A 55901-nucleotide genomic window follows, 5' to 3' on the forward strand; every position below is an offset into this window, starting at 1 on the left:
GTGGAGATCCGGCAACCTTGATCTGGGATGGACTGTCCGCCCACCGTTCGAAAGACATGAAAGCCTGGCTGGCCACCCAACGACACTGGCTGCGCGTCGAGCGGCTGCCCGCCTACGCACCCGAGCTCAACCCAGTCGAACAAGTCTGGGGCAACATCAAAACAACCGAGCTGGCCAACCTCTGCCCCGAGCACATCGACGAAGCACATACCGCCGCGGGCACCGGCCTGGACCGCATAGGCAACAGCTACCAACTGTGCTTCTCCTTTCTCGACCACACCGGACTCCGCCTATGAACCAAGATCACCCAAATACCAAAAGATCATTAAGGGAGCATTAACCGCGTCGTATGTGGCCGGGAATCACGCGCCGCGCATAGATCGTCACTCGAAAATCTATTGTGGAGAGTGGTTGTGATCGGCGCGTGATCTGAGTATGGTCATTCGACGTGACCGGCCAGTCGGGGCAATGAGGGTCGCTCTTGACAGGTGCCGCCTACACGCTTTAGGGAATAATGGGTCAGATAGGCTCGATGACGGAGTTCGGTTTCGGCTGGCTGACACCGGTCCTGTCGTACGTGATGGCGTGCGTCGGCGCGGCGCTTGGCTTGCGCTGCATGGTGCGCGCGCTCGCGACGACCGGCCGCTCGCGGCGCAATTGGTTGATCAACGGCGCCGTCGCGATCGGCACCGGCATCTGGACGATGCACTTCATCGCCATGCTCGGCTTCCACGTCACGGGCACCGACGTGCGCTACGACGTCCCGCTCACGGTGCTGAGCCTGGTGGTCGCCATCGTGGTGGTCGGCATCGGCGTCTTCGCGGTCGGCTACAGCCGTTCCAAGGTGCTGGCGGTGCTCGTCGGCGGCCTGATCTCCGGCGTCGGGGTGGCCGCCATGCACTACGTCGGGATGGCGGCGATGCGGCTTTCCGGCATGGTCAGCTACGCCCCCGGAGTCGTCACGTTGTCCGTGGTCATCGCCGTGGCCGCGGCGACCGCCGCGCTGTGGGCGACGCTGAACATCCGCGGCTCGCTGGCCGCGTTCGGCGCTTCGCTGGTGATGGGCGTGGCGGTCAGCGCGATGCACTACACGGGCATGGCGGCCGTGAGCGTCCACCTGCACGACGTGGACGTGCCCGTGGTCGGCGCCTCGCCGATGCAGTTCATCTTCCCGCTCACCGTCCTGCTGGGCTCGTACCTGTTCCTCACCTCGGCGTTCGTCGCGATTTCGCCGAACGCGTCGCGGAAGCCGGATTCGGCCGACGCCGGGGAAGCGTCGGAGAATCCCGCGGAGCCGACCGCCGGAAGAATTTGATCAACGAAGTTCCCGCCGCGCGCATCGCGTGAATTGATCGGCCGCCCGCCGTGTCCGCAACAGTCGTTTCTCAAAAAATCCGGGATGGATGGTTCATGCCCGAAAAGCGCCGGTATTCCGGCATTGGATTCCCGCGCCTGCAACCGAAATCGGTGCGCGCGAAGACCGTTGCGCTGCTCGCGGTCCCGGTCGTTTCGCTCATGGCGTTGTGGTCGATGGCCACGGTCTCGGCGGTGCAGAGCGCCTGGACGCTGCACCAGGTCGAGCAGCTCAACGAGAAGCTGGCCGGCCCGGTCCGGAACCTGGTCGGCAGCCTGCAGGACGAGCGCGCTGCGGCCGTGCGGTATCTGGCTGCGCCGCAGCCGACGGCGGAGCAGGCCTTCGTCGCCGAGCGCGCGCGCACCGCGCAGGCCACCACGGCGCTGCTCGACGGCGTGACCATGGCCAGGTCCGACATCGCGAGCCTCGCCACCGACGTGAACGACCGCATCGACGTGCTCGTCCAGGACCTCGACCGGTTCCAGAACTCTCGGCCGGCGGACTGGACCAGCGCTTACGTCGAGTACTCCGCCGCGATCGAGCGCGCGTTCGCGGTGGAGGAAGTCCTGACGACCGTGCAGGACGGGCAGGCGGCCGCGGCCGCACGGGTCGTCCTCCAGCACAGCCGCCTGGCGGAGACGATCGACCGGCAGGACGCGATCGTGACCTCGGTGCCGGTGGGCGCGAGGATGACGCCCGAGCAGCACCGGGCCTTCGCCGTCGCACTCGGCGGTCAGGACGTGCTGACCGATGGCCTGCTGCCCGAACTCCCGGCTGCGGACCAGGAGGCGTACCGGCGGCTGGTCGACGGCGACGCCTATCGCTCCCTCTGGGCGATGCAGAAGGACATGCTCGAAGCGGGCACCGTCACGTTCGCCCCGGACCAGTGGCGCGGCGCGGTGCAGGCCCTGACGCAGGCGGTGGACACCAGCCAGGCCAACGCACGTGCCGCGGGCGCCGCGGCGGCGGAAGCGGCGAGCCGGTCGGTGACGACGCAGGCGGCGTGGACCGTGCTCCTCGGCCTGGTTGCGGTGCTTCTCGCGCTGGTGGTCTCCGTCCGGATCGGCCGCGGCATGGTGATCGAGCTGGTCGGCCTGCGAGATTCGGCGCTGGAACTGGCGAATCGGCGGCTCCCGCAGGCGATGCGCAGGCTGCGGGCCGGGGAGAAGATCGACATCGATGCCGACGTCCCGGTGGTCGCGCCCGGCGAGGGCGAGATCGGCCAGGTCGGCGACGCGCTCAACGCGGTGCAGCGCTCGGCGCTGCAGGCCGCGGCCGAACGAGCCGAACTGCTCACGGGTGTGTCCGGGGTGTTCGTCAACCTCGCCCGGCGCAGCCAGGCCCTGGTGCACCGCCAGCTCGGCATCTTGGACGGCATGGAACGCCGGACGGAAGACCCGGCCGCGCTGGAAGATCTGTTCCGGGTCGACCACCTGGCGACGCGGATGCGCCGACACGCCGAGGGGCTGATCATCATGTCCGGTGCCGCACCCGGTCGGGCCTGGCGCCAGCCGGTGCCCCTGATGGACCTGGTCCGCTCGGCGGTCTCCGAGGTCGAGGACTACGCGCGCGTCGAGGTCCGCCGGATGTCCGGGCTGTCCGTGCTCGGCTCGTCGGTCTCCGACGTCACGCACCTGTTCGCCGAACTCGTGGAGAACGCCACGTCGTTCTCGCCGCCCGACAGCACAGTGCTGGTGCACGGCGAGCCCGTGGGCACCGGGTTCGTGGTGGAGATCGAGGACCGCGGCCTGGGCATGAGCCCGGAGCGGCTGGCGGAGGCCAACCGGCTGATCGCCGAGGCCCACCGGCTGGAGCTGTTCGAAAGCGACCGGCTGGGCCTCTTCCTGGTGAGCCGCCTTGCGAACCGGCAGGACATCTCGGTGTCGCTGCGCCGCTCTCCCTACGGTGGTACCACGGCCGTGGTGCTGTTGCCGATGTCCATCCTCACGCCGGAACCGGCCGCGGACTCCCGCGACCAGCCGTCCGAACCGGACGAACCCGTGCGGCCGCCGAAGAAGGCGATCGCGACGAGGTTGCCGGTCCGGACCGCGGTTCCGGCGCGGCAGCAGGTCTGGGTGGAGCCGGTGGTGGCCGACGAGCCCGCGCCGGAACCCGACACCGGGGGTCTGCCGCGCCGGACCCGCCAGGCGAGCCTCGCCGCCGGGCTGCAAGCGGACAACCGCAAGCGATCCGACCCGGCCGCGGCGGCCCCGCTGTCGCCCGACCAGGCGCGAAACATGATGTCCGCGCTCCAGCAGGGATTCGCCCGCGGGCGCGGCGCGGCGACCGACGACCCCGCTGATGCCTGAGACGAGGAGCATCCATGTTTGGCACGACCGAACGATCCGGGGAGCTGAGCTGGCTCCTCGACGAGCTGGTCCACAACGTGCCGCGAGTCAGACTCGCGCTGCTGCTGTCCAACGACGGCCTGGCCATGGCCGTGTCGTCGGGCGTCCGCAACGAGGACGGCGAACACCTCGCCGCGGTCGCCTCGGCGCTGCACAGCCTCGCGAAGGGCGCCAGCAGGCACTTCGACGCCGGCTCCGTCCGGCAGACGATGATCGAGCTGGACGGCGGCTACCTGTTCGTCCTGGCCGCCGGCGGCGGCACCTGCCTCACGGTGTTCGCCGACGCGGGCGCCGACATCGGTTTCGTCGCCTACGAGATGGCGCGGCTGATCAACCAGGTCGGGGAGCACATGCACGCCGCGGACCGCTCGACCGGCCAAGCCGGGGGTGACCGATGACGGACCGGGTCGCACCGGGGTGCGGGTCGTGAACGGGCCCGACCAGAGCTGGTACGACGACGACGCGGGCCCGATGGTGCGGCTGTACGCGATGACCCGCGGCCGCGCCCGGCCGCACCGCGGAACGCTGGACATCATCACGCTCGTGGTGGCCGCCACCGCGCCCGAGCACGACCTGACGCTCACCCCGGAACAGGCCGGGATCCTCGGCCTCTGCCGGGGCAGGCGGGTGTCGGTGGCGGAGATCGCGGCCCGGTCGAACCTGCCGCTGAGCGTCGTCCGGGTGCTGCTGGCGGATCTGCTCGACTCCGGGCACGTCCGCATCGAACGCCCCACGCCGGCGCGCGAACTGCCGAGCGAAGACGTACTGAGGGAAGTGATCAATGGCCTCCGCGCGCTCTGACCACCAGATCGGTGGACCCGTCACCGCGCTGAAGATCCTGGTCGCCGGCGGGTTCGGTGTCGGCAAGACGACGATGGTGGGCGCGGTCAGCGAGATCCGGCCGCTGCACACCGAGGAGCGCCTCACCGAGGCCGGCGTCGGCGTGGACTCCACGGCCGGGGTGGAGCAGAAGACCACCACGACCGTGGCGATGGACTTCGGCCGCATCACGCTGCGCGACGAGTTCGTGCTCTACCTGTTCGGCACGCCGGGGCAGGACCGCTTCTGGTTCTTCTGGGACGACATCGCGCAAGGCGCGCTCGGCGCCGTCGTGCTTGCGGACACCCGCCGCCTGCCGGACTGCTTCGCATCGGTGGACTACTTCGAGCGCCGCGAGATCCCGTTCATCGTGGCGGTCAACCAGTTCGCGGGCACGCGGCGCTTCGGGACGGAGGAGGTCGCTGCGGCGCTCGACCTCGACGCGGGCACGCCGGTCGTCCTCTGCGACGCCCGGGATCGCGAGTCGGCCAAGGAAGTCCTGATCGCCCTGGTGGAACACGCCAGCCGCGTCTACGCCGAACGCCGCTGAGCGGCAGACCAGAAAGGGGTGTGCTCGCCGGAGCCTCCGGCGAGCACACCCCTTTCCCGCGTCAGTTCTTCAGGACGTCGGCGACGGTCAGGTTGTCGCTGGTGAACCGGGCGAGCAGGCCCGGGTCGACGCCCGCGATCTCCAGCGCCGCGATGGTCGCCGGGAGGCGAGCGCGGTCGGAGCCGTCAGCGATCTTGAGGGCGATCGCGGTTCCGTCGGGCAGCGCGGCGATCTGCACCGCCTCGAAGCCGTCCTTGGCGATCAGGCCGGGCACCGCCGCCATCAGCGCCGTGGTGTCCCGGCGGGAACCGGCCACCATCTCCGGGTGCGCCCGGAACGCCTGCGCGACGGCGCCTTCCGGGCTGTCGACCGGCGCGCTGGCGATGCGCCCGGCCGCGGTGGCCAGGCCGCGCAGCGAGACGGCGAACAACGGCGCGCCGCAGCCGTCGACGGCCACGTTGGCGATCCGCTGTCCGGTCAGCTCCTCCACAGTGGACGCGATCTCGCGCTGCAACGGGTGCGCGGGATCCAGGTAGTCCGATGTGGACCAGCCCTGCCGGCGGCTGACGTGCAGCATCGACGCGTGCTTGCCCGAGCAGTTGTGCGCCAGCTTGCGCGCCGGGAGGCCCGCGGCGATCCAGGCCTCCCGCTCGGCCGGGTCGTAGGGGAGGTCGGCCGGGTTGCCCAGGTCGGCCTCGGTCGCCCCGCCCGCCTCCAGCGCCCGCTGCGCGCCGGCGAGGTGGATCTGCTCGCCGGAGTGGCTGGCGGCGGTGAGCGCCAGCAGGTCCGGCGGCAGCGACAGGCCGAGCCGGACCATGGCGACCGCCTGCATCGGCTTGGCGGCCGAGCGCGGGTAGCAGGCCGTTTCGGCGTCACCGGCCTGGAACAGGATCGAACCGTCGGGAGCGACCACCACGACCGAGCCGTGGTGGACGCTCTCGACGAGGCCGTCCCGCAGCACGTGCACCAGCGGCACGTGCGCGGGAACGTCTACCGGTGGGGTGCGGGTCACCCGTCGGCCTTTTCGAGCACCGAGGTGTCGATCTTGCCGCGGACCCGGAACCAGCCGATGACCAGCGCGATGATGATCACCGGCAGGGCCATCAGCGTGATCCGGCCGATCTCGTCGAAGGCCATCAGGACCACCACCGACGCGAGGAACGCGAGCGTGACGATCTCGGTGTACGGCGAGAACGGCAGCCGGAAGCCCGGCCGGGTCACTTCGCCGCGCTGCGCCTTGCGGACGAACAGCAGGTGGCAGAGCACGATGATGGCCCAGGTGGCGAGGATGCCGATGGAGGCGAAGTTCAGCACGATCTCGAACGCCTCGGCGGGCACCACGTAGTTCAGCCCGACGCCGACCACGCAGACGGCGGCGGTCAGCAGGATGCCGCCGTAGGGCACCTGGTTCTTGTTCATCACGGCGGTGAACTTCGGCGCGGAACCGGCCATCGACATCGACCGCAGGATGCGGCCGGTGGAGTACAGGCCCGAGTTCAGGCTGGACATCGCGGCGGTGAGCACCACCAGGTTCATCACGTCGCCGGCGTAGGGGACGCCGATGTGCGAGAGCACGGTGACGAACGGGCTTTCGCTCTTGCTGTAGGCACCCCACGGCATGAGCATCGCCAGCAGCACGACCGAGCCGACGTAGAACAGGCCGATCCGCCACATGATCGAGTTGATCGCCTTCGGCATGATCTTCTCGGGGTTCTCGGTCTCACCGGCGGCGACGCCGACGAGCTCGACGGAGGCGTAGGCGAAGACCACGCCCTGCATGAGCAGGACCAGCGGGATCACGCCGGCCGGGAAGATCCCGCCGTTGTCGGTGATCAGCTGCGGGCCGGGCAGGTTGCCGTCGATCGGGTGCTGGGTGACCAGCAGGAAGATCCCGACGAACATGAACAGCACCAGCGCGGCGACTTTGATGATGGCGAACCAGAACTCCAGCTCGCCGAACAGCTTGACCGAAACCAGGTTCAGGGTCAGCACGATCGCCAGCGCGATGAGCGCCAGCACCCACTGGGGGATCGGGGTGAACGCGGACCAGTAGTGCACGTACAGCGCGATCGCCGTGATGTCGGCGATGCCCGTGGTGGACCAGTTCAGGAAGTGCATCCAGCCCGCCGTGTAGGCGCCCTTCTCGCCCATGAACTCGCGGGCGTAGGAGACGAAGGAGCCGGAGGAGGGCCGGTGCAGGATCAGCTCGCCGAGCGAGCGCACGACGAAGAACGCGAACAACCCGCACACCGCGTAGGCGATCGCCAGCGACGGGCCGGCCTGCGCGAGCCGGCCACCGGCGCCGAGGAACAGCCCGGTGCCGATCGCGCCACCGATGGCGATCATGTTGATGTGCCGCGCTTTCAGCGACTTGCTGTAACCAGCGTCGCCGGCGTCGGCCGGGCCGTCGCCACGCTGCGACGGCTGCAGGGTCTGGTCGGTCATTGGATTCAGCTATCCCCGTTCTCATCGGCTGCGGGCACCGCGGTGGCGGTGGGCCCGACGATGTTGCTGAGCGTGCTTTCGACGTGGGTCAGGTGATGGGTCATCGCCTCGGCCGCGGCGGTCTCGTCACGGCCGCTGATCGCCTCCAGCAGCAGCCGGTGCTCGACGTTCGACGCCGCGCGCCGGTCACCGAGCTGGTTCAGCAGCGTCGACTGCTTCGCCAGCGCGTCCCGGATCTCCTCGATGACCTTCCCGAAGACCGGGTTGCCCGATGCCTGGGCGATGGTGATGTGGAACAGCGAGTCCAGCGCCACCCAGGCGGTGTTGTCGGTCTCGTGCTCCATCCGCTCCACCAGTTCGGTGAGCGCGTCCAGGTGGTCCGAGGTGTGCCGGCGCGCGGCGTAGCCCGCGGCCGGGACCTCGACGTGCCGGCGCGCTTCGAGGAGGTCGCGCGCCGAGTAGTGGCCGAACACGGGGTTCTCGACCGGCCGGTTCGACACCACGAAGGTGCCCTTGCCGGTCTTGGACGCCGTGAGCCCGAGGGCCTGCAGGGCGCGCAGGGCCTCCCGCACGACCGACCGGCTGACCTCGAACTCCTTGCTGAGGCCGGCCTCGGCGGGCAGCTTGTCGCCCACCGAGTACTCGCCTCGTTCGATGGCGTCTCGGAGGGTCGCGAGCACCGCCTCCATCGCACCGACTCGCCGGATGCCATGTCCGGCTGCCCGGCTGTCGGACAGGTTCATGGCACGAAAGAGTGAACGCGAACACGTTCCGTTGTCAAGCCTTCGGGCAATTATGCCCGAAAAGGTGAAATATGACCGTTTGATGCCGATGTGACGCTTGTGCCCGACGTGGCCATCGCTGGGCCGAAACCCGAGGGATGCCCTGTGAACCGAGCTCATCTCGACCGATACCATCCCGCCGCTGAGGTGCAGGTCTCCTGCGCGAATCGCAACGTACGGTAACCGGTCGTCGGCGCCCCGCAGCGATGGCCCTGGCCGTCGCCTGCGACATCAACCGCGCCGGGCGAACACTCCGATCGCGTCGTAGCCGATCCAGGTAGGACGGCTTCAGCGGCGATCCGGCGGCGGTGCTGTCGCCCAGCGTCGAACCCTTCGTCGCGGCGCCCGCGAAGACCAGCCGGTCGACGGTGGTCCCGTTGATGCCGAGCACCGCGGAACCGGGGATCGTCGCGTGGCTGTCGATCAGCCACAGCGCCAGGTCCACGCCGGTGGTGGGCGCGGCGGCGAGGTCGCAGCGGAGCCGGAACCGGTGGTCGCGCCGGCCGGCCCAGGAGTCGGCGGGACCGGGCTGCAGGTAGCTCCAGGCCTTGCGCGCGTCGTCGGTTCCGCGAGGCGGAAGTCGACGCCGTTCGGGAACGTGGCGGGATACCGCGAGTATCCGTCCGGGGACAGCGCGAACTCGAGCCCCTTGCCGTCGAAGTCAGCGACGGCGGCCAGCGGGATGCCCGAGGCGCTCAACGGCTCGCGGCTGGTGACCGCGATCGGCGCGGACGGCCGGGAACGCGCGCCTGATCGACGAAAGGTGAAGGCCGGATGGCGGCTCGGTGGCCGAGGCCCGTCCTGCGGGAGCGGTTGCGGGGCCGGGTGCCGTCCGCGACGGGACACTGTGGACGGTGGGGTGGGCTCGCGTCTAGGATGCGTCGGTGCAGATGTCGTTAGAGGTGCCCCACGACGTGCAGCGCATGCGGCGCACGATCCGGTTCCTGTCCCGTCCGTACCTGCGGCTCACTCGCGTTCTGGGCGGGGTTCTCGCCGTCCTCGGCGTCGTCCTGATCGTGCTGGACCCATCCTTGGCGTTCGCGTACGCGGCCGTCGTCGGTGGCGTGGCGGTGGTGTTCGCGATCGAGCCGATCATGGTCGCGATGGGGATGCGCAGCCAGGCCGCCGCCATCCAGCACGGGTACCACCTGACGCTGAACGACGAGTGGATGCACATCGCCTACCCGCTGGTCGAGTCGCGGTGCCGGTGGGCGGGGCTCGATCACGTGGTGGAGACCCCCGAGGTCTGGTACGTGATGTTCGGCAAGGTGCAGGCCATGGTCGTCCCCAAGGACGTGATGACCCCGCAGCAGCGGGCCGAGTTCGAGGCTTTCGTCGCCGCACGCCGCTGATTCGCCCGCGTGGTGCGGGATTCCGCTCTCGGGCCGTCGCCGCGGCGCTAAGATCGTCGGCGGAACGTCGCATTGGGCCTGGTGGGATGGGGTGGGTGGCTCGTGGGCGATGAGGGCGAGACCAACAACGAGCAGAGCGGCACCGTGAACGGGCCGGTCGCTCAGGTCGGCAACGTCTATGGCGGCGTTCACTTCGGTGGGCGGCAACGGGATCCGGTGGTGCCCCGGCAGCTGCCGCCGGCCGTCGCGTCGTTCTCCGGGCAGGTGGACGAGACCGCGGCGTTGAACGCGGTGCTGGCGGAGTCCGCCCGCGTGGTGGTGGTCTCGGCGGTCGAGGCGACGGCGGGCATCGGCAAAACAGCGTTGGCCGTGCACTGGGCGAACCAGGTGGCCGAGCGGTTCCCCGACGGCCAGTTGTACGCGAACATGCGGGGTTCCGATGCTTCCGGTTGGCCGGTGCGGCCGGGTGACGTGCTGCGGAGGTTCCTGGAAGCGCTGGGGGACGACAAGATCCCGTCGGACCCGGCGGCGCAGGCCGCCCGGTACCGCACGCTGCTGGCGGACCGGCGGGTGCTGGTGGTGCTCGACGACGTCCGCGACGCCGAGCAGATGCGCCCGCTGCTGCCCGGCGGTTCCACCGCGTTCGTCGTGGTGACCAGCCGGAACCAGCTGACCGGCCTGATCGCCGAAGGCGCCCGCTCGATCACCCTGGACCCGCTCGGCGCGGACGAGGCGCGCGAGCTGCTGGCCCGCCGGCTGGGCGACGACCGGTTGGCGGCCGAGCGGCAGGCTGCCGACGAGCTGATCGAGCTGTGCGGGCGGCTGCCGCACGCGCTGAGCGTCGTCGCCGCCAGCGCGGCGAGCGCGCCGTTGTCCGCGCTGGCGGCGGAACTGCGGAATTCGGTCAGCCCGCCGGGCGCCGGCGACCTGCCGACCAGGATGGCGGCGGTGCTCGAATGGTCCCGGGCGCGCAGCGCGCCACCGCCGGTCGAGGGCGACTGGCGGAGCCGGGTCCATGCTCCCGGCTGGGTGCGCAGCTCGAAGGTCCTGTTCGCGGCCGCCGCGGCGGTCACGGCGACCACGTTGTTCGTGTCCACCGGCATGATCGCCGCGTCCAGCTTCCTCGGACTCGCGTACTTCCTGATCCGGTTCGCCCTGCTCTTCGCCGGGCTCGTGCTCATGGAGCGGCCCGGCGGGCGGAGCGTGATCGGCGTGGGGCTGGTCGTCGCGAACGCGGTCTACTGCCTCGTGGACGCGCTCGCCTCGATCCACGCCGAGGCCGATGTGTGGGTGTGGCTGGAGTTCTTCGCGGTGATCGCCTTCACCGTCCTGCTGGTCATGCGGTGGGCCCCGTTCGACGCGGTGCCGCGGCGGGCGCGGTTCGTGCCGCCCAGTCGGCGCCCGCTCGCCTACGTCGTGGTCGGAGCGGCCGTCGCGCAGTTCGTCATGCTCTTCGCCGGGATCCCGCATGAATACGGCAGCATGACCGTGATGGCCGGTGTCGGCGCGTTGGCAGCGCTGCTGCCGGTGGTGGCCATCGGCGGTCTGTGCGCGGTCACCGCGCTGACGGAGCCCGGGGACGAATCGCAGCGGACGTTCGTCGCCGCGACGGTCACCGCGTACCTCGGCCCGGAATTGCTGCTCCTGCTCGGATCGCTGCTCCTCGGGCCGCAGTTCACCTACCTCGGCGGCGCTTTCTGGTCCGACGGCCGGTACGTCGGCTCCTGGGGCGTTTTCGCGTTCGCGCAGGCGGTCGTGGCGGCGGCGCTGCTGGCGTCGACGCTGGCGCTGCTGCGGCGCACCGCCGCGCGGGACTGACCTCAGCGGTCCAGGCGTGGGACGTGTCTTGCTGCCTCGCGGCGACCGTCGTAGTTCTGCGCGGCTGGTGAGCTCCTCGACCACGTCGCAGGTGGCGTCCTCGTCTGCGACAACGGCATGGGCACGTTGTAGGACAACGACATCACCGCCAACAGCTTGGCGGGTGTGTTGACCCGGGGCTTTCGTGCGCCAACAGGGACTTGAACTCCGCCCGGTTTTTCTCGAGCACAACCGGAACTCCCTGGAATGCCGATGCCTGCTCAGCCGGTTCGGGCCGGAATCAGGCGTCCGGTGTGCAGGGCTTCGAGCGCCTCGGAGGTTGCCGCGTCGGCTGCGAGGTGGACGACCAGGCGGTGGTCGTCGGGGCCTGGGATGGCGAGACTTTCGTAGGCCAGGCGGATCTCGCCGGCGATGGGGTGCGTCCACCGCTGGATGCCGGTCGAGGGCGGGAGGGTCGCTGCGCTCGCGAACCGGCGGCTGAATTCCGCGCCCGCCGTCACCGACAGCTCGTCGGCCAGCGCTGCCGACATCTGATCGCCGAGATCGGCCGCCGCGCGCAATGCCGCAGCCTGCTCGTCGGCGACACGATCCCACTCGGGGAACGTCGTGTGCGCCCTGGCGTCGGTGAACACGAACCGCGCGAGGTTCGGCGAGTCGGTGTCGAGGACGCCGATCGGCATCGCGAGCTGCCGGAATCCCTCGGTGTGGCCGAGGATGCCGGATTGCGAGTCGGCGATGAACGCGGAACCGGGCTCCAACCGGTCGAGCAGGGCGCGCAGGGTGGGGCGCAACGAGCGCACCGGCGCGGTCGCCTGCGGACACATCGCTCCGTCGCTGAGCTTGACGAGGCGGTGCAGGTGCACGCGTTCCTCGGGCGAGAGGTGCAGGGCGTCGGCGAGTGAGCCGAGCACCTGCCCGGACGGCCTGCGATCGCTGCCGCGTTCCAGGCGCGTCAGGTACTCGACGCTGATGCCCGCGAGCACGGCCAGTTCGGACCGGCGCAAGCCCGGGGTGCGGCGCGGCCCGAGCGAGGGCCCGGCCTCGGACGGTGCGGTCGCTTCCCGTCGGGCTCGCAGGAATTTGCCCAGCGCTTTGTCGGTCACGCGCCCGAGTCTAGGTGGCCGTGCGCGCGGTAGAAGCGGATCGGCCGGGAGACGGGCCCCGACAGGGCCTCCCTCCGGCAACCGGCACGCAACAGCCTGGTGGGCATGAGTGCTTCCACCCGCATCGAGTACCTCCGAACTCGAACCCGCGCCCGTCGTGCGGCGGCCGGCACGGAGGTGATGTGACGATGCGATACCGCTTGTTCGGCCGAACCGGCCTGCGCGTTTCCGAACTCGTCCTCGGCACCATGGTCATCGACGACGCGCGCGAATGCCGCCGCATCATCGACGCCTACGCCGACGCGGGCGGCAACGTCCTCGACACCGCTTCGGCCTACGGCGAGAGCGAGAGCATGCTCGGCACCGTCGTCGACCGGCGCGACCGCTTCATCATCGGCACGAAGTACACGTTGTCACGGGATGCCGCCGATCCCAACGCCTCCGGCAACCACCGCAAGAACCTCGTGCTGTCGCTGGAGCAGAGCCTCCGCCGCCTGCGCACCGACTACGTCGACATCTACTGGGTGCACATCTGGGACCGCCACACCCCGGTGGAGGAGACGATGCGCGCCCTGGACGACGCCGTGCGGGCGGGGAAGATCCTCCACATCGGCGTGTCCGACGCTCCGGCGTGGGTCGTCAGCCGCGCGAACACGCTGGCGCAGTGGCGGGACTGGACGCCGTTCGCGGGCCTGCAGGTGCCCTACAACCTGCTGAACAGGGACGTCGAGCGGGAGCTCCTGCCGATGGCGGAGGCGTTCGGGATGAGCGTGACGACGTGGGCGCCGCTCGCGGCCGGGGTGCTCTCCGGCGCGGTAGGCCGGCGAGTCGATCCCGCCGCGCTCACCGAACGGGATCGTGCGGCGGCCGCCGCCGTCCGCAAGGTCGCCGACGAGCTGGGCGTCCGGCCGGCCCAGGTGGCGATCGCGTGGACCCGCAGCAAATCCCCGGCGGTGCTGCCCATCGTCGGAGCCAGCAGGGTCGCGCAGATCGTCGAGAACGTCGGCGCGGCCGACCTCGTCCTGCCCGCTGAGGCGGTCGAAGAGCTCGATTCCGCAGTGGAGTTCCGGCTCGGTTTCCCCGGCGACTTCATCGCCGAGTGCGAGACGAACCCGTTCGTCTTCGGCGACAACGCGACGAAGGTGGACGCGTGGCCGTCCTGAGGCGTGAGACACGCGGCGCCGCGGCGTGTTTTCGGGTGCACGGCAAGGGCATCCGTGCCATCCTCGGCGTCGCGTGATCATCTCGGCTGAGGAGTGGTTCGGTGCCATCGGTTCGTGCGGGTTCGGTTGTCGTGCTGGCGGCTGCGCTGGGAGCCGGGGTGCTGGCACCGACCGGCTCCGCGCAGCCGGGTCCGGCCCAGGACCTGGACGTCCTCTTCGTCGGCGCGCACCCGGACGACGAGGCATCGCTGCTGTCGACGTTCGGCCGGTGGCGCCACGACCACCAGGTGCGTACCGGCGTCGTGACCATCACCCGAGGTGAGGGCGGCGGTAACGCGGTCGGGCCGGAGGAGGGACCGGCGTTGGGCCTGCTGCGCGAAGGCGAGGAGCGGCGAGCGGTCGGTGCCCTCGGCATCACGGACGTGTACAACCTCGACGAGCCCGATCTCTACTACACGGTGAGTGCCCCGCTCACCGAACAGGCCTGGCGCCACGACGACGTGCTCGCGAAGCTCGTCCGCGTCGTGCGCCAGACCAGGCCCGAGGTCGTCGTCACCATGGATCCCGCGCCCACACCGGGAAACCACGGCAACCACCAGTACGCCGCGCGGCTCGCGCTCGAGGCGTACCGGCAGGCCGCCGATCCCGCGGCGTTCCCCGAGCAGGTCGCCGACGAGGGCTTGGCGCCCTGGTCGGTGCGCCGGGTGCTGTCGAACGCGGCCGGGGCGGAGGAGGAGATCCAGGGGCCGGACTGCGAGCAGCGCACCACTCCGGCGGATTCGCCCGGGCCCGAGTACTACTCGCACGGGATCGCCGGCGAAATCAACTGGGAGCAGCGGGAACGCGCCGCCGAACGCGAGTACGAGAGCCAGGGCTGGGCGGGCCGGCCGGACATCCCGGCCGATCCCGCGCAGGTCGGCTGCGATCACCTCACCGAGATCGCCAATCGCACACCGCACGCGCCAGGCGCGCAAGGCGCGGACGCGCCGCTGCTCGGCGCGTTGCTGCCGATTCCCGGTGGCCTCCCGATCGGCACCGGGCTGACCGCGACCGCGGAGCGCCAGCGGATCACTCCCGGCGAGCGCGCGCAGGTCCGCGTCGAGGTGACGGCACCGGCGGAAACGGCGCTGCAAGCGGGCCGGGTCGCGCTGGATCTGCCGCCGGGATGGGAAGCCCGGGGTGACGGCGCGCATGGGACGATCGAACCGGGAGCGACCGCACGAGTCGACTTCGACGTGACCGCGCCGCCACGGCATGCCGCCGCGCGCGTGCCGGTTCCGGTGCGGATCGAAACCCCGCAGGGACGCGGGGAGAGCGAGCTGCGGTTCGACGTCGTGCCGCCGGTCGTGGCCGAGCAGGCGCCGCTGCCGGGCGTCGCGGAGTTCCAGCGGTGGACGACCGAAGCGCACTTTCCGTTGCTGGAGAACAAGGTTCCGCCGGTCCAGATCGTTCCGGCGCTCGGCGAGCGCGACGTCCAGGTGATCGTCCGCAACTACAGCGCGCGGCCCCGTTCCGGTGCGGTTCGGTTCGCGCCGCCGACGGGATTCGACGTGCCGAACGCGGAGCAGCGGTTCGAGGAAGTCGGACCCGGTGAAACCGCGTCGCTCACGTACGAGGTGCGCAGCACCGACTCCGGGATGCCCACCGGGATGCAGGGCGGCGACCACGCCTACACCTTGATCACCCGCACCGACGACGCGACGACGAGCGAGACCACCGCGGCCCTCGAAATGGTGCCCGCCACGACGATCCCGCAGTCGGGTTCGGATCCGGTGGTGGACGGCGAAGCCGGACCGCAGGAATACCCAGGCGCTCCGCTCGACGTGTCCGCGCAGTGGGAGGGCGAGCAGTGCTCGGCGCCGGATTGCGCCGCCACGGCAAGGCTGTCCTGGCGCGGCGACAAGCTGTACGCGCTGGTCGACGTCGTGGACGACGAGCGGGGCGCGCTGCCGGCACCGGAGGACTGCAAGCGGCACTGGCGCACTGACGCGGTCGAGATCACCTTCGACCCGAAGGCGGATTCGGAGAACACGTCGAGCACGTTCAAGGTAGCGGTCCTCCCGGTCACCAGCGATGCCGGTAATCCTTGCTACGCAAGGGATGCGGACAATCACCAGGGGCCGGGCGAGGAGACCGCGCCGGGCGTGGAGCTCGCGTCGAAGCCCCGCGAGGGCGGTTACGCGGTCGAGGTGGCGATTCCGCTGCAGGACCTGCCGGGATCGGTCGATCCCCGGCGCCTGGGCCTGAACGTCCTGGTGTACGACTCGGACACGCAGGACCTCACCGGCCAGTCCCGGATCGGCTGGTCCACCTGGGGCGGCGTGCAGGGCGACCCGTACCGCTGGGGCCACGCGCTCCTAGAAGACCGGCCCGCGGGAGAACCGACGCCGCCACCGGACCCGGTGCTCCCGCTGGACGCGCTGTCCTCAGTGGACTCACCAGGATCCGTCGAGCAAGCCGTCCGCCTGAACACCTCGCTGGGCGGTGCCCCGCCGGCGGGCGATTCGGCAACCAGGCTCACGAGCGCACGAGCCGGCGGAGGCGAGATCCAGGCGCGCCTGGAGGTGAACGGCCCGGGAAAGGTCCACCTGTTCGCGGTGGACGCCAACGGTGCGGTCCTGGCAGACCAGGTGATCGACGTGGAAGGCCAGGGCGAGCGAAGCACGACGATCGCGGTCCCCAACGGCATGCCGGCACGACTGCTAGCGGGATTCACGACCCAGAACGGAGCCACGGCGGCATCAGCGGTCGTGGTGCGGTAGCGGGCCGGATCGCCATCCCCGGGCCTTGTTCGGGGAAGACCCTGATGCCCACGAGGCCGACCTGGACCAGGGTCGGTTCATGAAGTTCTCACGTGCATGTCTGATCGCGGCGCCGCTGTGCTTCGCCGGGTACGGTGTCGTCCGCCTCGTCGGCAGGATGGACGGCCAGTACGGGCCCGGTCTCGACTGGCAGATCGCCCATCTCGTGAACCTCGTCGGCCTCGCGTTGTTCGTCCCCGCAGTTCTGGGGCTGCGGCGGCAGTTGCCGGGGCGCGGCCGCACGTTCTGGACCGTCGTCACGTTCGTCGGCGTGGGCACCTCGGTCGTTCAGTTCGTGATCGACGTCGTGGCCGGGCTGCTGGCGTCCGACAAGGCCGGGATGAGCGCGATCAGCGCTCAGGTCAGCGCCATCCCGGGTGCGCGCATCGTGTTCTACGTGGTCGGGCCGCCGTTGCTGTACGTCGGACTGCTCGCCTTGACGATCATGCTGGCCAGGGCGAAGGCGGTCGCGTGGTGGTGCCCTGCGCTCATCCTGGTCGGATCGGTCCTGCTCGTCGTGTCACTCGACCTGATTCCGATCGGAGCCCTGTGCGTCCTCGCCGCGCTCATCCCGCTCGCGCGCGGACAACTCGACACCCGGCGCCGGGAGACGGCCCCGGCCAGAACGTAACGGGGTCGGAGTATTCGGCGGCGGCGCGGGTCGTGTCAGCGGGAACCCGCAGGTTGCCCCGAACGTGCGACGCGGAGGTCTGATGTGGACACTTGTGCCGCATGCGTAGGCTTCGGCGGGTGGATGGGCACGAGGCGGGAGCAGTGGTGGGACCGGAAGCGCCGTTGATCACGATCGGAGTGCCGGGTTCGTTCGCCTGGAAGGTGTTCCACGAACGCCACCCGGCGATGATCGAGCAGCTGTGCGCCGCGTTCCCCTACGGGGCAGACGTGCGCGGTAGGCTGGCGGATCTGCTGCGCGAGACGACCGGGGGAGTGGTCGAGCCGCTCGGCGATGACGCGCCCGACCACGGCGTTTGGGCGGCCTGGGCGGCGGACCGGCTGGGTGGGCCGTGGTCGGACTGCTCGTTCCTGTGGGCGGAGAGCTACTTCTTCCGCAGGCTGCTCGCGGCCGTCGGCTACTTCGAGCCCGGACCGTGGCGCGGGATCGATCCGTTCGCTCCGATGAAGGAGGCGGAGCTGCGCAGCACCGGCACCGCCGAGGTGCTGGCGGCGCTGGACGCGTTGCCACGGCTGAGCGAGGCGGATCGCGACGACACCGTGGTGCGGGCAGCGGTGTGGGGAAACCAGGCCGACCTCGCGTTCCGGATGTCGGCGGGCGCCGAGGGCGCTGCGGCCGGGTTGGTGACCGGCGACAGCCAGGTGTTCTGGTCGCTGTTCGGCGAGCCCGGCCCGGTCCACCTCGTCGCCGACAACTCCGCCGGCGAGCTGGCCGCCGACCTGGTGCTGATCGATCACCTGCTGGCGACCGGTCGCGCGGACCGCGTCGTCCTGCACGTCAAGCCGACGCCGTACTACGTCTCCGACGCCACGCTCGCCGACGTCGTCGGCGTCCTGCGCCACCTGGTGGGCCTCGGCGGGGAGGCGGGCGCGGTCGGGCAGCGGACCTGGGACGGCCTGCGGGACGGGCGGATCGAGGTGCGCGCCCATCCGTTCTTCTGCGCGCCGCTGGAATACCGCGCCATGCCCACCGATCTGCGCGCCGAGCTCGCGTCCGCGTCGGTCACCATCATGAAGGGCGACCTGAACTACCGGCGCCTCGTCGGCGACCGGTACTGGCCCGCCACCACGCCGTTCGCCGACGTCGTCGACCACTTCCCATCCCCGGTGGTCGCGTTGCGGGTCCTCAAGTCGGAGGTCGTGGTGGGCCTCGACGAGGCGACCGCCGCCGCCCTGGACGCCACCGGCGATTCCTGGCGGACCAGCGGCTCGCACGCGCTCGTCCAGGCGGCGGTGCCCGGCGGTGCAGCGGTCACACGTTGACCCGGAAAAGCGGCGACGATGGAGTCCGCCGGGCTCTGAAGAGACGATCTGGCGACCGAATTCGCCGTCGTGGGCCCGAGAAAGACAACGCCCTCGGCGCGATACCGAGGGCGTTGTTCCGACGTCGACAGGAGAACGCGGATCAGCGTTCGGCGTGCCGTTTCGTCCGGTCCAGGAGGGCCGCCAGGACGACCAGGGCGGCGCTGGCGATCAGGATCAACGACACGCCCCAGGTGGCGTGGCTTTCGCTGGCGCCGACGATCGCCAACGCCAGCATCGGTGCCAGCCCTCCGGAGATGGCTCCGCCGAACTCCCGCCCGACGCCAACCCCGCTGACGCGCACGGAAGCCGGGAACTGCTTGGACAGGAACGCTCCCTGCGGCGCGAACATGGCCGGTGCCAGCACGCCGGTGGCGATCACCAGGCACAACCAGATCGCGGTGGTGTCCCGGGTGTCGAGCAGCACGAAGAACGGGAAGGCGAACAGGGCCGACGCGACGCCGCCGGTCAGGACTACGCGGCGGCTGCCGAAGCGGTCGCTCGCCCAGCCGAACACCGGCGCCATGACGATCGCGGCAGCGCTGGCCAGCGCGATGCCGAATGCGCCCACATTCGCCGCGACGCCTTGGAATTCCGACAGGTAGGCGAGGGAGAAGGTCTTGAAGATGTAGCTGAGGGCGTTGTACCCGAGCGCAAGCCCGATCACGACGAGCAGGCCGCGCCAATCCCGCTTCAGCAGCGTGACGAGCGGGATCTGCGCCTTCGCCGGCTTTTCGGCGCCCTGCTCGAATGCAGGGGACTCCGGAATCCGGCGTCGTACCCAGATTCCCACGCCCACCAACGCGAAGCTCGCGATGAACGGGATGCGCCAGCCGCCGGACCGCACGAACTCCTCGCTGACGCTGGTCAGCGCTCCGACCGTCAGCGACGACAGGAGCAGACCGACGTTGAGTCCGAGCGCGGGCCAAGCTCCCTGCCTGCCGCGCCGGTCCGAGCTGGCGTGTTCGTAGGCGACCACCGCCGCGCTGCTGTACTCGGCGCCGGAACCCAGGCCCTGGAGGACTCGCAGGACGACGAGGGCGATCGGCGCGAGCACGCCGATGGTCTCGTAGGTGGGGAGCAGGCCGATCAGCCCAGTCGCGGCCCCCATCAGCACGAACGTCATCATCAGGACGTTCCGGCGGCCGATGCGGTCGCCGAGGTGGCCGAACAGCAGCCCGCCGATCGGCCTGGCCAGGAAGCCCACCGCGAACGTGGCGAAGGCGGCCAGCGTGCCGGCCGAGCCGTCGGTCTTCGGGAAGAAGAGGCCGCCGAAGACCAGCGCCGCCATCGAGGCGTAGAGGTAGAAGTCGTACCACTCCAAGGCGGAACCCACGATCGTCGCGGTCGCCACCCGTCGGCGGGTCGAGCTTTCGTGCAAGCCAGAACCGGGCTCGGGCTTGGAGAGCAGGTCGGTCATGAAGCGATCCTCGATCGTCGTTGAAGGAGAGAACTGGCGGCCGGGCGCAGCACGGGGCTGCGCAGCAAGGGGCGCGCGGGTCAGATGCCGGTCGGGGATTCGCGCACGGTCCGGGCGATGTCCGTCATTCCGAGCCGGTCGAAAGCCTCGGCGGCGATGTGGCTGCCGATGAGCAGGCTCGACGTCGCCGCCGGGGACGGGGCGTTGAGCACGTGGATCGCGTGCGGGGTGTGGCTGATGACGAAGTCGTCGACCAGCTCGCCGGTGGGCTTGACGGCCTGCGCCCGCACGCCGCTGCCGTGCCTGCGCAGGTCCTCGCCGTTGATCTCCGGGATCATCCGGCGGACTTCGCGGACGAACAGCGGCCAGATCAGCGACCGGCTGATCTCGGCGAGGCCGTAACGCCAATAGCGCCGCGCGAGTCCGCGCAGGGCGGGATCGCGCAACAGCTCGCCGAGCATGCGCGGGTCGACGTCGCGCCACCGGTAGCCCTGGCGCGCCAGGGCGGGCACGGCGTTGGGGCCCACGTGCACGGTGCCGTCGAGCATCGGCGTCACGTGCACGCCGAGGAATGGGAGATCCGGGTCGGGAACCGGGTAGACCGGATTGTTGATCAAACCTCGGCGAGCCGGGCGGATCTCGGCGTACTCGCCGCGGAAGGGCATGATTCGCACCGGCGGCCGGTGCCCGGTGGCCTCGGCGATCTTGTCGCTGTGCAGGCCGGCGCAGTTGACGATGATCCGCGCCCAGACTTCGCCGGTGGGGGTGTGGATGACGGTCCGGTCGCCGGCGGCGGCGAACGAAAGCGCCGGCGAGTTCGTGCGCAGGTCGGCGCCGAGCCCGGTGAGCTCGGCCGCGAAGGCGCGGCACACCTGACCGAAGTCGGTCATCGCGGTGTCGGCGACTGCCAGCGCGCCGACGCCGGCGACGTGGGGTTCCCGCTCGGCGATCTCGCCGCGGCTCAGCCGCTGCACCGTGACGCCGTTCTCCCGGCCCCGGGCTTCGAGCGCGTCCATCCGCGGCAGCTGTTCGTCGGCCGTGGCGACCACGATCTTGCCAGTGCGCTTGACCGGTACCCCGTGCTCGTCGCAGTAGCGGATCATCGCTTCTCCGCCGGCGCGGGCCAACCGCGCTTTGAGGCTGCCCGGCGCGTAGTACAGGCCGCTGTGGATCACGTTGCTGTTGTGCCCGGACTGGTGCGCGCCCCACCGAGATTCCTTCTCCAGGACGGTCACGGAGGCATCCGGATGCGCGCGCAACACCGCCCTCGCCGTGGCCAGCCCGAGCAATCCACCGCCGATGATTGCGACGTCGACGTCACCGGACATCCGGAAACCTTCCCTTCGAGTTGATTCGCTGCGAATGTATACAGTCGCTGCGGATTGGACAAGGGGTATCCTGGCGCAGTGACTCGTGCAGCCCGGACCAGCAACAGTGCCGAGGTGATCGCCGCGCGGCTGCGGAAATCCATCCGGGGTGGCGAGCTCCTCCCCGGCACCCGCCTCGTCCAGGAGCAGCTGGCCGGAGAGCTGGAGGTCAGCCGCATCCCGCTGCGCGAGGCGCTGCACGCTCTTGCCGCCGAAGGCCTCATCGAGGTGCAACCGCAGCGCGGCATGATCGTCGCCGAGCTCAGCCACGGCGACATCGCCGAGCTCTTCGAGCTGCGCCTCCAGCTCGAACCGCACCTCGCCGACGAGATCGTGCGCGGCTGCCGCGAACGCGACATCGACGAACTGCAGGCCATGGCCGATCAGATGCGCGAGAAGGGTGCGGACGCGGCGGGCCGCGCGTCCCTCAACTACCAGTTCCACCGCAGGATCTACGAGATGTCCGAGCGACGGCTGGCGCTGCGCTTCATCGACCAGCTGCTGCACCTCGTCGAACCCTACAGCCGCCGCTGGGTCCGCTCCGGGCGCGACCTGAAACGCATCGACGACGAACATCAGGCGATGGTCGACGCGCTCAGGGCCCGCGACGCAGGAGCGCTGCGGCGCACGATCACGACCCACGTAGAGGGAGGCCGGGACCACGTTCTCGCCGTCCACGACGAGCCCTGAGCAGCACCCGGCATCGCGCGGCGTACCCGGCCCGTCACCGGCTGTTCATCACCGTCCACAACGGACACTCGGCGGCCCGCCGGAGCCGACCCGGCCTTGGCGCGGACCACGGTCTCCATGATGTGCTACCTCGGCGACCCGACCGGAGTTGAGGAGAGACGATGAGGCTGCGCGAGCTGGTGCACGAGTTCGACCTCGGGTTGTCCGTCGTGGAAGCGGGCGCGTCCGGGCTCACCGGCGAGGTGCGCCGCGCCTACGTGACGGACCTGCCGGATCCGAGCCGGTTCCTGGTTCCCGGTGACCTCGTGCTCACCAGCTGCCTCTGGTACCACGAGCCCGCCGACAGCCGGCCGTTCGCCGCCGCGCTGGCGCGCAGCCGCGCGGCCGGGCTGGTCGTCGGGCTGCTCGTCACCAGGGCGATGCCCGCGGGCCTGGTGGCCGCGTGCGCCGAGCTCGGCCTGCCGCTGCTGGTGATCGCCGAAGACCGGTCGTTCACCCCGGTCTGCGAGATCGTGCTGGCGGAGAAGCAGCGGCTTTCCCTGCAGCAGCGGCAGATCGCCGACCTCGTCGGCGTGCTCGGCTCGGACACCGCGGCACCCGGCGAGGTGTCGGCGCACCTGCGGATGCTCGGCGCCGACCCGCACCTCCCGACGGTCGTGGTCGCGGCCTCGGCCGGGCCCGGCGACGGGCTGGCGGAGACCCTCGCCGACCTGCTGGCGGCCCCCGGTCGCCGCCTCCTCGTGCACGCCGACGACGACAAGGCGGTGCTGCTGGTCAACGGCGCGGCCGAGCACCTCGACGGCGTGGCGGCGGAGCTGTCGACGGCCGAACTGCCCGGCCGAGGCCGGCTGATGGCGGGCGTGAGCGAGCCGACCGCCAGCGTGAGCGACCTGGGTTCGGCGCTGGAGATCGCCCGCCGGCGGCTGCGTTCCGCGCGGGGCCACGGGCCCGGCAGGGCGCCGGTGGTGGTGTCCGGGTCGAAGGTCGATTCGCACGCCGTCCTGCTGTCGGCGCTGCCGACGCGGCTGCGCCGCTCGTTCCGGCACCACATGCTCACGCCGCTGGCCGACTACGACGCCGTGCACGGCTCGGACCTGATCGGCACCCTCACGTCGTTCCTCGAATCCTGCGGTTCGTGGCAGCGCTCCGCAGAGGAGCTCCACGTGCACGTCAACACGCTCCGGTACCGGGTCCAGCGCATCGAGCAGCTGACGGGCCGAAGCCTGTCGTCGATGCGCGACCGCGTCGACCTCTACCTCGCGCTCACCTGCCTGGACGTCGCCGAGAACAACCAGCCCGCAACGGGCACGGCCTAGTAGCACGAGGTTCGTGAGTGCTCGTTCCGGTAAGAACCGGCTTCAGCACTCACGAGCCCTTGCGGTCAGGACGGGAGTTCGCCGGCGACGAGGACGCCGCGGCAGACGACCGCGACGATGTTCTCCGGCGTCAGGTCGGCCGCCCGCTCCCAGGGCCTGCCGCGCAGGACGATGAAGTCCGCGCCCAAGCCCGGCGCGATCCGGCCGGTGACGTTCCCGAGACCCATCGAGGCGGCGGCGTCGGACGTGGCCGCGCGCAGCGCGGTCTCCGCGTCGAAGCCGAGGACCTCGGTCATCCGGACCACCTCGGCCAGCTGGTCGCCGAACTCCACGAAGTAGCCGCTGGCGTCGGTGCCGAGCACGAACCGCACCCCGGCTCGCGCCGCGGCCCGGAACAGCTCGTCGCGGCGGGCGACCAGCTCGGCGGCCTTGTCCCGGGCCTCCGCGCTCGCGGCGGCCTTGCCCTGCGCGATGATCTCGTTGATCAGCAGCGTCGGCCCGACCGGCGTCCCGCGCGCGGCCAGCACCTCCGCCTGCGCCGCGGTGAGCTCGGTGCCGTGCTCGATGGAGTCCGCGCCTTCCTCCAGCGCGATCTGGATGCCGACCTCCGAGTGCGCGTGCGCCGACACGAGCATGCCCAGCGCGTGCGCCTCGTCGATGGTCGCCCGGAGCTCCTCGCGGGTGTGGTTGCGCCAGCCGACCTTGTCGCCGATCGACAGCACCCCGCCGCTGGTGAAGATCTTGATCCCGGTGAGCCCGGCCCGCGCCCAGGTGCGCACCAGCTTGCGGCACTCGTCGGGGCTGTCGGCCAGCGGCGCCCGCTCCTTCACCGCGGGCGGGACGAACAGGTCGCCGTGGCCCGCCGTCATCCCGACCGGGCCGCTGACCAGCAACCGCGGCCCCGGCATGATGCCGAGGTCGAACGCCCGCCGCGCCGCGGCCTGCGCCTGGTCGCCCGCGAGGTCCCGCAGCGTCGTGACGCCCCGGCGCATCGCCTTCTGCGCGTTCGCGGCCGCGTGCAGCGTCTGCTCCTCGCGCGTGGTGACCAGCGGGAAGGTGAACGTGTCGGTGCCGCCGTCGCCCTCGCCGGCGAAGCCCAGCAGGTGGACGTGCGTGTCCACCAGGCCCGGCAGCACGCACAACTCCGGCCAGCGCTCCTCGGCGGCGGGGGTGACCTCCTCGATGCGGTCCGGCGCCCACGCCAGGGCGCTCACCCCGACGTCCCGGGTGCCGTCCCAGACCCTGATGCCGTCCAGCCGATGCGTCATGCGGTCACCTCCGCCTTCCAGCGGGCCTTCTGCTCCGCCGGGGCGAAGCAGGCGTCGAACGAGTTGCGGGCCAGCGTCGCGAGCTGCTGGTCGTCCAGGCCGAGTTCGCTGCGCAGCGCCGCGAAGTTGTCGTCGACGTACCCGCCGAAGTAGGCGGGGTCGTCGCTGTTGACGCAGACGAGCAGGCCCTCGTCGAGCATCGCGGGCAGGACGTGATCGGCCAGCTCGCCCACCACCCGAAGGGCCACGTTGGACAGCGGGCAGACGGTGAGCGGCACCTGCTCCTCGCGCAGCCGCCGCACCAGCTTCGCGTCCTCCATCGCGCGGATGCCGTGGTCGATCCGCTCGACGCCGAGCACGTCGAGCGCCTCCCACACGTAGTCGGGCCCGCCCTCCTCGCCGGCGTGCGCGACCCGGTGCAGCCCCTCGGCCGCCGCCATCCGGTACACCTCGCGGAACAGCGACGGCGGGTGGCCGACCTCGGCGGAGTCCAGGCCCACGCCGATGAACCGGTCGCGGAACGGCAACGCGGCCCGGAACGTCTCCTCCGCGGCGTCCGCGCCGAGGTCCCGCAGGAAGCACAGGATCAGGTCGGTCGAGATGTCGCGGGCGTCGTCCAGCGCGCCGGAGAGACCCGCGAACACCGCCTCCAGCGGCACGCCGTTGCGCAGGTGGGTCTGCGGGTCGAAGAAGATCTCGGCGCGGCGCACGCCGGCCTGCGCCGCGCGCGCCAGGTATGCGCTGGTGAGGTCGTAGAAGTCCTGTTCGGTCCGCAACACCGGCAGGTTCGCGTAGTACAGGTCGAGGAACGACTGCAGGTCGGTGAACCGGTACCGGGCGCGCAGCTCGTCGATGTCCGTGGTCGGCAGCTTGACCCCGTTGCGCGCCGCCAGGCGGACCAGCATCTCGGGCTCCAAGGTGCCCTCGATGTGAATGTGCAACTCCGCCGTCGGCAGCATGATCGCCTCTCCTCCCACCGTCATCGCCCCTCAGCCAACCGGAACCGTCCGCGCGTCGCTTCGGCGGATCGCCCAAGGTTTTCCCCGCGCGCCCCGGCCGGTCCGGCAACTTCGACACAGCACCGTAACGTCCTTGTAGGACTCTCCAACGATCGCGTCCGGACCGGGCCGGATCTTTCGTCTGCGCGCACATGGATCGCGCCTGCGCCGTTTGTTTGACTGCCACGCATGATTAACCTCCGGTCTGCCGGCCGGCCCCTCGACCGGCGTCGATTCCTCCGTCTGTCCGGGCTGGCGCTGGGCGGCTCGGCACTGCTGTCGGCCTGCGGCGGCAACGCGTCGAGCGGTTCCGCTGGCGGCCCGGTGTCCATGCAGCTGTCCTGGGTGAAGAACGTCGAGTTCGCCGGCCAGTACTTCGCCGACAGCCGCGGCTACTTCACGCAGGCGGGCTTCGAGCGGGTGGAGCTGCTCGCCGGGGGCGCCGCGGGCACCTCGGCGGAAGCGGCGATCGCCACCGGCCGGGCCTGGATCGGCGTGTCCGCGCCGCTGATCACCGCCCCGGCGATCAAGCAGGGCGCGCCGCTGAAGATCGTCGCCGCGACCTACCAGAAGAACCCGTTCGCGGTCGTGTCGCTGGAGAAGAACCCGATCCCCGACGCCAAGTCGATGATCGGCAAGCGGATCGGCGTGCAGGACGGCAACGACCTCGCCTTCACCGCGCTGCTGAAGGCCAACGGCATCGACCCGGGTCAGCTCACCCGGGTGCCGTTCCAGTTCGACCCGACGCCGATCACCACCGGCCAGATCGACGGCTACCTCGGGTTCTCCACCAGCGGCGCCGCTACGCTCGCCCGCCGCGGCGTCCCGGCGACGCAGTTCCTGTTCGCCGACAACGGGTTGCCGCTGGTCGGCGAGACGCTGATCGTGTCGCAGCAGACCATCGACGAGGAACGCGACAAGCTGAAGGCGTTCCTGAAGGCCATGGTGCGCGGCTGGAAGGACGCCATCGCCGACCCGGCCGCCGCCGCGCGCCTCGCGGTCGACCAGTACGGCAAGGACCAGAACCTCAAGGCCGATGAGCAGGAGGGGATGATGCAGCGCCAGGCCGAGCTGATCGTCTCCGACGACACCAGGGCGAACGGGCTGCTGACCGTCTCCGACGAGCTCATCAAGGCCAACGTCGACTCGCTGAAGTTCGCCGGGATCGACATCGCCGCCGACGACCTGTTCGACCTCGCCCCGCTGCGCGAGGTCTATCAGGAGAACCCGGACCTGCTGCGGTGACCGAGGGAATTTCGCTGTCCGGACTGGGAAAGCGCTTCGCGCTGCGCAAGAACCCGGTCACCGCGCTGGAGAACGTCGACCTGCACACCGAGCAGGGGTCGTTCCTGTCGCTGCTCGGGCCGTCCGGCTGCGGCAAGTCCACGGTGCTGCGCATCCTCGCCGGTCTCGAAGAGCCCACGACCGGCACCGCGCTCGTGCACGGCGAGACGCCGCTGGAACTGCGCAAGCACCACCACCTCGGGATCGCGTTCCAGGACTCGGCGCTGCTGCCGTGGCGCAGCGTCGCGACCAACGTCCGGCTGCCGCTGGAGGTCGCGGGCCTCAAGCCGGAACCGGGGCTGATCGACGAGTTGATCGAGCTGGTCGGGCTCGGTGGCTTCGAGAAGGCGAAGCCCGCGCAGCTCTCCGGCGGGATGCGCCAACGCGTTTCGATCGCCCGCGCCCTCGTGGTCCAGCCCCGCGTGCTGCTGCTCGACGAGCCGTTCGGCGCGCTGGACGACATGACCCGGCAGCGGCTCAACCTGGAACTGCTGCGGATCTGGACCGAACGCCCGGCCACCACGCTCATGGTGACCCACGGCATCTCCGAGGCGATCTTCCTGTCCGACGTCGTCGCGGTGCTCAGCCCGCGGCCCGGCCGCGTCCTCGAGGTCGTCGAGATCGACCTGCCCCGCCCGCGCACCCCGGAGATGATGCGCACGCCCGAGTTCCACGCGCTGCACGACCACATCTCCGAGCTGCTGTTCACCGCGCGGACCGCCTCATGACCCGCTGGCTGGGCGGTGCCGCCGGGATCGCGGTGCTGGTGGCGCTGTGGTGGGTGCTCGCGGCGACGGTGTTCGCCGGCGGCGGCGCGGTGCCGACGCCGCTGGCCGTCGCGCAGCAGTTCGCCGAGGACGGCTGGCAGTTCTACTGGGACAACGCGAGCGTCACCCTCAGCGGGGCCGGAATGGGTTACCTGTGGGGGAATCTCATCGCGCTGGCGATCGCGATGATCGTGCTGCTGTTCCCGGTCACCGAGGGCGTGGCCACCCAGCTCGCGGTGGTCAGCTATTGCATGCCGCTGACCGCGATCGGCCCGATCATCCTGGTGGTGTTCGGCGGCCGGACGCCCACGATCTTCCTCGCGGCGCTGTCGGTCTTCTTCACCACGCTGGTCGGTTCGCTGCTCGGCCTGCGCGCGGCCGACAAGGCGAGCCTGGACGTCGTGACCGCCTACGGCGGCAACCGCTGGCACCGCCTGGTCAAGGTGCAGATCGTCGCGGCGCTGCCGGCGGTGCTCAACGCGCTGAAGATCGCGGTGCCCGCGGCGCTGCTCGGCGCGATCATCGGGGAATACCTCGGCGGTGTCGACAGTGGACTCGGCGTGGTGCTGACGGTGGCCCAGCAGCAGTACGTGGTGCCGCGCACCTGGGCGCTGGCCGTGGTGTGCGGGCTGCTCGCCGGCGTCGGCTACGCGCTGCTCGCGGTGCTCGGACGGCTGATCACGCCGTGGGCCAAGGGGGAGCAGGGATGAGCACGTTCGCCCGATCCGCGATCCGCCTGCTGATCCCGATGGTGGCCTCGGCCGTCGTCGTGGTGCTGCTGTGGATCGCGTTCCTGGAGCTGTTCGACATCAACTCGATGGTCGGGAAACCGCCGTCGGCGGTGTGGGAGTACCTGGTCACCGACGACGACGCGGCCGCCAACCGCGCCACAGTCTTCGGCAACCTGGCGGTCACGTTGCGCGACGCGAGCCTCGGCTTCGCCGCCGGCCTGGTCGCGGCGATCGTGCTCGCGGTGGCGTTCTTCCTGGCGCGCGGCGTCGAGCAGGCGGTCATGCCGGTGGCGATGCTGCTGCGCTCGGTGCCGCTGGTGGCGATGACGCCGCTGATCATGCTGGTCTTCGGCCGCGACGCCGTCGGCATCGCCGTGATCGGCGGGATCGTGGTGTTCTTCCCGGCGCTGGTGAACCTGGTGTTCGGCCTGCGCTCGGCGCCGCGCCCGACGATCGACCTGGTCACGGCCTACGGCGGTGGCAAGGTGACGGTGCTGCGGAAGGTGGCGGTCCCGGCGGCGCTGCCCGCGCTGTTCGCCTCGGCGCGCATCGCGGTGCCGGGTGCGCTGATCGGCGCGCTGATCGCGGAGTGGCTGGCCACGGGCCAGGGCACCGGGGGAGCGATCCTGCGCGCGGTCGGTGGCTTCCGCTACGACGAGCTGTGGGCGTCGGTCGTGGTCCTCACGGCGACGTCGATCGTCCTGTACACGCTGGTGGGCCTGGTCGAAACGGCGGTGGTGACCCGCTTCTTCCCGGACCGGGCGGCGAAGGACTAGGCGCGAGCCTGCTGCTCAGGCGCCCCGCTCGCGGAACTTGTCGATCATCCGGCGGTCGCGCTTGGTCGGCCGCCCGGCACCGCGCTCGCGGCGGGCTACCGGCGTCGAGGTCTCCGGCGGCGGCGCCGGTGTCCGGTCGATGTAGCAGGTGGCGGCATCGGCCGCGCCGACGCGCCGCTGGATCACCCGCACCACCTCGACGACGCGGGTCCGGTCGCCGACGCGGGCGCGGACCTCGTCACCGGGACACACGGTGGTCGCGGGCTTGGCGGGGCGGTCGTTGACGCGCACGTGCCCGCCGCGACAAGCGGCGGCGGCGTCCGGGCGGGTCTTGGTCAGCCGAACGGCCCAGAGCCAGCGGTCGATACGGGTGGACTCCACAGCACCACATGATGTCACGACGACCCGGCGCGATCGGTCGACCGGCCCGCCGATCAAGGTTGACAGGTGTACTCGGCGCTCACGTCGACCTTCTCGGCGTGCGGGTCGTACCGGGCAATGATCAGGTATTCGTCGCTGTTGTCCACGGAGACGTAGACCATCTCCGCGATCTCGGGAGTGCTCCGGTTGTGGTCGAGCCAGTTCGAGCGTCCGCGCCAGAAGGTCTCGACGGCGTCGAGGTACTGGCGTGCCTGCTCGGGGCTGACGCGCGTGGCCTCGGTCGTGGCTTTCGCCCTGGTAGTCCCGTAGAAGGCCTTGTCGTCATCGTCCGTCCCCTCGCAAGGGAGGTCGGCACCGGCCGATGCGCTTGCGAATCGCAAGGTGGTGGAGCCGGCGGACTGGGTCGCCTGGAGGTCGGCTTTCACCCGGTCCAACGGCGCAGGACCTTCGGGCGCGCAGCCTGCGATGAAGCAACCAACGGCGGCGGCCACCGCCGCGAACCCTCGTCGACCCAGCACGTTATCTCCTCGGTGAGAGCGGCGTTCCCGGTACTAGGACGTCCGGCAGGCCGGGAGGTTGATCGGAACGCGCGGATTGCTGGACGTCCCGTCGGGATCGCGCGGAGATCAGGGTCCTGGTCGAGCAGGTGCACCGTCCGGCAACGGGGCAGTGAGCCTTCTGGGCAGCCACGCACCCCAGAAGGCTCATAGCCCGAGAGAATCAGGCCGCTGGCCGGGCAGAGTGCGGCAGGTCGAACTCCCCGGCACGGACCCCGGCCACGAAGGCGTCCCACTCCGCAGCTGTGTAGCTCAGGGCTAACGAGCGCGCGGGCAGCGGCTGGAATTCGGCTCCGCCGTCGGCGTGCAGCACGATGCGGATGGCGCGGTTGGTCCCGCCGGGAACCAGCCCGGCGACCTCGGCGAGCACGGTCTGCCACTCACGGCCGGGCACGTCGATGACGGGACCTTCACCGCGGTCCTTCGAATCCCGGACCTGCACCAGGCCATCTTCGAAACGGATCTCGACGCAGGCTTGCGATGGGTTGCTGAACGAACTCTTGAACCAGCCGGTTGTCGGCTTCGGGGACGAGGCAGCGGTTTTCATGACTTCTCCATCTCCTTGCGGACCTGATGGATCATCTCAAGCGAAGCATCGAGATCCAGGGCGCGTTCGGCCGCTTCGTCGAAGCTGGCGCTGAGCTCGCGAACCACGTGCGGCTTGTCGATCAGCGATCCGGTGGTCACCGACTCCTGCCAGACCATGTCGGGTAGCCACCGCGAATCGAACGACAGCAAGACGAGTCCGCCTCCGATGATCGGATGCGCGCCAGCCGTGTAGGGCATGACGTGGATCTTGAGGTGGTCGCGGCGCTCTTCGCTGAGCTTTGCCAAGCATGCGAGCTGGTTGGCCATGACGTCGCGACTGCCGACTTCTTGCCGGAGGGCGGTTTGGCCGATGACGACCGTGCATGCGAGCGGATCGGGACCTTCGAGGCGCATTTGCCTGGCGAGTCGGGATTCGACGCGGGGACCAACATCAACCGGCTTGATGTAGGGCGAACCGCCGCGAACCATGGCACGGGCGTAGTCGGCGGTCTGCAATGGACCGGGAATCGTCTCGGGTGCGTACTCGCGCGTCGCAGTCGCGCCAGCCTCAAGACCCAGAAAGCGCAGGAAGTCTTCCGAGTACATGCGCGCGTAGTCGTCCCACCAGCCGCGCTGCTCGGCTTGTGCACGCAACTCTTCGAGTTCCGCGCGCTCGTCATCGGAGAGCTCGTAGACGCGGGCGAGTTCGTCGAGCTTGGTCGCGGTGAGCTTGCGCTTGGCGATCTCGATCGACGACATGTTGTTGCCGCCGATGCCGGTCTGCTTGCCCACCGCCGCGGCCGTGAGCCCGAGCTGTTCGCGACGTTCGCGCAGCCGCATTCCCAGCTCAAGAGCCCGAACGGTGCTCGAAGCAGGTGCTCGTCCCATCAGTGCAGCTCTCCTGTGGTTGGTCGGCAGATCGTCGATCTCAGTATCACAAGGGGCGACGTGCACCCGATCGATCGATGTCACTCTGAGTGTTCTCACGATAACTTGAGTGTACTCACGATGTTATTGAGATCTAGTGAGGTTCTCTCATTTTTAGTCGGATTCAGATCCGCTTCACCTGAGGAGGGGCAATGCAGGAGTCGCGCACGATGCCGTGGGCCCGGATATCGGACGGCGGCGAGGCCCGGTACGTCCAGTACCGCCGGGGCGTCGTCCCGGAATGGTGTCGGTTCTCCCACATCGTCTGTCGCACAAGGGAATCGCTCATCATCTCGTGGTGCTCGCAGGCCTTCGAGTTCGACGAAGTCGAGGAGTGCTCGCAGCCGGACGGGCCGAATCCCGGCCTGCCCCGAGCCGTCCGGCAGTGCACGGACTGCATCGTGTCCGCTGCATTCGGAAGTGCTGATGGGCAAGGCGAATTCGACGCCTCGTTGACCGGCGGAATCCCGGTGCGAATCGATACTCCGGGGCAGATGGTGTCGGCGATGCGCCTGCTCCAGGGTGACCTCGCCTGCGAAGCGGAGCAGATCGCCCTCGGTGCTGTCGATACCGGAAGCCTCGGGTGCCTGGCTGCCGAAACGGAGCGGTTCGCCCGCGCGCTCCGCCGGTTCGGGTGGCTCGCCGCGCAGCGCTAGCCGTGCGATCGCGCCCTGCCGGGCAGTGGCGCCGTCACGTTGGTCGGGCGCGATTTCGCGGGGAACGCTTGCTTTCTGGTCGTCGAATGGTCCGCAGCGCGGTGGGGTGGTGGGGGAGGCACACTGGGGCCGTCGGGACGGCTTGCTGAGGGGCGGTTATGACGGGTTTCCGGGATTCTGCTGGTGATTGGCCTTCGCTGCGCGTCGCCGATTGGGCCGATACTCGCGACACGTTGCACATGTGGATGCAGGTCGTCGGGAAGGTCCGGTTGGCCTTGGCGCCCATGGTCAACCACTGGTGGCAGGTTCCGCTCTACCTCTCCGCTCGCGGGCTCACCACCTCGCTGATGCCGCACGGCCGGCGTTCGCTCGACATCGAGTTCGACTTCTGCGAGCACGTGCTGCACATCCGCTCCAGCAGCGGGGACGCGCGGCGGATCCGCTTGGCGCCGAAGCCGGTCGCCGAGTTCTACCGGGAGACCATGGCCGCGCTCCGCGAGCTCGAACTGCCGGTTTCCATCTGGACCAGGCCGCGGGAGGTCGAGTACGCCATCCCGTTCGAGGAAGACACCGAACACAGCTCCTACGACCCGGAGCACGCGCACCTGTTCTGGCAGCAGCTGCTCGGCGCCCACCGGGTGCTGGCCGAGTTCCGGTCGCGGTTCGTGGGCAAGGTCAGCCCGGTGCACTTCTTCTGGGGCGCGATGGACCTGGCGGTCACCCGGTTCTCCGGCCGGACCGCGCCGAAACATCCGGGCGGCGCCCCCAACTGCGCGGACTGGGTGATGGTCGAGGGCTACTCCCACGAGCTCAGCAGCTGCGGCTTCTGGCCGGGCGGCTCCGGTGAGGGCACCTTCTACTCGTACGCGTACCCCGAGCCCGCCGGGTACGTCCAGCACCCGGTCCGCCCGGCCGACGCCTCCTACAGCCCCGAGGTCGGCGAGTTCCTGCTGCCCTACGAAGCCGTGCGCACCGCCGCCGATCCGGACGCGACGCTGCTGGAGTTCCTGCAGACCACCTACGAGGCCGCCGCCGACAACGGCGCCTGGGACCGGCGCCAGCTGGAAGTCGCCCCGGTCTGATCAGCCGAGCGCTCGATCGAGGTTGAACGCCGCGCTGATCAGCGCGAGGTGGGTGAAGGCCTGCGGGAAGTTGCCCAGCTGTTCGCCGGTGTGGCCGATCTCCTCGGCGTAGAGGCCCAGGTGGTTGGCGTAGGTGAGCATCTTCTCGAACGCCAGCCGGGCCTCTTCGAGGCGGCCCGCGCGGGTCAGCGCCTCGACGTACCAGAACGAGCAGATCGAGAACGTGCCCTCGGTGCCCGGCAGGCCGTCCGGGCTGGCCAGCGGGTCGTAGCGGTAGACCAGCGAGTCCGACACCAGGTGCTCGCCCAGCGCGTCGAGCGTGGACAGCCACTTCGGGTCCGTCGGCGAGACGAACTTGGCCAGCGGCATCATCAGCACCGCCGCGTCGAGCACGTCGTCATCCTCGTGCTGGACGAACGCGCGCCGCCGGTCCGACCAGCCGCGCTTCATGATCTGCCGGTAGATCTCGTCGCGGGAGCGCCGCCACCGCGGGATGTCGGCGGGCAGGCCCCGGTGGTTGGCCAGCCGCATGGCGCGTTCGATCGCCACCCAGCACATCAGCCGCGAGTACAGGTAGTTCTTGCGGCCGCCGCGGGTCTCCCAGATGCCCTCGTCGGGGCGGTCCCAGTTGTCGCAGAGCCAGTCCACCACGTCGACCACCTCGTCCCAGCGGTCGCTGGAGATCGGCTCGCCCCACTTGTCGTAGAGGTAGATCGAGTCGATCAGCGCCCCGTAGATGTCCAGCTGGAACTGGTCGACGGCGGCGTTGCCGACGCGCACCGGGGCGGAGCCCAGGTAGCCGCTGAGGTGGCCGAATTCGCGTTCGGGCAGCTCTTTGCGCCCGTCGATGCCGTACATGATCTGCAGCGGGCCCTGCGAGTCGCAGCGGCGGAGATCGACGTGCTCGGACAGGAAACCCATGAACGCCTCGGCCTCCGCGGTGAACCCCAGCCGCAGCAGCGCGTACACGCAGAACGCCGCGTCCCGGATCCACACGTAGCGGTAGTCCCAGTTCCGCGCGCCCCCGATGCTCTCCGGCAGGCTCGTCGTCGGCGCGGCCACGATCGCGCCGGTCGGCGCGTAGGTGAGCAGCTTCAGCGTCAGCGCGGAGCGGTGCACCATCTCCCGCCACCGGCCGCGGTAGCGGGACGCCGACAGCCAGTTCCGCCAGAACCGCACCGTGGTCGCGAACTCGTGCTCGGCTTCGGCCAGCGGGCACTCCCGCGGGGCCACGTCGTCGCCGACCCGGTCGAGGGCGAACACCGCGACCTCGCCCTCGTGCAGCTTGAACGACGACCACACGTCCGATCCGTCGGGCTCGACCGGCACGCTGGCCGTCAACGCCAGCGACAACAAATCCGACTCGAAGATCGCCTGGCAGCCCTCGATGCGCAGGGTGTGCGGTCGCGTCGCGTAGTCGAACCGCGGCGCCACCCGGGCGCGGAACGGCAGCGAGCCCCGCACGCACACCACCCGGCGGATCAGCCGGTGCCGGCCCGTCTCGCGCGAGTCGTCCACGATCGGCATGAAGTCCTGGATCTCGCCGACGCCGTCCTCGGCGAAGAACCGGGTGATCAGCACGTTGGTGTCCGGGAAGTAGAACTGCTTGGTCCGCGCGGGCACGTCGGTGGCGAGCTCGAAGGAGCCGCCCTGCTCGGCGTCGAGGATCGAGGCGAACACGCTCGGCCCGTCGAAGCGCCCGCAGCAGTACCAGTCGATGGTGCCGTTGGTGCCAACCAGCGCGACGCTGCGCAGGTCGCCGATCAACCCGTGATCGGCGATCGGCAGATATCCCGGGGCCTGTTGGTTCGATGTCACGGGTGCCTCCCGTGCAGCATTCCCGCGCGAGCGCGCGAGGACCGACACCCTCGTTCTACTCCTGCCCCCGGGCGGAGCACCAGTGGGACGAGCGTGGCCCGGCGGAAACCGCCGGGCCATCGCTGCTCGTCGCCGGAGTCAGGTCAGCTTGATCTGCCGGTTGACGTCCTTGTAGAGCAGGTAGCGGAACTTGCCCGGGCCGCCCGCGTAGCAGGCCTGCGGGCAGAAGGCGCGCAGCCACATGAAGTCGCCGGCCTCGACCTCGACCCAGTCGTCGTTGAGGCGGTACACCGCCTTGCCTTCGAGGACGTAGAGGCCGTGCTCCATCACGTGCGTCTCGGCGAACGGGATCACGGCGCCGGGCTGGAACGTCACGATGTTGACGTGCATGTCGTGCGACATGTCGTTCGGGTCGACGAACCGGGTGGTGGCCCAGGCGCCGTTGGTGTCGGGCATCGGCGTCGGCTCGATGTCCTGCTCCTGCACGGCGAACGCCGCGGGCGTCGGGTGGCCCGCCACCGGCTCGTACGCCTTGCGCACCCACTGGAAGGTCGCCACCGCGTCGGACTCGTTGGCCACCGACCAGCTGCCGCCCGCCGGCAGGTACGCGTACCCGCCCTCGGTGAGGACGTGCTTCTCGCCCTCGATGGCGACGTTCAGCGTGCCGGTGAGCAGGAACAACACCGACTCGACGCCGCTCTCGGGCTCCGGCTCGGTGCTGCCGCCGCCGGGCGCGACCTCGACGATGTACTGCGCGAACGTGGTGGCGAACCCGGCGATCGGCTTGGCGAGGATCCACGCGCGGGTGTTGATCCACCCGGGCAGGTTGCTGGTGACGATGTCCCGCAGCACGCCACGAGGGATGACGGTGTACGCCTCCTTCACCACGGCCCGGTCGGTCAGCAGAGTGCTCTGCGACGGCAGGCCGCCCTCAGGGGCGTAGTACGTCGGCTCGCTCAAGTTGAAACTCCTGTCTTGATCGACGTTCACACGCTGCCGTGCAGTGCTTGCCGGGTGCGCCGCGGGGGCCAGCGATGTGTGACGTGGACAGCGTAAGGCCCCGAAACCCCTCGGGGCAGCTGTCCGAGGTCTACGTATACATCACATCCGGACGTGGCTGAACCGGGCTGAATCGGTTAGGCGGCGCGTCACTCCGGTCGAGGGCCGAAGCGCGCCCGGACGTCCTCGCGGTCGGCGAGGCGGGCGGGGAACCCGGGGCCGAGCTCCTTGGTGACGGAACCGGCCGTGAGCGGTTGCGCGCAGTGCTCGCAGACGACGACGCCGTGCGTGGCCTGCCCGCAGGTGTGGCGGGTGATCACGGGCGGCCCGGATTCGCCGGCCAGCCAGCGGTCGCCCCAGGCCATGATGGCCGCGAGCACCGGGTAGAAGTCCTCGCCCTTCTCGGTCAGAACGTATTCGTACCGGTCGGGCCGCTGCTGGTAGCGCACGCGGTCGAGCAGGCCCTCCTCGACCAGCCGCTGCAGCCGGGCGTTGAGGGTGTTGCGGGCCAGGCCCAGGGACTCCTGGAAGTCGTCGAACCGCCGGATCCCGGCGAACGCCTCGCGCAGCACGAGCGGGGTCCACCAGTCGCCGATCAGGTCCATGGTCCGGGCGATGGAGCAGGGCCAGTTCGCCAGCGAAGTCCGCTTCATGCCGCCGATCGTAGTGGGTTGTCCTACGAGACGGACGTTGCTACGTTCCGAGTCGGTTGTTCTAGAGGACTGACTCCGAGCGGAGGACCGGATGAGCGCGGAAGCCGAGCCCGGCGAGGTCACGATGCGGGTCGATGGTCGGGTCGCGATCATCACCGTGGCCAACGAGGCGAAGAAGAACTCCTACACGCCGGCGATGATGGAGCAGCTGAGCGCGCACCTCACGGCGTTCGACGACGATGACGAGCTCTGGGCGGCGGTGTTCTGCTCGGCGGGCGAGCACACCACGGCCGGGCTGGACATGCCGAAGTTCTTCGGGCCGAACGCCACGGCGAAGCCGCGCCGGGAGGACCAGGTCGACCCGTTCGGGCTCGGCCGCCGGTGCCGGAAGCCGGTCGTCGCGGCGGTGCAGGGCATCACCTACACCGTCGGGATCGAGCTGATGCTGGCCGCGGACATCGTGGTCGCCGCGGACACCGCCCGGTTCGGGCAGATCGAGGCCAAGCGGGGCATCGCGCCGCTGGGCGGCGCGCACTTCCGGTACCTGACCAGGACCGGCTGGGGCAACGCGATGTACCACCTGTTCCTGTGCGAAGAGTTCGACGCGCAGCGCGCCCTGCAGATCGGGTTCGTGCAGGAGGTCGTGCCGTTCGGCGAGCACGTCGACCGCGCGATCGAGCTGGCGAAGCTGATCTGCCGGAACGCACCGCTGGGCATCCGGGCGACCAAGGAAGCGGCGCTGACCTTCGTCGATGCGGCCGAGCGCGCAGCGATCGCCGAAATCCCGCGAATTCGTGAGAAGGTGTTCGCAACCGAGGATTTCCGGGAAGGCATCCAGTCCTTCGTGGAGCGGCGCGCGGCCGAATTCCAGGGCCGTTGAGCCGAAAAGAGAACGACGCACTACCAGAAAGCGGGTCTGCTGCATGTCCACCGAGTACGCCCTCGACGGTCCCGTCGCGATCATCCGAATCGACAACCCACCGGTCAACGGACTAGGGCATGCCGTGCGCGAGGGGGTCGTGCGGGACCTGCGCCGGGCCCTGGCATCGGCCGACGTCGAAGCCGTCGTGCTGACCGGCCGTCCGGGCTTCTTCTCGGCGGGCGCCGACATCACCGAGTTCGGGACGCCCAAGTCGGCGGCGGAGCCGACGCTGGTGGACGTCATCGCCGCGCTGGACGCCGCCGACAAGCCGGTCGTGGCGGCCATCGACGGCACGTGCTTCGGCGGCGGGCTGGAACTCGCGCTGGGCGCGCACTACCGGGTCGCCACCGCCGCCAGCAAGCTCGGGCTCCCGGAGGTGACGCTCGGGCTCGTCCCCGGTGCCGGCGGCACCCAGCGGCTGCCGCGCGCGGTGGGCCCGGCGGTGGCGGCGGAGATGATCACCGGCGGCAAGCCGCGCACGGCCAAGGCGCTCGCGGGCGTCGAAGGCCAGCGGTTGCTCGGCCGGGTCGTGGACGGCGACGTCGTGGCGGCCGCGACGGCGTTCGCTCGCGAGATCGCCGCGGTGCGGCCGCTGCCGAGGGTTCGCGACCTCGCCGTCGGCGGCGTGGACGAGGTGAGCGCGATGCGCGAGCGGCTGCGCCGCCGCAGCCGCGGGTTCGAGGCGCCGCTGGCCGCCCTCAAGCTGGTGGAGCTGTCCGGGACCGCGCCGTTCGACGAGGCGCTGGCCGAAGAGCGCCGGACATTCCTGGAGCTGATGGGTGGCACGCAGTCCACCGCGCTGCGGCACGCGTTCTTCGCCGAGCGCGCCGCCCGCAAGATCCCCGACGTGCCGCGCGAGACGCAGCCGCGCCCCGTCGAGAAGGTGTCCGTCATCGGCGCGGGCACCATGGGCGGCGGGATCGCGATGAACTTCCTCAACGCGGGCATCCCGGTCGTCATCGTGGAAACCGGTCAGGAGGCGCTGGACCGGGGGCTGGGCATCATCCGCCGGAACTACCAGGCCCAGGTGGACAAGGGGAAGCTCGCGGCGGAGGTGCTGGAACGGCGGATGGCGCTGCTGACGCCGAGCCTCGACTTCGCCGACGTGTCCGACAGCGACCTGATCATCGAAGCGGTCTTCGAGGACATGGACGTCAAGCGCGAGGTGTTCACCAAGCTGGACGCGGCGGCCAAGCCCGGCGCGATCCTGGCGTCGAACACCTCGACCCTCGACGTCGACGCGATCGCCGCGGTCACCGGGCGGCCCGGCGACGTGGTGGGCATGCACTTCTTCAGCCCCGCCAACGTCATGAAGCTGCTGGAGGTCGTGCGCGGCGCCGAGACCGCCGACGACGTGCTGGTCACCGCGATGTCGGTGGGGCAGCGGGTCGGCAAGACCGCCGTGGTGTCCGGGGTGTGCGACGGCTTCATCGGCAACCGGATGCTGGCCAAGTACCGGGACGCCGCGATGGCGCTGCTGCGCGCCGGGGCGTCGCCGGCCGAGGTCGACTCGGCGATCGAGGGCTTCGGCTTCGCGATGGGCCCGTTCCGGATGGGCGACCTGGCGGGCAACGACATCAGCTGGGCGATCCGCAAGCGCCGCTACGCGGAGCACCCCGACTCGCCGCGTGACGAGATCTCCGACGCGCTGTGCGAGCTGGGACGGTTCGGCCAGAAGACCGGTGCGGGTTGGTACGACTACAACTCCGGTAGCCGGGAGGCGATCCCGAGCCCGGTCGTCAACGAGCTGCTGACGTCGTACCACGAGAAGCACGGCACCCAGCGCCGCAGCTTCGAGGCGGAGGAGGTCGTGCAGCGCCTGGTCTTCGCGCTGGTGGACGAGGGGGCGCGGATCCTCGACGAGGGAATCGCGCTGCGCGCCTCGGACATCGACGTGGTGTACCTGGCGGGTTACGGATTCCCCCGGCACCGCGGCGGCCCGATGCACTACGCGAACACCGTGGGCACGGCGAACGTGCTGGCCGCACTGCGGAAGTTCCACGACGACGGCTGGGAACCGGCGCCGCTGCTGGTCCGGCTGGCCGACGAGTCCGCGAACTTCGGCTGACGGCGGATGACCCGATGGGCCACTGTGGATTCGTCCACAGTGGCCCATCGTTTTTCAGTCCGCCTTCGTCAGAGGGAAGGCGGTTCCGGTCAGTTCCTCGGACAACGTCCAGAGCTTCTTCGCCGCCGCCGAGTCGCTGGCCGCGGCCGACCGGCTCACCAGCGTCGGCCCGCCGCGCACCTCGAACAGGCCGTCCGGGCCGAGGTAGCTCGCGCCGGGCAAGTCCTGGGTCGCGGCGTAGAGCGTCGGCAGCGCGCCCGCCTTCGCGTCCTGCGCGACGACCCGGTTGGCGGCGCGCATGAGCAGGCGCAGCACCGGGCTCGGGGAATGACTCTGCAGGTTCGTGGCCGCGTAGCCGGGGTGCGCGGCGAGTGCCCGCACGGACGAACCGGCCTCGGTGAGCCGCCGCTGCAGCTCCAGCACGAACAGCAGGTTCGCCAGCTTCGACTGGCCGTAGGCGCGCCGCGAGTCGTAGACGCCGGTGAAGTTCGGGTTGTCGAAGTTGATGCCCCGGACGTACCGGTGCGCCGTGGAGGCCACGGTCACCACTCGGTCGGTGACGTGCGGGAGCAGCAGGTTCGTGAGCGCGAAGTGGCCGAGGTGGTTGGTGCCGAACTGCGTCTCGAACCCGTCCTTGGTGCGCCCCTCCGGCGGGATCATCACCCCGGCGTTGTTGATCAGCAGGTCGACGTCGCCGTCCCAGGAGTCGGCGAACTCCCGCACCGAGGCGAGGTCGGCGAGGTCGAGGCGGCGGACCTCGTGGCTCCCGGGGAGCGCGGCCGCCGCCTCCGCGCCCTTGGTGACGTCCCGGACGGCGAGCACCACGTGCGCGCCGGCCCTGGCCAGCGCGTGGGCCGTGTGGACGCCCAGGCCGCTGTTCGCGCCGGTGATGATCGCGGTGCGGCCGGTCAGGTCGGGGATCCGATCGATGCTCCAAGCAGGCATGACCGCCAATGTAGTCACCGACAACAAAGTTGACAATGCCAACAATGCTGCTGGTGTCAACATCCACGGTAGAGTGCTGATCATGGCTGGAGGTCGTTATCACCACGGAGACCTTCGCGCCGCGTTGCTGGACTCCGCCACCACCGCGCTGCGCACGCGCGGGGTCGACGCCCTGTCCCTGCGGGAACTCGCGCGGGACATCGGTGTCAGCCACGCCGCGCCGCGACGGCACTTCAAGGACAGGCGGGCGCTGCTGAACGCGCTCGCCCTGCGCGGGTTCGAGCGCCTGACCGCCGAGCTCGACGCGGCCGCGGCCACCGAAGGCCCGTTCCGCCGCAGGCTGACCGCGCTGGCCCGGGCCTACGTCCGCTTCGCCGTGCACGACGCGGAACTGCTCGAGCTGATGTTCGTCCGGAAGCACGCGCCCGATGCCTCCGAGGAGCTGGTCGCGGCGGGGCACCGGCTGGGAACGTCGATGCTCGCGGTCATCGTGGACGGTCAGCGCAGCGGCGACGTGCACGCCGGCGGCACTGATGGCATCGGCCTGTCGGTGTTCGCCGGGCTGCACGGCTTCGCCAGCCTGGCGGCCGGCGGCATGGTCCCGGAAGAGGGCACGGACGCCGCCCTCGACGTCCTCCTCGGCGAGCTCCTGAACGGCATCGCGCCCCGCTGAACGGGGCTACGATCACCGCATGAGGTTCGCGATCTCGATCCCGCAGTTCTTCGCAGACGGCGAGTTCGACGCCGCCGGCTTCGCCGGTCACCTGAGGCGGATCGAGGAACTCGGGTTCGACAGCGCGTGGACCCAGGAGCAGGTGCTGGGCACCATGCCGCAGCTGAGCCCGATCGAGACGATGACCTTCGCGGCGGCCTGCACCGACCGGCTGAGGCTGGGCTGCGCCGTGCTGGTGACCACCCTGCACAACCCGGTGCACCTCGCGAAGAGCCTGAGCACGCTGGACCAGATGTCGCGGGGACGGCTGGAGATCGGCGTCGGCACGGGCGGCCGGGGCCGGATGTTCGCCGCGTTCGGCGTCGAGCCGGAGCGTTTCGTCGGCCGGTTCACCGAGGGCCTGGAGCTGATGAAGCAGCTGTGGACGCGGCCGCGGGTGACCTTCGACGGCCGGTTCTGGCAGCTCGAAGACGCCGCGATGGAGCCCAAGCCGTTCCAGAAGCCGCATCCGCCGATCTGGTTCGGCGGCAACAGCCCGGCGGCGCTGCGGCGCGCGGTCCGCCACGGCAACGGCTTCTTCGGCGCCGGATCGTCGCCCACCGAGCGGTTCGCCGACCAGGTCCGGACCGTGGCGGCCGCGCTCGCCGAGCAGGAGCGCGACCCGGCCGACTTCCCGATCGCCAAGCGCGTCTACATCGCGGTCGACGACTCGCCGGAGCGCGGGCGGGCGCGGATGAACACCGAGCTGGAGCGCCTCTACGGCCGCCGCTCCGAAACCATCGAGGCCGCCGCGGTCGTCGGCACCCCGGAAGTGTGCGAGCGGGAGCTGAGCGAGGTTGCGGCCGCAGGCGCGCAGCGCATCCTGCTCAGCCCGATGTTCGACCACGCCGAGCAGACCGAGCGCCTGGCGGCCGAGGTCCTGCCCCGGCTCGGCTGACGTCCCCGGTCACGCCGCGGCGCGCACCAGGCGGAGCTGGCCGATCTCGGCGGCGTTCTTCATCAGCTCCGCGTTGACCCAGCCGACCGTGTGCGCGACGGTCATCTCCGGGTCGTTCTGCCAGGGCAACGACGCGACGGCGTCCAGATCGGCGTCGGTCAGCTCGTCCAGCACGGCGAGCCAGTCCGCGCGGAGCCCGCGCAGCCAGTCGATGGTCGGCTGCCCGGCGCCGGGCCACTCGACCTCGGTCCGGTCGCGTGGCGGCACGCCTCGCGCATGGTCGATGGTCACGCTCCACCACCAACCGATGTGCCAGGTGATCCAGCCGATCGTGGGCACCGGGATGGGATCGGGTTCGGCGTCGGCCCAGTCCGGCACCCACGTCCCGTCCTCGCCCCGGTGCATCGTCCAGCAGAGCTTCGCGGGTTCCCAGAGGAAGTCCTCGGGGCTCAGCCGTTCGAGGTGGAACTCGAACAGCGACCAGGTCAGGTCGAACTGCCAGCGCAGCAGTTCGCAACGGGATGCAGGCATCGGATGATCTTCGCATTCCGCCCGCCGGGGCGAAAGCGATTTCCCTGATCGTCCACGGTGGACGGTCACCGGTGGTCAGGAGAACGGCGTGTGCGGCTTCTCCTGGGGCTCGCCGTCGATGGTGACCTCCACCCGCTCGTCGTAGAAGCAGGCGAGGCCGGCGATCTTCTGGCTCTCCGGCAGCGGTGTGCGGTAGGTCCAGACGATGTCGGGGTGTTCGGTGCCGTCGACCAGGACGTGCCAGTACGTCGCGGTCCCCTTGTAGGGGCATCGGGTCTGCCGGTCCGACGGCCGCAGCAGGTCCATCCGGACGTCGGCCAGCGGGAGGTAGTAGCGCGGCGGCAGGCCGGTCTCGAACAGGATCTGCGGGCGACGCGAGTCGGCTACCACGACGCCGCCGACGCGCACGACGACGTGCCGCGAGCCGGCCAGGATGTCGACCCGCTTGTACGGGTCGCGCGGGTGGACGTAGACGGGCTCGTCCTCCTCGAACCACTCGTCCATCGCGCCCCAGTCGATCCGCACCAGGCCCGGGGCGGGGGAGGAGTCCGGGAACCGGACGGCGGCACCCTCGGCGGAAGCGCCGTCGACCAGCACGTCGAGGACGTCCCCGTCGCCCAGCAGGTCGATGCGGCGCGTGCCGCCGGTCGGGCGCAGTTCCGCCCGGACGTCCTCGGCCGGCAGGTAGTAGGTCGGGTAGTAGGGGTGCTCCCACACGAGCATCGGGCGCCTGGAATCCGCGACGAGACGCCCGCCGAGGTAGGTGCGCACCCGCTTGGGCGATCGCTGGATCTTCGGCTGCTGGCCTGGGTTGTCGGTCATGGCGTCCTCCGATGATTGCGCGTCTGGTGCCTCCCATCCTGGCGCGCGGGAGCGGCGCGGGCCACCACGCGATTGGTCCTCAGTGGACGATCAAGTGGGTTGGGCCGTTCGGGCGCAGTCGCCGGGGCCGCTGCCCGCAGTCGGCCGGGCGCTCGGCGCAGCGTGCGACGAACGCCCCATTTCGCGGATGCCTGGAAGGGTTGATCTCGCGCGCCGCCTTGGGCAAGCTGTTCGCGCAGAACGGGCGGGTCGGGGGCTCGGCGGTCGACGCCGGGCTGCGTCCGAAAGTTGGCGGCACATGCCCTGGAGGACCGAGGATGCTCACCCCCGACGACATGCGCAACGTTGCTTTCGCCAGGAGCTGGCGACGCAACCGCGGCTACGACGAGCGCGAGGTCGACGCGTTCCTCGAACGCGTCGAGGCGGCGCTGCGCGGGAAGCGGCCGATGACCGCGCGGGACGTGCTCACGGCGCGGTTCAGCCCGGGCAAGCCCGGACGGTCCTACAAGAAGGTCCAGGTCGCCGAGTTCCTGGACCAGGTCGCGCTGACCCTGATGAAGCGCGAGGTGCGGGAGTCCGAGCGCCGCGAGAAGAAGGGCGGCGCGGCGATCGAGAAGAAGGACGGCGCGCCGAGCGAGCAGAAGACCGTGGTGCGGCGCGCGGCCCCGGCCGTGGAGCCGGTGCCCCAGCGCGGCGAGGCGGTGCAGCCGGGGCGCGTCGAGGTGTTCAAGGGTTCGGCGCAGCAGAACGTGTTGGACAAGGCCGAGGTCGACGCGTTCATGGACCGCGTCGAGGCCACCCTCCGCGGCGCCGACACGCTGACCGCGCAGGACGTGCTGGGCGCCCGGTTCAACCCGCCAGGGCCGGGCCGGCCGGGCTACCAGGAGGCCAGCGTCTTCGCCTTCCTCGTCATGGTCTCCACGATGATCAAGAACATGACCCCGCGGCAGCGACCGCAATCCGTCCCCGCGCAGGGGATGTCGATCGCCCGCGCCTTCCCGCGCGCGCTGGTGGCCGGGGCGCCCCAGCTCACCCCGGAGGCGATCGGCAGCGTGGTGCTGCACGGTTCCGCCGGCAACGAGCACGGTTACGACGAGGACGAGGTCGATGACTTCCTGGACCGCGTCGTCGACACCCTGCGCGGCGCCGACACGCTGACCTCGCGCGACGTGCAATCCGTCGCGTTCCGCGCGCAGCCCACGCCGGGCGCCGGCTACGACCGGGCCGAGGTCGAGTCGCTGCTGGACCTCATCGCGGAGCGCCTGGACGCCGACGCGCCGGTGAGCGCCCGCCGGAACGAGCGCCCACCGCGCTGATCAGCCGCGCAGCGCCTTGCGGGACAGCAGGTTGCCCAGGTACTGGGCCGCCTGCACCAGCACGATGATGATCAGCACCGCGATCGCGGTGATGCCCCACTCGAAGCGCTGGTAGCCGTAGGTGATGGCGAAGTCCCCGAGCCCGCCGCCGCCGACCGCGCCCGCGACGGCCGTCATGTCGACGACCGCGACGAACACGAAGGTGTAGCCGAGGATCAGCGGCCCGAGCGCCTCCGGCACCAGCAGGCCCACGATGATCCGCAGCGGGCTCGCCCCCATCGCGCGGGCCGCCTCGATGACCCCGGGGTCGATGGTCACCAGGTTCTGCTCGACGATCCGCGAGATGCCGAACGTGGCCGCCACGGTCAGCGCGAACGTGGCCGCGGTGGTGCCCAGCGTGGTGCCGACCACCTGGATCGTCAGCGGGCCGATCGCCGTGATGAAGATGATGAACGGGATCGGCCTGATGATGTTCACGAGCACGTTCAGCACCACGAACACGAAGCGGTTGGCGAGGATCCCGCCCGCCCGCGTGGTGTAGAGCAGGATGCCGAGCACCAGACCGAGGAAGCCGCCGATCAGCATCGTGGCCAGCACCATCCAGATGGTCTGGCCGATCGAGGTGAGCAACACCGGCCCGATCGTCGTCCAGTCGATGTTCACGCCACCAGCTCCTGCACCTCGGTGATCTCGCGGAGCTCGGCGATCAGCGCGTCGACGCCGTCGGCCGCGCCGTTGAGCTCCAGCGTCAGCCTGCCCAGCGACTCGCCGCCAAGCTCCTTGATTCCGCCGTAGACGATCTCGAACCGGACGCCGTGCTTGCCCAGCGCGTTGGACAGCACGGCGCCGATCCGCCGGTCGTCGCGGATGCTCGCGGTCACCAACCGGCCGTCGTGCCGGGCGCGCAGCCGGGCCAGGTTCTCGCCGTCGGGCTGGTCGTGCAGCACGGTTTCGACGAACCGGCGGGTGATCGCGGTCTTGGGCGCGGAGAACACGTCCACCACGCTGCCTTGCTCGACGACGCGCCCGGCGTCGAGCACCGCGACCCGGTCGGCGATCTCCCGGACCACCTCCATCTCGTGGGTGATCACCACGATGGTCACTCCGAGCTCGGTGTTGACCCGCTTGAGCAGCCGCAGCACCTCGCCGGTGGTCTCCGGGTCGAGCGCGCTGGTCGACTCGTCGGCGAGCAGGATCTTCGGATTGGTCGCCAGCGCCCGGGCGATGCCGACCCGCTGCTTCTGCCCGCCGGAGAGCTGATCGGGGTAGTGCCAGGCCTTGTCGGCGATGCCGACGAACCGCAGCAGCTCCGCGACCCGCTCCTCGCGCCGCCGCTTGTCCCAGCCCGCGATCTTCAGCGGGTAGGCCACGTTGCCGAACACGGTGCGCGAGCGGAGCAGGTTGAACTGCTGGAAGATCATGCCGATGCCGAGGCGGACCTCGCGCAGCCGCCGCTCGGGCAGGCCGGTGATGTCGGTGCCGCCGACGAGGACCTGGCCGGCGCTGACCGGCTCCAGCGCGTTGATCAGCCGGACCAGGGTGCTCTTGCCCGCCCCGGAGTAGCCGATGATCGCGAACACCTCGCCGGCGTCGATGGTCAGGTCGACGTCCGCCAGTGCGGTGACCGCTCGGTCGCCGGCGCCGAAGGTCTTGCCGACGCCGCGGAACTCGATGAGCGGGGATTCCGTTTTCACTTGGCGGCCTTCACGGTCTGCGTGAGGTCGGCCAGGATGCCCTCCAGCTCGGCCTGCGGGCGGTCGACGAGCACGGAGGTGCCCTTCGAGTCGGCCTCGGCCTGCCCGGAGACGCGCTTGTCCCGGTAGATCTCGACGAGCTTGTGGTAGGTCGGGTTGTCCCGGTCCTCGGCGCGGACGACGAACGCGTTGATGTAGGGAGCGGCTGCCGGGCTGTTGGGGTCGTCGCCGAACAGCGCCTTGCTCGGGTCGAGGTCGGCGTCGAGGGCGAAGTTGTTGTTGATGATCGCCGCGTCCACCGACGGCAGCGACGCGACGGTCTGCGCGGCGTCGACCGCGGTGACGGTCACCTTCGAGGCCGCGGCGTCGATGTCGGCCGGGGTGGCGAGCACGTTCCCGCCGTCCCGGAGCTTGATCAGCCCGGCCTGCTGGAGCACCAGCAGCGCCCGCGCCTGGTTGGTGGGGTCGTTCGGGATCGCCACGGTGCCGCCCTGCGGGACGGCGGCGACGTCGGTGTGCTTGCGGGAGTACAGGCTCAGCGGCACGACGTAGGTCGAGCCGATCGGGGTGAGGGTGTCCGAATTGGACGCGTTGTAGTTGGCCAGGAAGAGCAGGTGCTGGAAGAGGTTCACGTCGATCTGCTTCTGCGACAGCGCCGGGTTGGCCTGGTGGTAGTCGCTGAAGTTGACCGTCTCGAGGTCGATGCCCTGGGCGGCGGCGAGGTCCTTGTAGGTCTTCCAGTACGACTTGCTGGCGTCGGTGACGCCGATGCGCACCTTGGTGCGGCCGGCCGTGGTGTCGGTCGAGCCGCCCTGCACCACGACGACCACCGCGACGACGGCGATCACCACCAGCGCGGCCAGGCTCAGCAGGACGCCCCGTCGCTTCTGCTTGGGCTTCTCCGGCAGCCCGAGGTCGTTGTTCTCGGGGGCGTTGTCGTTCTCGGACATGTCTTGCCTTTCGCGGTGTCGGCGCGCGGGAATCGGATGCGTGCGCGCCCTTCGGACGCCACGATGCAGCAGCCGGCCAGGGAACCTGACATCGTTTCATGATCTGGATTTTCCGGGCGCGATTTGCTGTCGGGGCTCGCGTCGTGCTAGGCGGCCGCCTCGTCGTGACCTGCATCCCGCAATCGATCGAAAGGCCTGCTCGGGGGTGCCCTATACGGTCGTACGGTACGTCTGTACCATACGGTCGTATGGGTAAAGTTGAGAAGATCGAAAGCGGCGCTCGTGCCGCGCGCAAGACCCTCGTCAGCGGCGTGGTTCTGGCGCTGATCGGTGCCGTGCTGTGGGCGACGACGGACGGGATCGAGCTGCCCGTCATCTCGCCGAGCAAGGTCGGGGTCGTCCTGCTCGTGGTGGGTGCCATCGAGATCGTGGTGGGGCTGGCGATGGTGATCGGCCGGTCGGTGCGCGGCCGGCAGGGGTGACCGCCGGGGACCGCGCCGCCGAGCGGCGAGCGCACCTGATCGGCGCGGTGCTCGACCTGATCGACGGGGGCGGGATCCCGGCCGTCAGCATGCGCGCGGTGGCCACCGCGGCGGGCGTGTCCCTCGCACAGGTCCAGTACTACTTCCGGAGCAAGGACCAGCTCATCGTCGAGGCGTTCCGCCACATCTGCCGCGATGTGGAGGGGCGCGCGGCTGCGGTGGGCTTCGACGGGCCCGCCCGCTCGGTGCTGCGTGCGCTGATCGACCTCTGGCTGCCGGTCGACGAGCGCCTCAGCCGCGACGCCCGCGTGTGGCTGGCGTTCTCCGCCGAGGCGACCACGCGGCCGTCGCTGATGAGCTTCGCCGCGGCGGTGGACGAAGAGCTCCGCGAGGCGTTCGCGCAGATCCTCCGGCGTGCGAGCGAGAGCGGTGAGCTCAGTCCGGCCGCCGACCCGGTAGCGGCGGCGGCCGGGCTGCTCGCGGTCATCGACGGGCTCGTCGTGCAGTCGCTGGTCCTCGACGAGCCCGAGCGCGCGGGGTTCCTCGCCCCGCGCGTCGAGGCCCACCTGGATCTGCTCTTCCTGTCATCGCGGGAAAAGGGGGGAGGGCAAGGGGGCGTGATCGAGGAGCGCACCTGAAGAACTGGCGGCCCGATCAGTGCTGCGCGAGCCCTGACGAGGCGCGCGATTCTCGGATCATCGTCCGTCCGATGTGGACAGGTGTGGAAATCCGTTGCGGCGTCCGGTCGGGTGGTCGTACCGTTGTTCCTCCGAAACAGCGCACATGTGTGCGGTAATCGAACTTTTGGAGGCGTGGTGGCTGAGCGCGGCTGGGATCTGATCGTGGTCGGGGCCGGTTCCTCGGGGTCCGCCCTGGCGGTCCGGGCCGCGGAGCAGGGGAGGCGGGTGCTGCTCTTGGAGGCCGGCCCGGACTACCGCTCCGCCGAGATGCCGGAGGTGTGGCGGTCGCCGAACCCGATGCGCGCGCTGCTGGATCCCGACGCCGGGCGGCACCTCGTGTGGCAGGAGCTCACCGCGTCGCGGACCGAGAAGCAGGCTCCGGAGCCGTTCTGGCGTGGCCGCGGAGTCGGCGGCAGTTCGGCGATCAACGGGCAGATCGCGATCCGCCCGCCGATGGCGGACTTCGAGGACTGGGCCCGCGCGGGATGCGAGGGCTGGGCTCCCCGGGACGTGCTGCCGTACTTCGCGAAGCTGGAGGACGACGAGGAGTTCGGCGACGCCCCGTACCACGGTCGCGGCGGCCCGATCCCGGTCTACCGGACGCCCGAGGCGGAGTGGGGAGCGGTGGACGCGGCGCTGCACCGGGCCGCGCTCGCGGCGGGGCACGGGTGGGCCGCCGATGTGAACGCCCCTGGTGCGACGGGGATTTCGCCGTATCCGATCAACTCGCGGCGCGGCCGCCGGGTGTCCACCAACGACGCCTACCTCGAACCGGCGAGGACGCTGCCCGGCCTGGAGATCCGCGGCGACGCCGTCGTGGACAGGGTCATCGTGTCCGGCGGGCGAGCGGTCGGCGTCGAGGTCCTCGTCGACGGGACGATGAGCCGCGAGCACGCGGACCTCGTCGTGCTGAGCGCCGGTGCGATCCACACGCCGGCGATCCTGCTGCGATCCGGCATCGGCCCGGCCGCCCACCTGCGCTCGCTGGGCATCGACGTGCTGCGGGACCTGCCGGTCGGCCAGGGCCTGCAGGACCACCCGGTGGTCTTCGTCGGCATCCCGCTGAACGAGGAATCGGCGGTGCGCACGCCCGACGACCGGCACACGAACGTCTGCATCCGCTACACCAGCGACCACCCGGCGGCCCAGGCCGACGACATGATGGTCATCGCGGGCAACCAGAGCGTGCTCGCGATGGAGATCGCCGACGTCCGCTTCGGTGCGGGGTCCTTCGGCGTGTGGAACAACCAGGTCTACTCGCGTGGATCGGTCGGCCTGACCTCGACCGACCCGACGGCGCAGCCGGAGGTGCGCGAACGCATGCTCTCCGACGAGCGCGATCTGGCGCGGCTGCGCAGCGGCATCCGCCACCTGGTCGAGCTGGTGCGCGGCGACGAGGTCGCGCCGATCACGGCGTACTCGCCGGACCGGCTCAACGCGACGCTGCTCGCGGCCGTCGACGACGACGCGGAGCTGGACGACTACCTGCTCGCGAAGGCGGCCGACGCGCAGCACGCGACCAGCACCTGCCGCATGGGAAGCCCCTCGGATCCGGCGACGGTGGTCGATCCCGACTGCCGGGTGCTGGGCCTGGAGGGCCTCCGCGTGGTCGACGCGTCGATCTTCCCGACGGTTCCCCGCGCGAACACCAACCTCGCGGCGATCATGGCGGGCGAGCTCATGGCCGACCGCCTCGGCTGACGGTCAGATGAGCTGGGCGTGCAGCTCGTCGGCCGCCTCCCGCAGCAGCGCCAGGACGTCGCCGTGCATGACCTCGGGCGAGATCCGCTCGATGTTGCACCCGACGTGCAGGGCCGCGATCACCCGCCCGTCCCACCGGCGAAGGGGCACGGCGATCGAATGGGCGCCCGGCTCCACGTCGTTCGCCACGTAGCAGTACCCGTCGCGCTCGATTCCGTGGAGGGCATCGGCCCGGGCGCCGGCCGCGTCGAGCGCGCCCGGGCGCTCCTCCTCCGGCAGGTTCGCGAGGAGGACCTTGCCGAGGGAGGAGATGCTCGCCGGGGTCCGGAAGCCGATGCCGCTGCCCACCTGGATCAGCTGGTTCGGCACCGCGCGGGCGATCACGACGGCGTCCGCTCCGTCGAGCACGGCGACGGAGCACGCCTCCTGCAGCCGCGCGCAGATCCGGTCGCACACCGGTTGCATGACCGCGCCGGTGACGTTCGACGTGAGATATCCGGCGGCCAGCCGCAGGATTCGCGGGCTGAGCTCGTACGCGCGGCCTTCGGCGCGGACGTAGCCGAGGTGCTCGAGGGTCAGGACGGCGCGCCGCACGGTCGCGCGGGACAGGGCGAGCTTGCGCGCCAGGTCGGCCTGCGTCAGCCGCCGGTTCTCGCCGTCGAAGGCCGCCAGCACGGCCAGGCCCCGGGCCAGCGCCTCGGAGAAGTCCGCCGCGTTCGGTGCGCCGGCGAGCTGACGTTGCTTCCGGGCGGTGCTGTCGGCGTCCGCGAGTCGTCCCAAGGTGCCATTCCCGTTCGGCGGCGGTGGTTTCCCGGCAACGTATCCGGCGAACTTCTGTGCGTCAATCGAACTGCGCGGCGGGATGGCAAGATGGGGCCGTTATGCTCGACTTCCCCGATCTTCCCGTGCGTGCCGTGCTCGACGACGTCACCGGTGCTCTCTCGGAGCACGGCACGGCGGTGCTGGTGGCGCCGCCCGGCACCGGTAAGACGACACTCGTGCCGTTGGCGTTGGCGGAGCAGGGGTTTCGCGTCGTGGTGGCGGAGCCGCGGCGGCTGGCCACCCGGGCCGCGGCGGAGCGCATGGCGAGCCTGCTCGGCGAGGAGGTCGGGCAGCGCGTGGGCTACTCGGTGCGGGGCGAGCGCCGTCGCGGCGCGGCGACGGTCGTCGAGGTGGTGACGTCCGGCCTGCTGGTGCGGCGGCTGCAATCGGATCCCGAGCTGACCGGCGTCGACGTCGTGATGCTCGACGAATGCCACGAGCGGCACCTGGACGCGGACCTCCTGCTGGCGCTGCTGCTGGACGCGCGGGACGGGCTGCGCCCGGACCTGCGGGTGCTGGCGACGTCGGCCACGGTGGCGGCCGGTCGCGCCGCGGAGCTGCTCGGCGGCTCACCGGTGCTGGAGGCGCACGCGCGGACCCACCCGGTCCGGACCGCTTACCTGCCGCCGGCGCGCGGGGAGCGGATCGAGGCGTGCGTGGCGCGGGCCGTGCGCACCGCGCTCGCCGAGCAGGACGGCGACGTGCTGACCTTCCTGCCCGGTGCCGCCGAGATCCGCCGCGTCGCGAACCAGCTCGGCGAGTCCGATGTGGACGTTCTTCCGCTGCACGGCAGGCTGCCGCACGCGCAGCAGGATTCGGCGCTGCGAGTGGGGAAGCGGCGTCGCGTGGTGCTGGCCACGGCGGTCGCCGAGTCGAGCCTGACCGTGCCCGGGGTGCGTGCCGTCGTCGACTCGGGCCTGTCCCGGGTGTCGCGGGTGGACAACCGGCGCGGCCTGTCCGGGCTGGCCACGGTCCGGGTGTCGGCGGCGGTCGCCGACCAGCGGGCGGGCCGCGCCGGCCGGCAGGGGCCCGGCGTGGTGTACCGGTGCTGGCCGGAGCACGAGCACAGCACGCTGCCCGCGTACCCGGAACCGGAGATCCGGACGGCCGATCTGACTCGGCTCGCCCTGGAACTGGCGTGCTGGGGAACGCCGGACGGGTCGGCGCTGACGTGGTGGGACGAGCCGCCCACCGGTGCGCTGGCCGCGGGCCGCGAGGTGCTGCGCGGGCTCGGCGCACTGGACGACGACGCGATCACGGCCCGGGGTCGCCGGATGGCGGAGTTGGGTCTGCACCCGAGGCTGGCCCGGGCCTTGCTCGACGGCCGCGAACTGGCCGGCACCGACATCACCACCGAGGTCGTCGCCCTGCTCGACAACGATGCGCTGACCGGCGAAGTCGACGTCACCACGGCGCTTTCCCGGCTGCGCCGGGGCGCACCGGGCAGCGATCGGTGGCGGCGCGAGGTCCGCAGGCTGCGCGGTTCTGTGCAGGCGCATCCCGGAACCTCCGCGCGCGATGATGCGGCGCTCGTCGTCGCGTTGGCGCAGCCGGAGCGGTTGGCGCGGCGCCGGGGTTCCGGTTCCGCGGTGTACCTGATGGCGTCCGGGACGGCGGTGGAGCTGCCGGGCAATTCCGGGCTGCGCGAATCGGAATGGCTTGCGGTGGCCGTCGCCGACCGGGCGCCGGGAAGCGCGTCCGGAGTCGTCCGGCTGGCCGCACCCGCGGACGAGACGCTGGCCCGCAGCGCGGCGCCCGCGCTGGTGACGACCAGCGACGAGATCGGCTGGGAGGACGGCGATGTGCGGGCGGTCCGCGTCGAGCGGCTCGGCGCGATCACCCTGAGCCGCCGGCAGATCCGCGACCCGGACGCCGCCGAGGTCCGGGAGGCGCTGCTGGCCGGCCTGCGCGCCGAGGGGCTGGAACTGCTGGCCTGGAACGACGATGCGCGACGGCTGCGGCAGCGGCTCGGATTCCTGCACGCCGCCCTCGGCGATCCCTGGCCCGCCACCGACGACGGAACGCTTCTGTCCATAGTGGACCAATGGCTGGAACCGGAGCTCTCGGCCGCGCGGCGGCGGGCCGACCTGCGGATCCCGGCCGGCGCCGCGCTGCGGCGGCTGATCCCGTGGTCCGCGGCGGGACGGCTGGACGAGCTCGCGCCGGACCGGATCGAGGTCCCCACCGGCTCCCGGATCAAGGTGGACTACCAGCACGACCGGCCCGCCCTGCCGGTGAAGCTGCAGGAGGTCTTCGGCTGGCAGGACGTGCCGCGCATCGCCGACGGCCGGGTGCCGGTGGTGCTGCACCTGCTCTCGCCCGCCGGGCGCCCGGCGGCGGTCACGGCCGATCTCGATTCGTTCTGGCGCAACGGTTACCGGCAGGTCCGCGCGGAACTGCGCGGGCGCTACCCGAAGCACCCGTGGCCGGAGGACCCGGCCACGGCGACGCCGACCCGCCGCACCCGGCGCAGCCCCGCGAGCTGACGGTGACGGCCGCTGTCGCTCGATCGTGGGACGCGGCAGAGGGCCGAACACCCTTCGTGCTGTGATGCGCGCGAAAGCTCGTTTTGCCTGGTGATCTAGGGTTTGGCCGTAGCGTGGAGGGCGGCCCGCCGAGGTCCTCCGCGGCGGCCGACAGCCAGAATCCCGAGCATTGGGGAGGCCGCACATGTCCTTCATCCCCGCACCGCGCACCGAACGCGGCACCGACGACCACGCGCCCGGAGCGCTGCGACTGCGCACCACGAGTCCCGCTCCCGGCGTCGTCGTCCTCGAAACGGCCGGAATCCTGGACATGAACAGCGCCACGAACTTCGCCGACGCGGTGCGAGCTCACCTCTCGGCCGCCACCGCCACCGCAGTCCTGGACCTGTCGGGGCTGTCCTTCCTGTCCACCCACGGCGCGGTCGTCCTGCTGGAGGCCGCGCACCGCGCCCTGATGCGCGGGGTGCACCTGGTGCTGCTCTCCCAGAACAGGGTCGTGGACCGCCTGCTGGAGATGCTCGACGTCGCCGACCGGTTCACCTACGCCACCACGGTCGAGGAGGCCGTCGGCCCCGCTGGCGCGACAGTCCTGCGCTAGCCCCGAGTCCGGTCAGGCAGCTCGCCCGCGCGCATCGCCTGCCCGCCGGGATCTTCGTCGGGCACACGCATCACATGCGTGCTACCCGCAACGGCGGCTGCGCAATCGTTTCCCCCGCCGCGGCAGGGGGATCAGGGCAGCGCGCCGCGTCGCCGGGCGGCGACGACCGCCTCGTGCCGGGTGTGCACGTCCAGCTTGCGCATAGCGCTGCGCAGATACGCCTTGACGGTCTCGGGTTTCAGCGAGAGCCGCCGCGCCGTTTCCGCGTTGCTGCAGCCGAGCGCGATCTGCGAGAGCACGTCCAGCTCGCGCGGCGACAACGCGGGCGGATCGACGGCGTCCCGGGAGTCGGTGAGGTGCGCCAGCCGCTCGCACGCCCGGTGCAGCCGGTCGCGCAGGACCGCGTCGTCGAGTCCCTTGGCGATGGCGCGGAACTCGGCGTGCAGCTCCCGGACCTCCTCGATCGCCACGCTGTCGCGAAGCGCCGTTCGATCGGCGTCCGCCACGTCCAGCAGCTGGAGGCGCCGGTCCACCTCGTCGCGGACGGCGAGCTCGCCGGCCAGCCGGCGGGTCGCGTCGACCATGGTGTCGAGCACCCGGTCACCGAGCGGGACCACGCCGCGCGCCGCGCCGTAGATCACCCCGCGAACGCGGCCGTGCACCGTCACCGGCACTGCGGCCACCGAGCAGATGCCCTCGGCCAGCACGGGCACGTCGTAGTCGTGGCTGATCGTCAACGCGGACCCGTAGTCGCTCACCGCGCCCGGGCGCCGGGACGTCATGACCTGCCCGCCGAGACCCGCTGCGGCGCGGATCTGGAGGCCCTTCAGCGCGGACGTGCGGACGCCGACGAACTCCGAGAGGTGCAGGGAACCCTCAGCGGCGACCTGTCCGCCGAAGGCGACCGGCACGTCGGCCCGCTGCCGCACCACCCGCACGGCCTGCCGGAAGGCGTCCCCGTCATCCGGGCGCAAGTACACGATCTCTTCACCCCTTTCCGGGGGTATCGCGGACTGATGTGTGGCGCGGAGCATAACGCCCGGCTACGCCGCGGCAAAGGAGCATGCGGCGGGAAGGGGGATTCGTGAGCATCGAGCCGACCACCGCACCGGGGACGACACCGCAGTCGCAACGGGTGGCCGAGCTGCTCGCCCGGTTCGGCTCGCCGGACGCGTGCGCGGCGGAGCTGCTGTGCGACCACCACCCCGCGGACGCCGTCGCCTACACCGTCGTCGAGGCGGACCTGACCAGCCGGGACCTTACCTACGGCGAGCTGCGCCGCGACTCGGCGCGCTTCGCCGCCGCCCTCGCCGACCTGGGCGTCGAGCCGGGCGACGCGGTCGCGGTGCTGATGGGCAAGTCCGCCGACCTGGTCGTGGCGCTGCTGGGCATCTGGCGCCGCGGTGCCGTGCATGTGCCGCTGTTCACCGCCTTCGCACCGCCCGCCATCGCGCTGCGGCTCAACGCCAGTGGCGCGAAGGTCGTCGTGGTCGACCAGGACCAGCGCGCCAAGCTGGAGCCGGGCGAGG

At 70.8% G+C, this 55901-nt stretch carries 54 protein-coding genes (1 of these 54 running past the window's edge); 31 read left to right on the forward strand and 23 right to left on the reverse strand.

What is annotated here, in order from left to right:
- The 6 genes from BLW84_RS38020 to BLW84_RS38045 form a co-directional block, all read left to right on the forward strand.
- Positions 1–296 (forward strand): transposase (locus BLW84_RS38020; protein WP_143061248.1); only part of this gene is annotated, 296 nt, incomplete at its 5' end.
- A 236-nt stretch (positions 297–532) separates the two neighbouring features.
- A complete protein-coding gene (locus BLW84_RS38025) occupies positions 533–1315 on the forward strand; it encodes an MHYT domain-containing protein (protein ID WP_093275960.1) in 783 nt (260 codons plus the stop codon).
- Between the two features lie 95 nt (positions 1316–1410).
- Entirely contained in the window at positions 1411–3663 is a 2253-nt protein-coding gene (locus BLW84_RS38030) for a sensor histidine kinase (RefSeq protein WP_093275961.1), read from the forward strand.
- Between the two features lie 14 nt (positions 3664–3677).
- Positions 3678–4100 carry a roadblock/LC7 domain-containing protein gene (locus BLW84_RS38035; RefSeq protein ID WP_093275963.1) on the forward strand — a complete coding sequence of 141 codons (423 nt, stop codon included), beginning with the start codon at positions 3678–3680 and terminating at the stop codon, positions 4098–4100.
- Between the two features lie 28 nt (positions 4101–4128).
- Positions 4129–4503 (forward strand): DUF742 domain-containing protein, encoded by a 375-nt coding sequence (locus tag BLW84_RS38040; RefSeq protein WP_245761669.1) that lies wholly within the window; start codon positions 4129–4131, stop codon positions 4501–4503.
- A complete protein-coding gene (locus tag BLW84_RS38045) occupies positions 4484–5071 on the forward strand; it encodes a GTP-binding protein (RefSeq protein ID WP_093275965.1) in 588 nt (195 codons plus the stop codon). Before BLW84_RS38040 ends, BLW84_RS38045 begins: the two co-directional genes overlap by 20 nt.
- A gap of 61 nt (positions 5072–5132) precedes the next feature.
- Here BLW84_RS38045 and BLW84_RS38050 read toward each other — a convergent pair whose 3' ends face one another.
- From BLW84_RS38050 to BLW84_RS38060, 3 genes are read right to left on the reverse strand one after another with little or no spacing between them, the layout of a single operon-like run.
- A complete protein-coding gene (locus tag BLW84_RS38050) occupies positions 5133–6083 on the reverse strand; it encodes an asparaginase (protein ID WP_245761670.1) in 951 nt (316 codons plus the stop codon).
- Entirely contained in the window at positions 6080–7516 is a 1437-nt protein-coding gene (locus BLW84_RS38055) for an amino acid permease (protein ID WP_093275968.1), read from the reverse strand. Before BLW84_RS38055 ends, BLW84_RS38050 begins: the two co-directional genes overlap by 4 nt.
- A 5-nt stretch (positions 7517–7521) precedes the next feature.
- Positions 7522–8205 (reverse strand): FadR/GntR family transcriptional regulator, encoded by a 684-nt coding sequence (locus BLW84_RS38060; protein WP_177226922.1) that lies wholly within the window; start codon positions 8203–8205, stop codon positions 7522–7524.
- A 983-nt stretch (positions 8206–9188) separates the two neighbouring features.
- On the opposite strand from BLW84_RS38060, the gene BLW84_RS38070 reads away from it, so the two are divergent.
- Both BLW84_RS38070 and BLW84_RS38075 read left to right on the forward strand, forming a co-directional pair.
- Positions 9189–9650: a YcxB family protein gene (locus tag BLW84_RS38070; RefSeq protein WP_245761674.1), complete on the forward strand. Its 462-nt coding sequence runs from the start codon at positions 9189–9191 to the stop codon at positions 9648–9650.
- A gap of 102 nt (positions 9651–9752) precedes the next feature.
- On the forward strand, positions 9753–11468 hold the full coding sequence (locus BLW84_RS38075; protein ID WP_177226918.1) for an NB-ARC domain-containing protein: 1716 nt from the start codon (positions 9753–9755) through the stop codon (positions 11466–11468).
- A gap of 260 nt (positions 11469–11728) precedes the next feature.
- On the opposite strand, the gene BLW84_RS38080 is transcribed toward BLW84_RS38075, so the two are convergent.
- On the reverse strand, positions 11729–12571 hold the full coding sequence (locus BLW84_RS38080; protein WP_093275980.1) for a helix-turn-helix transcriptional regulator: 843 nt from the start codon (positions 12569–12571) through the stop codon (positions 11729–11731).
- Positions 12572–12759: 188 nt separating this feature from the next.
- Here BLW84_RS38080 and BLW84_RS38085 point away from each other — a divergent pair, with 188 nt between their 5' ends.
- The 4 genes from BLW84_RS38085 to BLW84_RS38100 all read left to right on the forward strand — a co-directional run bounded on the left by BLW84_RS38085 (position 12760) and on the right by BLW84_RS38100 (position 18488).
- On the forward strand, positions 12760–13734 hold the full coding sequence (locus tag BLW84_RS38085) for an aldo/keto reductase (protein WP_093276086.1): 975 nt from the start codon (positions 12760–12762) through the stop codon (positions 13732–13734).
- Positions 13735–13835: 101 nt separating this feature from the next.
- A complete protein-coding gene (locus BLW84_RS38090; protein WP_093275982.1) occupies positions 13836–16496 on the forward strand; it encodes a sugar-binding protein in 2661 nt (886 codons plus the stop codon).
- Positions 16497–16575: 79 nt separating this feature from the next.
- Positions 16576–17166 (forward strand): hypothetical protein, encoded by a 591-nt coding sequence (locus BLW84_RS38095; RefSeq protein ID WP_143061249.1) that lies wholly within the window; start codon positions 16576–16578, stop codon positions 17164–17166.
- Positions 17167–17285: 119 nt separating this feature from the next.
- Complete coding sequence (locus BLW84_RS38100) at positions 17286–18488, forward strand: damage-control phosphatase ARMT1 family protein (protein ID WP_218157629.1); 1203 nt, start codon at positions 17286–17288, stop codon at positions 18486–18488.
- Between the two features lie 142 nt (positions 18489–18630).
- On the opposite strand, the gene BLW84_RS38105 is transcribed toward BLW84_RS38100, so the two are convergent.
- Positions 18631–19947: an MFS transporter gene (locus BLW84_RS38105; protein WP_093275990.1), complete on the reverse strand. Its 1317-nt coding sequence runs from the start codon at positions 19945–19947 to the stop codon at positions 18631–18633.
- An 80-nt stretch (positions 19948–20027) separates the two neighbouring features.
- Positions 20028–21275, reverse strand: coding sequence for an L-2-hydroxyglutarate oxidase (gene lhgO / locus BLW84_RS38110; RefSeq protein ID WP_093275992.1), 1248 nt, complete (start codon positions 21273–21275; stop codon positions 20028–20030).
- 78 nt (positions 21276–21353) lie between these two features.
- Between lhgO and BLW84_RS38115 the strand changes: the two genes are divergently transcribed.
- Entirely contained in the window at positions 21354–22004 is a 651-nt protein-coding gene (locus BLW84_RS38115) for a GntR family transcriptional regulator (protein WP_093275994.1), read from the forward strand.
- 161 nt (positions 22005–22165) lie between these two features.
- Positions 22166–23320 carry a PucR family transcriptional regulator gene (locus tag BLW84_RS38120; protein ID WP_093275996.1) on the forward strand — a complete coding sequence of 385 codons (1155 nt, stop codon included), beginning with the start codon at positions 22166–22168 and terminating at the stop codon, positions 23318–23320.
- Between the two features lie 65 nt (positions 23321–23385).
- Here BLW84_RS38120 and BLW84_RS38125 read toward each other — a convergent pair whose 3' ends face one another.
- Together BLW84_RS38125 and BLW84_RS38130 are read right to left on the reverse strand one after the other, a co-directional pair.
- Positions 23386–24588: a metal-dependent hydrolase family protein gene (locus BLW84_RS38125; protein WP_093275998.1), complete on the reverse strand. Its 1203-nt coding sequence runs from the start codon at positions 24586–24588 to the stop codon at positions 23386–23388.
- Positions 24585–25571: an adenosine deaminase gene (locus tag BLW84_RS38130; RefSeq protein WP_177226919.1), complete on the reverse strand. Its 987-nt coding sequence runs from the start codon at positions 25569–25571 to the stop codon at positions 24585–24587. Before BLW84_RS38130 ends, BLW84_RS38125 begins: the two co-directional genes overlap by 4 nt.
- A 204-nt stretch (positions 25572–25775) precedes the next feature.
- On the opposite strand from BLW84_RS38130, the gene BLW84_RS38135 reads away from it, so the two are divergent.
- Genes BLW84_RS38135 through BLW84_RS38150 form a run of 4 tightly spaced genes read left to right on the forward strand, consistent with a single transcriptional unit; the run spans position 25776 to position 29144 of the window.
- On the forward strand, positions 25776–26831 hold the full coding sequence (locus BLW84_RS38135) for an ABC transporter substrate-binding protein (protein WP_093275999.1): 1056 nt from the start codon (positions 25776–25778) through the stop codon (positions 26829–26831).
- The gene (locus BLW84_RS38140; RefSeq protein ID WP_093276002.1) at positions 26828–27598 is read left to right on the forward strand and encodes an ABC transporter ATP-binding protein; all 771 of its coding nucleotides are present in this window, start codon (positions 26828–26830) and stop codon (positions 27596–27598) included. The genes BLW84_RS38135 and BLW84_RS38140 overlap by 4 nt, the downstream gene beginning before the upstream one ends.
- Entirely contained in the window at positions 27595–28347 is a 753-nt protein-coding gene (locus tag BLW84_RS38145) for an ABC transporter permease (protein ID WP_093276004.1), read from the forward strand. Before BLW84_RS38140 ends, BLW84_RS38145 begins: the two co-directional genes overlap by 4 nt.
- On the forward strand, positions 28344–29144 hold the full coding sequence (locus tag BLW84_RS38150; RefSeq protein WP_093276005.1) for an ABC transporter permease: 801 nt from the start codon (positions 28344–28346) through the stop codon (positions 29142–29144). Before BLW84_RS38145 ends, BLW84_RS38150 begins: the two co-directional genes overlap by 4 nt.
- Before the next feature lie 15 nt (positions 29145–29159).
- On the opposite strand, the gene BLW84_RS38155 is transcribed toward BLW84_RS38150, so the two are convergent.
- From BLW84_RS38155 to BLW84_RS38170, 4 genes are all read right to left on the reverse strand, one after another.
- The gene (locus BLW84_RS38155; protein WP_177226920.1) at positions 29160–29525 is read right to left on the reverse strand and encodes an RNA-binding S4 domain-containing protein; all 366 of its coding nucleotides are present in this window, start codon (positions 29523–29525) and stop codon (positions 29160–29162) included.
- Between the two features lie 53 nt (positions 29526–29578).
- Positions 29579–30016, reverse strand: a complete 438-nt coding sequence (locus BLW84_RS38160; RefSeq protein ID WP_143061250.1) for a hypothetical protein — start codon at positions 30014–30016, stop codon at positions 29579–29581.
- Positions 30017–30245: 229 nt separating this feature from the next.
- Entirely contained in the window at positions 30246–30629 is a 384-nt protein-coding gene (locus BLW84_RS38165) for a DUF397 domain-containing protein (RefSeq protein ID WP_093276010.1), read from the reverse strand.
- Positions 30626–31582 (reverse strand): helix-turn-helix domain-containing protein, encoded by a 957-nt coding sequence (locus BLW84_RS38170; RefSeq protein WP_245761671.1) that lies wholly within the window; start codon positions 31580–31582, stop codon positions 30626–30628. The genes BLW84_RS38165 and BLW84_RS38170 overlap by 4 nt, the downstream gene beginning before the upstream one ends.
- A gap of 107 nt (positions 31583–31689) precedes the next feature.
- Here BLW84_RS38170 and BLW84_RS38175 point away from each other — a divergent pair, with 107 nt between their 5' ends.
- A complete protein-coding gene (locus BLW84_RS38175; protein WP_093276015.1) occupies positions 31690–32193 on the forward strand; it encodes a hypothetical protein in 504 nt (167 codons plus the stop codon).
- Positions 32194–32351: 158 nt separating this feature from the next.
- Positions 32352–33275 (forward strand): DUF5996 family protein, encoded by a 924-nt coding sequence (locus BLW84_RS38180; protein WP_093276017.1) that lies wholly within the window; start codon positions 32352–32354, stop codon positions 33273–33275.
- On the opposite strand, the gene BLW84_RS38185 is transcribed toward BLW84_RS38180, so the two are convergent.
- The 3 genes from BLW84_RS38185 to BLW84_RS38195 form a co-directional block, all read right to left on the reverse strand.
- A complete protein-coding gene (locus tag BLW84_RS38185; protein ID WP_093276020.1) occupies positions 33276–35093 on the reverse strand; it encodes a glycoside hydrolase family 15 protein in 1818 nt (605 codons plus the stop codon).
- 138 nt (positions 35094–35231) lie between these two features.
- Positions 35232–36053, reverse strand: a complete 822-nt coding sequence (locus BLW84_RS38190; RefSeq protein WP_093276022.1) for a bifunctional allantoicase/(S)-ureidoglycine aminohydrolase — start codon at positions 36051–36053, stop codon at positions 35232–35234.
- 188 nt (positions 36054–36241) lie between these two features.
- On the reverse strand, positions 36242–36745 hold the full coding sequence (locus tag BLW84_RS38195; protein ID WP_093276024.1) for a winged helix-turn-helix transcriptional regulator: 504 nt from the start codon (positions 36743–36745) through the stop codon (positions 36242–36244).
- A 91-nt stretch (positions 36746–36836) separates the two neighbouring features.
- Here BLW84_RS38195 and BLW84_RS38200 point away from each other — a divergent pair, with 91 nt between their 5' ends.
- Both BLW84_RS38200 and BLW84_RS38205 read left to right on the forward strand, forming a co-directional pair.
- Positions 36837–37625, forward strand: a complete 789-nt coding sequence (locus BLW84_RS38200) for a crotonase/enoyl-CoA hydratase family protein (RefSeq protein ID WP_093276027.1) — start codon at positions 36837–36839, stop codon at positions 37623–37625.
- A gap of 43 nt (positions 37626–37668) precedes the next feature.
- Positions 37669–39735: a 3-hydroxyacyl-CoA dehydrogenase NAD-binding domain-containing protein gene (locus BLW84_RS38205; RefSeq protein WP_093276029.1), complete on the forward strand. Its 2067-nt coding sequence runs from the start codon at positions 37669–37671 to the stop codon at positions 39733–39735.
- A 54-nt stretch (positions 39736–39789) separates the two neighbouring features.
- Here BLW84_RS38205 and BLW84_RS38210 read toward each other — a convergent pair whose 3' ends face one another.
- The gene (locus BLW84_RS38210; RefSeq protein WP_093276093.1) at positions 39790–40680 is read right to left on the reverse strand and encodes an oxidoreductase; all 891 of its coding nucleotides are present in this window, start codon (positions 40678–40680) and stop codon (positions 39790–39792) included.
- An 82-nt stretch (positions 40681–40762) separates the two neighbouring features.
- Between BLW84_RS38210 and BLW84_RS38215 the strand changes: the two genes are divergently transcribed.
- Positions 40763–41353 carry a TetR/AcrR family transcriptional regulator gene (locus tag BLW84_RS38215; RefSeq protein WP_177226921.1) on the forward strand — a complete coding sequence of 197 codons (591 nt, stop codon included), beginning with the start codon at positions 40763–40765 and terminating at the stop codon, positions 41351–41353.
- Positions 41354–41372: 19 nt separating this feature from the next.
- Positions 41373–42290 carry an LLM class flavin-dependent oxidoreductase gene (locus BLW84_RS38220; RefSeq protein ID WP_093276033.1) on the forward strand — a complete coding sequence of 306 codons (918 nt, stop codon included), beginning with the start codon at positions 41373–41375 and terminating at the stop codon, positions 42288–42290.
- A 9-nt stretch (positions 42291–42299) separates the two neighbouring features.
- Here the strand turns inward: BLW84_RS38220 and BLW84_RS38225 are convergent, their stop codons facing one another.
- Complete coding sequence (locus tag BLW84_RS38225; RefSeq protein WP_093276036.1) at positions 42300–42821, reverse strand: DinB family protein; 522 nt, start codon at positions 42819–42821, stop codon at positions 42300–42302.
- Between the two features lie 75 nt (positions 42822–42896).
- A complete protein-coding gene (locus tag BLW84_RS38230; RefSeq protein ID WP_093276038.1) occupies positions 42897–43643 on the reverse strand; it encodes a DUF427 domain-containing protein in 747 nt (248 codons plus the stop codon).
- A gap of 317 nt (positions 43644–43960) precedes the next feature.
- Between BLW84_RS38230 and BLW84_RS48620 the strand changes: the two genes are divergently transcribed.
- Positions 43961–44959 carry a DivIVA domain-containing protein gene (locus BLW84_RS48620; protein WP_218157630.1) on the forward strand — a complete coding sequence of 333 codons (999 nt, stop codon included), beginning with the start codon at positions 43961–43963 and terminating at the stop codon, positions 44957–44959.
- On the opposite strand, the gene BLW84_RS38240 is transcribed toward BLW84_RS48620, so the two are convergent.
- Genes BLW84_RS38240 through BLW84_RS38250 form a run of 3 tightly spaced genes read right to left on the reverse strand, consistent with a single transcriptional unit; the run spans position 44960 to position 47603 of the window.
- Positions 44960–45622, reverse strand: a complete 663-nt coding sequence (locus BLW84_RS38240; protein WP_093276043.1) for a methionine ABC transporter permease — start codon at positions 45620–45622, stop codon at positions 44960–44962.
- A complete protein-coding gene (locus tag BLW84_RS38245; protein ID WP_093276047.1) occupies positions 45619–46653 on the reverse strand; it encodes a methionine ABC transporter ATP-binding protein in 1035 nt (344 codons plus the stop codon). Before BLW84_RS38245 ends, BLW84_RS38240 begins: the two co-directional genes overlap by 4 nt.
- Positions 46650–47603, reverse strand: a complete 954-nt coding sequence (locus BLW84_RS38250; RefSeq protein ID WP_093276051.1) for a MetQ/NlpA family ABC transporter substrate-binding protein — start codon at positions 47601–47603, stop codon at positions 46650–46652. The genes BLW84_RS38245 and BLW84_RS38250 overlap by 4 nt, the downstream gene beginning before the upstream one ends.
- A gap of 248 nt (positions 47604–47851) precedes the next feature.
- Between BLW84_RS38250 and BLW84_RS38255 the strand changes: the two genes are divergently transcribed.
- From BLW84_RS38255 to BLW84_RS38265, 3 genes are all read left to right on the forward strand, one after another.
- Positions 47852–48085, forward strand: coding sequence for a DUF5708 family protein (locus BLW84_RS38255; RefSeq protein WP_218157631.1), 234 nt, complete (start codon positions 47852–47854; stop codon positions 48083–48085).
- The gene (locus BLW84_RS38260; RefSeq protein WP_093276054.1) at positions 48082–48723 is read left to right on the forward strand and encodes a TetR/AcrR family transcriptional regulator; all 642 of its coding nucleotides are present in this window, start codon (positions 48082–48084) and stop codon (positions 48721–48723) included. The genes BLW84_RS38255 and BLW84_RS38260 overlap by 4 nt, the downstream gene beginning before the upstream one ends.
- 177 nt (positions 48724–48900) lie before the next feature.
- Positions 48901–50466: a GMC family oxidoreductase gene (locus BLW84_RS38265; protein WP_093276098.1), complete on the forward strand. Its 1566-nt coding sequence runs from the start codon at positions 48901–48903 to the stop codon at positions 50464–50466.
- Between the two features lie 3 nt (positions 50467–50469).
- Here the strand turns inward: BLW84_RS38265 and BLW84_RS38270 are convergent, their stop codons facing one another.
- Positions 50470–51246, reverse strand: coding sequence for an IclR family transcriptional regulator domain-containing protein (locus tag BLW84_RS38270; RefSeq protein ID WP_093276057.1), 777 nt, complete (start codon positions 51244–51246; stop codon positions 50470–50472).
- A 101-nt stretch (positions 51247–51347) separates the two neighbouring features.
- Between BLW84_RS38270 and hrpB the strand changes: the two genes are divergently transcribed.
- Together hrpB and BLW84_RS38280 are read left to right on the forward strand one after the other, a co-directional pair.
- Positions 51348–53774: an ATP-dependent helicase HrpB gene (gene hrpB, locus BLW84_RS38275; protein ID WP_093276060.1), complete on the forward strand. Its 2427-nt coding sequence runs from the start codon at positions 51348–51350 to the stop codon at positions 53772–53774.
- Between the two features lie 184 nt (positions 53775–53958).
- Positions 53959–54372, forward strand: a complete 414-nt coding sequence (locus tag BLW84_RS38280; RefSeq protein WP_093276063.1) for an STAS domain-containing protein — start codon at positions 53959–53961, stop codon at positions 54370–54372.
- 131 nt (positions 54373–54503) lie between these two features.
- Here BLW84_RS38280 and BLW84_RS38285 read toward each other — a convergent pair whose 3' ends face one another.
- On the reverse strand, positions 54504–55352 hold the full coding sequence (locus BLW84_RS38285) for a helix-turn-helix transcriptional regulator (RefSeq protein ID WP_245761672.1): 849 nt from the start codon (positions 55350–55352) through the stop codon (positions 54504–54506).
- Positions 55353–55456: 104 nt separating this feature from the next.
- On the opposite strand from BLW84_RS38285, the gene BLW84_RS38290 reads away from it, so the two are divergent.
- Positions 55457–55901, forward strand: the start of a protein-coding gene (locus BLW84_RS38290) for an AMP-binding protein (protein WP_245761673.1). The gene runs 1208 nt beyond the window's last position; only the first 445 of its 1653 coding nucleotides appear in the window; the start codon lies at positions 55457–55459; the stop codon falls past the right edge of the window.

Source organism: Saccharopolyspora shandongensis (assembly GCF_900106995.1).
Lineage (GTDB): Bacteria > Actinomycetota > Actinomycetes > Mycobacteriales > Pseudonocardiaceae > Saccharopolyspora > Saccharopolyspora shandongensis.

What these genes read in the sequence shown, in the direction of transcription:
- BLW84_RS38055 (WP_093275968.1), bottom strand. Translation starts at nt 7,516, where the DNA reads ATGACCGACCAGACCCTGCAGCCGTCGCAGCGTGGCGACGGCCCGGCC.
- BLW84_RS38250 (WP_093276051.1), bottom strand. Translation starts at nt 47,603, where the DNA reads ATGTCCGAGAACGACAACGCCCCCGAGAACAACGACCTCGGGCTGCCG.
- BLW84_RS38035 (WP_093275963.1), top strand. Translation starts at nt 3,678, where the DNA reads ATGTTTGGCACGACCGAACGATCCGGGGAGCTGAGCTGGCTCCTCGAC.
- BLW84_RS38120 (WP_093275996.1), top strand. Translation starts at nt 22,166, where the DNA reads ATGAGGCTGCGCGAGCTGGTGCACGAGTTCGACCTCGGGTTGTCCGTC.
- BLW84_RS38130 (WP_177226919.1), bottom strand. Translation starts at nt 25,571, where the DNA reads ATGACGGTGGGAGGAGAGGCGATCATGCTGCCGACGGCGGAGTTGCAC.
- BLW84_RS38280 (WP_093276063.1), top strand. Translation starts at nt 53,959, where the DNA reads ATGTCCTTCATCCCCGCACCGCGCACCGAACGCGGCACCGACGACCAC.
- BLW84_RS48620 (WP_218157630.1), top strand. Translation starts at nt 43,961, where the DNA reads ATGCTCACCCCCGACGACATGCGCAACGTTGCTTTCGCCAGGAGCTGG.
- BLW84_RS38255 (WP_218157631.1), top strand. Translation starts at nt 47,852, where the DNA reads ATGGGTAAAGTTGAGAAGATCGAAAGCGGCGCTCGTGCCGCGCGCAAG.
- BLW84_RS38145 (WP_093276004.1), top strand. Translation starts at nt 27,595, where the DNA reads ATGACCCGCTGGCTGGGCGGTGCCGCCGGGATCGCGGTGCTGGTGGCG.
- BLW84_RS38195 (WP_093276024.1), bottom strand. Translation starts at nt 36,745, where the DNA reads ATGAAGCGGACTTCGCTGGCGAACTGGCCCTGCTCCATCGCCCGGACC.
- BLW84_RS38135 (WP_093275999.1), top strand. Translation starts at nt 25,776, where the DNA reads ATGATTAACCTCCGGTCTGCCGGCCGGCCCCTCGACCGGCGTCGATTC.
- hrpB (WP_093276060.1), top strand. Translation starts at nt 51,348, where the DNA reads ATGCTCGACTTCCCCGATCTTCCCGTGCGTGCCGTGCTCGACGACGTC.
- BLW84_RS38095 (WP_143061249.1), top strand. Translation starts at nt 16,576, where the DNA reads ATGAAGTTCTCACGTGCATGTCTGATCGCGGCGCCGCTGTGCTTCGCC.
- BLW84_RS38180 (WP_093276017.1), top strand. Translation starts at nt 32,352, where the DNA reads ATGACGGGTTTCCGGGATTCTGCTGGTGATTGGCCTTCGCTGCGCGTC.
- BLW84_RS38045 (WP_093275965.1), top strand. Translation starts at nt 4,484, where the DNA reads ATGGCCTCCGCGCGCTCTGACCACCAGATCGGTGGACCCGTCACCGCG.
- BLW84_RS38225 (WP_093276036.1), bottom strand. Translation starts at nt 42,821, where the DNA reads ATGCCTGCATCCCGTTGCGAACTGCTGCGCTGGCAGTTCGACCTGACC.
- BLW84_RS38070 (WP_245761674.1), top strand. Translation starts at nt 9,189, where the DNA reads ATGTCGTTAGAGGTGCCCCACGACGTGCAGCGCATGCGGCGCACGATC.
- BLW84_RS38205 (WP_093276029.1), top strand. Translation starts at nt 37,669, where the DNA reads ATGTCCACCGAGTACGCCCTCGACGGTCCCGTCGCGATCATCCGAATC.
- BLW84_RS38060 (WP_177226922.1), bottom strand. Translation starts at nt 8,205, where the DNA reads ATGGAGGCGGTGCTCGCGACCCTCCGAGACGCCATCGAACGAGGCGAG.
- BLW84_RS38200 (WP_093276027.1), top strand. Translation starts at nt 36,837, where the DNA reads ATGAGCGCGGAAGCCGAGCCCGGCGAGGTCACGATGCGGGTCGATGGT.
- BLW84_RS38025 (WP_093275960.1), top strand. Translation starts at nt 533, where the DNA reads ATGACGGAGTTCGGTTTCGGCTGGCTGACACCGGTCCTGTCGTACGTG.
- BLW84_RS38220 (WP_093276033.1), top strand. Translation starts at nt 41,373, where the DNA reads ATGAGGTTCGCGATCTCGATCCCGCAGTTCTTCGCAGACGGCGAGTTC.
- BLW84_RS38085 (WP_093276086.1), top strand. Translation starts at nt 12,760, where the DNA reads ATGCGATACCGCTTGTTCGGCCGAACCGGCCTGCGCGTTTCCGAACTC.
- BLW84_RS38210 (WP_093276093.1), bottom strand. Translation starts at nt 40,680, where the DNA reads ATGCCTGCTTGGAGCATCGATCGGATCCCCGACCTGACCGGCCGCACC.
- BLW84_RS38215 (WP_177226921.1), top strand. Translation starts at nt 40,763, where the DNA reads ATGGCTGGAGGTCGTTATCACCACGGAGACCTTCGCGCCGCGTTGCTG.
- BLW84_RS38150 (WP_093276005.1), top strand. Translation starts at nt 28,344, where the DNA reads ATGAGCACGTTCGCCCGATCCGCGATCCGCCTGCTGATCCCGATGGTG.
- BLW84_RS38105 (WP_093275990.1), bottom strand. Translation starts at nt 19,947, where the DNA reads ATGACCGACCTGCTCTCCAAGCCCGAGCCCGGTTCTGGCTTGCACGAA.
- BLW84_RS38230 (WP_093276038.1), bottom strand. Translation starts at nt 43,643, where the DNA reads ATGACCGACAACCCAGGCCAGCAGCCGAAGATCCAGCGATCGCCCAAG.
- BLW84_RS38175 (WP_093276015.1), top strand. Translation starts at nt 31,690, where the DNA reads ATGCAGGAGTCGCGCACGATGCCGTGGGCCCGGATATCGGACGGCGGC.
- BLW84_RS38165 (WP_093276010.1), bottom strand. Translation starts at nt 30,629, where the DNA reads ATGAAAACCGCTGCCTCGTCCCCGAAGCCGACAACCGGCTGGTTCAAG.
- BLW84_RS38030 (WP_093275961.1), top strand. Translation starts at nt 1,411, where the DNA reads ATGCCCGAAAAGCGCCGGTATTCCGGCATTGGATTCCCGCGCCTGCAA.
- lhgO (WP_093275992.1), bottom strand. Translation starts at nt 21,275, where the DNA reads ATGTCCGGTGACGTCGACGTCGCAATCATCGGCGGTGGATTGCTCGGG.
- BLW84_RS38125 (WP_093275998.1), bottom strand. Translation starts at nt 24,588, where the DNA reads ATGACGCATCGGCTGGACGGCATCAGGGTCTGGGACGGCACCCGGGAC.